The following is a 57,009-nucleotide window of genomic DNA, read 5'->3' as shown; positions in this document are numbered from 1 at the left end:
CCGTCATCTGTCCCACGTACAGCGGCGCGTGCTGACCACCGCGCAGTTGCGGGCGCACGGTGTGACGGCCGCGGAGACCAGCGAGCAGTGCCGGCCGGGCGGCCCCTGGCAGCAGTTCCTCCCGGGTGTCTTCCTTCTGCACCCCGGCCCGCCCACCTCCGAGGAACGTCTGCACGCGGTCCTGATGTTCGCCGCCCGCTCCCCCGCACAGCCGGTGGTGGCGATCCCCGTCCAGCCGGGCGCCGAGGACCCGCACGCCGCCCAGCCCTACACGGACGTCCTGATCACCGGCCTGGCGGCGCTGACCCTGCACGGCTTCACGTCGGCGCCCCCGCTGCTCTCCCTCGACAAGATCGACGTCATGGTCCCCCGGCTGCGCCGCCTGCGCTCCACCGGCTGCGTCCGCATCGTCCGTACGCCGTCCCTCCCCACCCCCTCGTACGTCACCGGCGTCCCGGTCGCTCCCGTCCCCCGCGCCCTCGCCGACGCCGTCGCGGAACTGTCGGACGCGAACGCCGTACGCCGCCTGCTGACCGAGGCGGTGCGCGCCGGGCACTGCGAACCGGCGGCGGTCGTACGGGAGTTGACCCAGGCCCGGCTGCTCTCGCGGCCCCACGTGGTGGACGCCGTGGACTCGCTCCTCGCCGAGGGCCGCGCCATCGCTGAGGACCGCCTGTACCGGATGGTGGGCGAGCACGGCCTCCCCGACCCCGTCTGGAACGTGGACCTCCGGCTCCCCGGCGGCCCCCACCTCGGCGGCCTCGACGCCTACTGGCCGGATCAGGCGGTGGCCGTCGAGCTCGACACCCGCGCCCCCCGCCAGGACGAGGACGCCCTCTGGTCGGAGTACGCCCGCAAGCGCGAGCACCTGGAGCGCCTGGGCATCACCGTCGTGTACATCACCCCCAAGAAGCTGCGCGACTCGATGGAACAGCAGGCCACCGTCGTACGCACCGCCCTGATGGCGTCGAACGACCGCGATCCGGCGGCCTATGTCGTGGTGCTGCCCCGGTAGTGACGGACCGGGGTCGTATCAGGAGGGGAGAGGAGGGGCCGCCGGTATTCCGGCGGCCCCTCCTCGTCGTGTGACGATCACGTGGTCCGTCCCTGCCCGGAATCGTCCGGCGGCTGCACGGAGGGTTTGGGCCAGGCCCGGCGCAGCTGGCCGTCGGTCATGGCGGAGGTGTGTGCCGCCGGGGCCTCCTCCAGGCCGAAGCCCGTCAGCAGGACCTCGGCGTAGCGGCGCCAGGCGTCGGGTGCGACGTCCTGGGTGCGGTCGGCGACGGCGCCGACCATGTAGAAGAAGGCGTACACGTCGGCGCTCGCGAAGTCCTCGCGGACCGCGCCGGCTGCCACCGCCCGTTCCGCCAGGCCGTCCACGAGGCGGCCCAGGTGGTCGCGCATCTCGGCGATGGGCCGCGTGTCGATGCTCGCGTTGGCGAGGACGAACTCCAGCGCCCGGTCCCGGGCCCGCCATTGCGCGGCCTCGATCATGTAGTGGCGCAGCGCCCGCCCCGGGTCCGGCTGCTCCTCGGCCGCTGTCGCAAGCTGCAGGAACTCGGTGAACCGCTCGGTGAACAGGGCGTCGATCAGCGTCTGCAGGTCCGGGAAGCGCCGGTACACCGTGGCGACTCCGACGCCTGCCTCACGCGCGATCTCGTTGAGGGTGACGGCGGGCCCCCGCTGCGCGAACATGCGGTCGGCCGTCTCCATGATCAGCCGACGGTTTCGTTCCGCGTCCGCTCGCAGCGGGCGATGCGTTTCCGGGGTCACGCCAAGGCATTCTCCACCATCGCGGGGCTGCTCCGGCGGCTGACCAGGAGCAGTGCGCCCGTGCCGACGCTCCACAGCAGCCAGGAGTAGACACCGCCGCGCTCGAACACCCCTGCCGTGCTCTCCGACATGCCCACGAGAGCCTCGCTCAGCAGGCCCAGGGTGCCGACGGTGACACTGAAGGCACGGTACGCCGGCGGCAGCCCGAGGCTCCGCAGTGATCCCGCCATGATCGCCAGCGTGTTCGCGCACAGAATGCCGACCGCCGCCCCCGCGACGTGGATGGCCAGACCGGCGCTCGCGCCGTCCCCGGAGCCGTGGAACAGCCCGACCAGCACCATGCCCACCCCGTGCGCGACCGCGAGGGCGACGACGACACGACGGGCGCGGCCCTTGACCAGGCCTGCCAGCAGCAGCACCCCGGTCGCGAACAGGATCCCTTCGAGCATGAACGACGTGTTCATCAACTGATGTGCCGGAGAACAGATTTCGCGGCCCTGGAACTGCGTACCGCAATCCGGTACGCCGAGGTCGCTGATGTAGTTCGTGGCGTAGCTGTAGGGCGGATCGGTCCAGGCTGCCGCGCTGATCGCTTCGGCTACGACCCATTGCACCGCGTTCACCACCAGGACCACCGCTCCCAGCGGAAGCCAAACCCTGCGCGACATCGGAACTCCTCTCACTGCGTCGTGGCAGACGTCGACGGACGTCTGCCACTCTACAGTAAGTGGATAGATCTATCCGATTACGCGCTCGGAGGCCGCTCGAGGTCTCCGGCGCTACTGCCTCCGGCGCTATTTACCGCAGAACTCCGCCTCCACCACTGCCTCGCTGTCCCCCGACCAGTCCCCGTTGAAGTTGAAGGACAGCGAGTGACGGCCGTCGGCGGTGGTCACGGCCTCCGATGTGGAGCCGTGGATTCCGCCGCCGTGGCCCCAGACATGGACCCCGCAGCTGAGTTCGCGCTCGATGAGACCGAGGCCGTACCCCGCGTTCGGGATCTCGTCGACCTTGATGGTGGTCTTCATCTCCTTGAGCTGCTCCGGCGGGAGGAGCCTGCCGCGGAGCAGGGCCGTGTAGAAGCGGTTCAGGTCGGAGGAGTCGGAGATCATCTCGCCCGCCGCCGAGGCGAGGGAAGGGTTGAGTTCCGTGACGTCGTACGTGGGTCCTGTGGCCGTCTCGGCGAGCTTGCCGTAGGCGCGGCTGCTCGGCTGGGGCACCTTGGGATAGGTGCCGGGCACGAGCGTGGCGTGCAGGCCCAGGGGCTTGATGATGCGGTGGGTGATCTCCGACGCGAACGAGTTGCCGGTGACCTGCTTGATCACCATGCCGGCGAGTACGTAGTTCGTGTTGGAGTAGTTCCACGACGTGCCCGGGGTGAAGTCCGGCTTGTGGGTCATGGCGATCGCGACCAGCTGGGCCGGGGTCGCGGTGTCGTAGCGATGCTTGAAGAAGCCGTCCTTCAGGAAGTACGTACGGCCGAAGTCCTCGTCCGCCGTGTAGTTGTAGATGCCGCTGGTGTGGTTGAGGAGCTGGCGGATCGTGATCGCGCGTCCGTCGTGGCCGTTGCCCCGGACCACGCCCGGGAGCCACTTCTCCACCTTGTCGTCCAGGGAGAGGCGTCCCTCCGCCTCCAGTTGGAGAAGGACGGTGGAGACGAAGGTCTTGGTGATGCTGCCCACGCGGTAGCGGTCGGCCGTGGAGCGCGGCTCGTTCGTCTTCAGGTTGCCCACGCCCGAGGTGGCGGACCAGGTGCCGTTCTTGTCCTTCGCCGTCGCGGTGACGCCGGGTACGCCGTCCTTCACGGCCGCGTCCATGGCCGTACGGGTCGCGCTGTGGTCGCCTCTCCCGGGTGCGGGTGCGGCGACGGCGGTCGCCGCGAGGGAGGCGGTGGTCAGGGTCACGGCGCTCACGAGTCCGAGGCGCAGGGTGCGGGATGCCATGTCGTTTCCTTCGGTCGATGACGAGTCGATGAGATCGATGACGAATCGACCGAAGGGACCTGGGGCCCGTCGCGGAGGTTGCCTCACCTTGCGCCGGTTGGGTGCGTTTCAGCCCTTCTTGAGGACCAGCTCGGTGTTGCGGTCGCGCGACGCCCCCGCCAGGGCCGTGCTGGCGCCCGGCGCGTTGAAGGAGAGTTCGCGGTAGAGGGCGGCCAGGCCGGTCTGGGTGAGGTCGGTGAAGTCCGTGGCGTGCGGGGCGGCGGACTCGACGAGGGTGGTGAAGAGGGAGACCGTGCCGTCCTTGTTGTCCACCAGCTCGATGATGCGGGCGAGTTGGGGGAAGTCGACGTGCGAGGCGGTGGAGATCTCCCAGAAGGAGCGGCCGCCGGGCGCGGAGTGCGGGGTGATGAGGTTGCGGTGGATGTGGCCGTTCACCCAGGCCAGGACGTTGGCGTGGCTGCCGAGGAGGGCGATGACGTCGTCGCCGTCGTGGCGCTTCTCGTCGGGGCGGGCCGGGTCGCGGCGGGTGTTGCCCATCGACTCGCTGGTGTGGTGGCTGAAGACGACGGCGTACGAGTCCTTGTTGTCGCGCAGCGTCTTGTCGAGCCATTTCAGCTGGGCCGTCCCGACGGAGCCCTGGTAGTGGCCGCCCGGGTCGGTGGTGTCGAGGCTGATGCCGATGACGTCGTCGGAGATGCGGAAGGAGTAGTACTGGGTGCCGGCGGCGACGTTCGCCGACGAGTAGCCGTGTCCGACGGGGCCCTTGCCGACGTACGCCGGGTCGAGGTGCGTCTTGAGGTATTCGGCCGGGGTGAAGGGGGCGCGCATCTCGTCCGGGGTGATCGAGCGCAGGTCGCGCGCGTGCGCCTGAATGAACTCGAGGTACCGCGCGCCCTTGGGGTCCTTGTCGTTCCTGATGGTGTCCTGGAGGGCCTTGGACTGCGCCGCCGACGCGTTCATCAGCTTCTTGCCGCCGACGGCGAAGTCCCTGAGGAAGGGGTCGCTGTGGGGGGCGAAGGTGCCGAGCGGCATGGCGTCGTGGTTGCCGACCGTGGAGTACCAGGGGAGCTTGAGGCCGGGGCTGCGCAGTTCGGCGGTCGCGGCCGCCAGGAAGCCTTCGATGTGCGGGAAGCCGGCCTGCTTGTCCGAGTCGCGGACGGTGGAGTCGGGCTGCCAGTACTGCTTGAGGCCGCTGTTCTGGACGCCCTCGTAAGCGCGCGGGTCGCCGGTGTTGGGGGTGATGCGGCCGCCGCTCATCACCTTCATGAACCATTCCAGCTCGGACTTGGCGTTGTTGTCCGTGTTGTCGCCGGTGGTCATGGCGAAGTGCAGCGGGGAACCGGTGACAGGGGCTCCCGGCAGCGAGTTGACCCGCTCGACGAGCGAGACCGCGCCCTGCACGGACAGGATCTCGTGCGGGCGCCAGGCGTGGATGTCGGCCGAGCGCAGGAACTCCAGGCGCAGCGGGTGCTGGGTGTCCATCAGGTGCAGGTCGGTGAGCTGCACGAACGCGGCGAGCGCGGTGCGGCGGGCCGCCCGGCCCGACTTGGCCGAGGCCAGGTCGCTGCGTACGACCCGCTTCCAGCCGGGGCCGCCGCCGAGCCGCCGGTACCCGGTGGAACCGGAGCGGGGGGTGGCGACGCTGCTCAAGGTGGTGCCGCGCGAGTACGGATTCAGCCGGTCGACGGGGGCCTGGCGGGACACCGCCACCGGCGCCTTGCCCGTTCCGGCGGCGGACGTGTTCGCGGCGGTGTCCGCGCCCGTCGCTGCCTGCGCGTCGGAGCCGGGCCGCAGGGCGATGCCGATCCCCGCGGAGATGGTCACCGCCCCGGTGGCGGCCAGCAGGGTACGGCGGTTGAGGTCGGATGCAGCGGCGGCGACAGAGCGTATGCGCGACATGGCGCGATCTCCCCGATTGCGAACGCGTCGACAGTGGTCACGAGGAGTGCGTGTCGCGAACTCCCCGCTCATACTGGATCGTTGGCACTGGGGGTGACCTGGGCGTTAACAAGGCCACAACGGGCAACGCCGATCACCGTACGTGGATCTTGGACCCCCCTGCACGGCATGGAGCCCTTCCCGAACGGCCGGGAGGCGGTCACTCCGTGTTCATCTGCGGGGGTACTGAATTCGTTTGCGGGGGTACCGCGTTCGCGGCTGAGCTATTTCGCGATGCGGCCCGCGGCCGGACGCTGCCGCCACAGCGCGAGGCCGATATCGACCAGTCCGACCCGATTGAGAACGGTTACGGCATCCAGCGGATGCCAGGCCGCGAAATCGGTGGAGCCGTTCACCTCGGGACGCAGTTCGCCGCCGACGATCCGCCCTTCGTAGACGAGCCGCAGGGCGTGGTGGTCGGCGGTGACCCCGAGGCGGCGCGGAACCGCACACCGGAACGAGTGCACGCCGAGCAGATCGGTGGCCTCGAAGACGTACCCCGTCTCCTCCTCGACCTCCCGGACCACGGTGTCGAACGGATCCTCGCCGTGGTCCATGCCGCCGCCGGGCAGCGTCCACTCGGGGATGCCGTCGTCGTCCCGGCCGCGGGCGAGCAGCAGCTCCCCGTCCCTGACGCATATGGCGTAGGCCGCCACCCTCAACTCCTCGCGCACTCCGTGACGTTAGCGTGCCGGGTCCGGGTTGGCGGGCGAGTTCTCGGGGACGGACCACGTCAACGGGCTGGCGGCGGGTGTCTCGAGGGTCTCGGCGACGGTGAAGCGGACGGTTCGCACCCCGTCCGGGCCGAACTCCGTGCGCGCCGTGCCGGTGAGCTGGAGCACCGCCCCCGACACCCAGTCCAGGAAGAGGAGCCCGGCGCGCGGGTCCACCGCCAGGTTGCCGAGGGTCAGGAACATGGAGTTGCCCGGGTAGTCGAGCCAGCTCAGCTCGTACGGTGAATCGGCGCGTACGAAGCCCGGGTTGCCGCCCCGATGGCTGGCGTCGGCGCCGTGCTCGTGGACGGTGGCAAGGAAGAAGGTGTCGGCCGACTCGATGAACTCCCGCTGTTCCGTGGTGAGTTCGCAACTCCGCCGAGCTGCCGCGGAGGGGCGGTCGGCCGTCTCGTACGACTCCCTTCTCTGCAGGTACTTCGGGCAGTTGGAGAAGATCTGGTCGGCCTCGACCGCGAGGCCGCGCGGGGTGGGACGCGCCCGGCCGTTGAGGCGCATACGGCGGCGGGAGCGCGGGTCGAGTGCGATGGTGCCGACGGGGGTGTCCTGCCCGGAGAGCGCGCCCGCGAGCGGGTCGCCCGCACGGACCCCGCCCACGACCGAGATCTGGCGAGGCCCGGTGGCCCGCAGGAAGCCGGGTTCGCCCGTGAGCAGCGAGGCCCACACCGCGCCGCTCGCCGGGTCGGCGGCACCCAGCACCAGCATCGGCTGCTGCTCCAGGAAGGCGGCGGCCACCGGCCGGATGCCCTGCCCGACCGCCTGCCCCACATGGTCGGCGACGTCGCGGACGCCGACCCGGTCCTGCACGGCGCGCGAACCGGAGTGATACGTCACGGCAAGCCCCTCTCCCCTAGAAGAACCCGCAGGCCGGAGCCGACCCGGACGGTGCCGGCGCCTCCTCGGCACCGGTCGGCGCGTAGATCTCCAGGCGTACGCCGTCGGGGTCATGGAAGAAGATGCCGCCGGACGGCGCGCCCTCGCCGTGGGCGACCACACCGTCGTACGCGAACTCCACGCCGTAGCCGCGCAGAGCCGTCTCGTACGCCCTGACCTGGTCGAGCGAGTCCACTTCGAGCGCGAGGTGGTGCAGGCCGGCGCGGCCGGTGTCGTACGGACCCTTCGCCTGCTGCCAGAGCGTGAGGACGGGGCGGCCGCCGTCCCCGAGGAACGCGTACCGCCGGTCGCCCTCCTTGCCCTCGCCGATCACCCCGAAGCCCAGCACGTCGCGGTAGAAGGCGAGCGAGCGGTCGAGGTCCGTGACGTTCAGGCCGGTGTGGCCGGTGCGCGGAGTCATGACAGTCCCCTTCTGTCTGTGGCGGCCCTCGAGAGACCTAACCTCTTAAACGGATATTAGAGGTTAGAATAGAGGAGCGCAACCGGTCACATACTCTTGAGCGGTTAGCAGCGAAGGGAGCCCCGATATGTCCGCCACCCCCGATCCGCGCCCGCTCACCGGGGAGCCGGTCTCGCTCGACCTGCTCAACACCCGCTGGATGCACGAGGGGGCCGTGCGGGATCTGCTGACGGACACCAAGGGGCTGGCGGTGTGGCTGAGGGGCAACCGACTCGACTTCCCGGCCGACGAGACCGTCCTGCGGCACACGCTCCAGGCCCGGGACGCCCTGCACGCCGTCGTCGACGGGTCACTGGCCGAGGGTGCCGCCGGTGTCGACACCGTCCTCGCGCACGGGCGCGTCCGCGTCACGCTGACCGCCCAGGGACCGGGCGAGATCCCCGAGTTCAGCGACCCGTCCTGGGGGCCCGGCTGGCTCGCCGCGCGCGACTGTCTGGAGCTGCTGAACACCGCACCCGACCGCATCCGCGGATGCGCGCACGAGTCGTGCATCCTGCACTTCTTCGACACCTCGCGGAACGGCACCCGCCGCTGGTGCTCGATGGCGGCGTGCGGCAACCGCGCGAAGGCGTCCCGGCATTACGCGCGCCAGACGAAGGACGACTGAAAAGGGGCAAGTTGCCGCCTTTCAGGATTCATCCCCTTCGGCACACCGGGGGTTTTCCCCACACGCCCATATCGATTCGGTCAACTCTCCCTAAACATCCTTCCCATGCGTAAAGCTGAGCGATCATCCGGGATCACCTCCCGGACATCTGCGGCCGGAACAGATCGGCCCGGCCGCTCTCCCGCTCGTTCCTTTACATACAGGGATGCTGATGACCCCCGACCCTCAGCGCGCTCCGATATCGGGCGCGAGACGCGTGGCCCGCATAGCCGTGGCCGCGGGCATGGTGGCCGCGCTCTCCGCGGCCGGGCCGATACCCATGGCCTTCTCCGCAGGAACCGACACCCCGGTGGCGGACCCCGTCGTCAAGTCCGCGAGTGAGAAGCTCGGTTCGGACGACGCCGATCTCCTCGCCGACGCCAAGGCAGCCGGCGACAAGAACGTCACGATGATGATCGCCACCGCTCCCGGCCAGACCGAGCAGGTCGCCGACCAGCTGGACGCGGTGAAGGGCGGCTCGGTAGGCGAGACCTACGACAAGCTCGGCTACGTGCGCGCCACCGTCCCGACCGGCAAGGCCGACTCGGCCATCGCGGCCGCCACCAAGCTGACCTCCGTGCACGGGATCGACCTGCGCCAGGAGATCGCGCTCGACGACCCGACGCCGACGGCCGACACGGCGAAGAGCGCCAACAACGTCTCGACGGCGGCCACTTACCCGGCTCCGTCCAAGAGCACGCCCGCCGAGAACCCGTACAACCCGTCCTTCGAGACGGGCGCCGTCGACTTCGTGCAGGACAACCCGAAGGCGGACGGCCGGGGTGTCACCATCGGCATCCTCGACTCCGGTGTCGACCTCGCGCACCCGGCGCTGCAGAAGACCACCACCGGCGAGCGCAAGATCGTCGACTGGGTCACCTCGACCGACCCGATCCTGGACAGCGACGCGACCTGGCGTCCGCAGATCACCCCTGTCTCCGGGCCCACCTTCACCTTCAGCGGCAAGACCTGGACGGCGCCCGCGGGCTCGTACCAGGTCAGCCTCTTCCGGGAGTCCGCGACCACCGGCGGCGACGCTGCGGGCGACGCGAACCGGGACGGCGACACCACGGACACGTGGGGCCTCCTGTACGACGCGGCGGCCGGGACGGTCCGGGTCGACCTGAACAACAACAGCGACTTCAGCGACGACACCCCGCTGAAGCCGTACAAGGACGGCTACCAGGTCGGCTACTTCGGTACGGACAACCCGTCCACCGACGTCGTCGAGCGCCAGCCGTTCGTCGTGGAGATCCGCAAGGATGTCCCGATGGACCCGTACGGCGGGACCTGGGTCGGCAAGAAGGCCGACTTCGTCAACATCGGCGTCATCGAGTCCGAGCACGGCACGCACGTGGCGGGCATCACCGCCGCGAACGGCCTGTTCGGCGGCAAGATGAACGGCGCGGCCCCCGGCGCGAAGATCGTCTCCTCGCGCGCCTGCACCTGGACCGGCGGCTGCACCAACGTCGCGCTCACCGAGGGCATGATCGACCTCGTCGTCAACCGCGGCGTCGACATCGTCAACATGTCGATCGGCGGTCTGCCCGCGCTGAACGACGGCAACAACGCGCGCGCCGAGCTCTACACGCGCCTCATCGACACCTACGGCGTCCAGCTGGTGATCTCCGCGGGCAACTCCGGCCCCGGCGCGAACACCATCGGCGACCCCGGCCTGGCCGACAAGGTGATCTCGGTCGGCGCGTCCATCTCCAAGCAGACCTGGGCCGCCAACTACGGCTCCCAGGTGGAGAAGAAGTACGCGATGCTGCCCTTCTCCTCGCGCGGCCCGCGTGAGGACGGCGGCTTCACCCCGACGCTGACCGCCCCCGGTGCCTCGATCAACACCACGCAGACCTGGCTGCCCGGCGGCCCGGTCGCCGAGGCGGGCTACTCGCTGCCGGCCGGTTACTCGATGCTGCAGGGTACGTCGATGGCGTCGCCGCAGGCGGCGGGCGCTTCGGCGCTGCTGCTGAGCGCCGCCAAGCGGAAGGGCATCGACCTCACCCCGGCGACCCTGCGCACCGCTCTCACCTCAACCGCCGATCACATCAAGGGTGTTCAGGCGTACGAGGAGGGCGCGGGCCTCATCAACATCGTGGACGCGTGGGACTCCATCAAGGACGGCGCGACCGCCCACGACTACTCGGTGAAGGCGCCGGTCGACACCGCGATCGACTACGCGCTCAAGACCCCGGGCTTCGGCACGGGTCTCTACGACCGTGAGGGCGGCCTCAAGGCGGGCCAGAAGAAGACGTACGAGGTCACCATCACGCGTACGTCCGGCGCCGACAAGGCGCTCACCCACGAGCTGTACTTCGAGAACAACGCCGCCGGCACCTTCAAGATCGTCGGCGACGACGTGGTGAAGCTGCCGCTGAACCAGCCGGTGACGGTCAAGGTCCAGGCCGCGCCGAAGTCGGCCGGTCTGAAGAGCGCGATCCTCGAGGTCGACGACCCGAAGACCGAGGGCATCGACAAGCAGATCCTGTCGACGGTCGTGGTCTCCGCCCCCGTCAAGTACACGTACTCCGCGTCGGGTTCGGTGCAGCGCAACAGCACCACGTCGTACTTCGTCACCGTCCCCGAGGGCGCCAAGTCCCTCGAGGTCGCGATCGGCGGGCTGAAGGCCACGAGCCAGACCCGGTTCATCGCCATCCACCCGTACGGCGTTCCGGTCGACAACACCGGCACCCCGTACTGCTACAACAACTATCTCAACGGCAACGGCTGCAAGCCCGACGTGCGTTCGTACGCGGACCCGCAGGCCGGCGTCTGGGAGATCGAGGTCGAGTCGCGCCGTACGTCGCCGCTGCTCGACAACCCGTACAAGCTCGATGTCTCCGTGCTCGGCGTGGCCTTCGACCCGGCCGTCGTCACCGTCCCCGAGGCCAAGGTCGGCACCCCGGCCGCCGCCTCCTGGACCGTGACGAACAACTACGCCGCGCTCGACGGCACCCTGAAGGGTGGCCCGCTCGGCTCCTCGCTGACCGCGCGGCCGACCATCGCCGACGCCGAGACACACACGACGACGGTCGAGGTGCCCGCGGGCGCCGAGTCCCTCGACGTCGCCATCGGCAACGTCTCGGACCAGGCGGCCGACCTCGACCTGTCGGTCTACTTCAACGACGAGGTGGACCCGGTCGCCACGTCCGCGGACGGCGACTCCGAGGAGGCGGTCTCCATCGCCTCGCCCGCCGCCGGAACGTACACCATCGTGGTCTACGGCTACTCGGTCCCGTCGGGCTCGACCGCGTACGACTACCAGGACGTGTTCTTCTCGTCCGCGCTCGGCACGGTCACGGTCGACGAGTCCACTCCGGTGAAGCTCGCCACCGGCGCCTCGGCCTCGGTGTCCGCTTCGGTCACCGCGGCTGCGGCCGCGCCCGAGGGACGCGAGTTCTTCGGACAGGTCCAGCTGGTGAACGCGCGCGGCACGGTCGCGGGCCTCGGCAGCGTGAAGATCGAGAAGGTCACGCCGTAGCTTCTGTGATTACGGTTCTGGGGCGGGCGTCCGGTGACGGGCGCCCGCCCTTTCTCATGCTCCCGGTCGTTCAGCAGGTGATGTCGCGGGAGTCGGGCAAGGCGTCGAGGATCCAGGTCCGTTCCTGGGCGATCTCCTTCTCGCCCGTGGTCCAGATGTCGGGCGACGCCGAGTTGAGCGGGATACCGACCAGGACGTGGTCGCCCTTGTGGAGCCGCGGGTCGACGTTCTCGTCCATCACGAAGGTGATCTGGTCCTTCCCCTTGTCCGGCTTGTAGTAGCGGCTCACGTCGAGGGTGATGCGGTCCAGGGCGGCGCCGGGGACCTGCTCGACCTGCGCGACCGTGCCCTCGGCGACGAGGCGGGAGCAGGCGAGGTAGCCCGGGGCGCTCAGCGAGGAATCCCCGCCCGCTGCCTTCTCCGCGCTGCCCGAGTCGTCGCTGATCGACGAAACTCCGGACCCGGCCTGCATGATGAGCCAGCCCATGCCGACGACCATCGCGGTCGCAACGGTCGCGGCGAGGGTGCCCAGAGCCAGGACCAGGGGACGCCGGGTGCGCTTCCTGGGCGCCCGTACCGGCACCGGCTCCGGCTCCGGCTTCTGCTCTGCCGTTTCCGTCCGGTCCGCGAGCGCATCCCCGATGACCGTCAGCCGCTCGCGCAGCAGCGCCATGTCCGCCACCGCGGACCGGTGCTCCGCCATGAACTCGGTGTCGTCCTGGGCTCCTTCGGGCAGCGGTTCGTCCGTGATCGCGGCCAGGAGCGCGTCGACACCTTCGTACTCGGCCACGTCACACCACCTCGTCCTCGTGCAGGCGGGTGCGCAGTGCCCGTACCGCCGCGTGCAACCTGCTCTTGACCGTGCCCTCCGGGATGCCGAGTTCCTCGGCTATGTCGCGGACGGGCAGGTCGGCGTAGAAGCGCAGGACAAGGACCTGGCGCTGGGAGTCGGGCAGTTCGTCCAGACCCTGGGCGACCGCGAGCGAGAGCACGCTGGAGTCCTCGTCCGAGGGGTGCTCCAACTGCCTCAGCGAGGCCAGGCGTTCACCGAGCCGCTCCTGACGGCGCTTGGCCCGGTGCCAGTCCATCGCCAGGTTGGACGCGACGACCGCCGCCCACGCGGACACGTCACGCGGCGCCTCGTCCCCCTTCGCCGCGCGCTCCAGCAACCGCAGGCGGACCTGCTGAACCCCGTCCGGCAGGTCCGCCTGCGGTACCCCGCCGAGCGCGAGCACCGCCCGCACCCGGCGCTCCTGCGCCGCGTCCAGGGGGTCGTCCACCTCCTGGACGCCCCCCTGGCCGCGGCGGGCCTTTCTGCGCAGCACAGCACCCCTCCCCTCCCGCGTTTCCCCTACGACGCCGGGTCGGGCCGAAACGTTCGCCTGATCCGGCGTTCTCTTTTTTTGGCGCAGCCCCGGAGTCGTACGTCACACCGGTCCGGATACCGGAACGAGGTTCAGGCAGCAAGGCTTGCGGTCCGTCGCTGCGCCGGGCGGATTTCTTCCCCGCCCCGCGTCCCATTCCTCGGGCGGCGCGGGGAAAGGATTGGACACGCGGGCACTGGTCAGACGCATCATGGAAGCGCCGGAACACGTAATACGCAAGCAAAGGGAGTCGCCGTGAGGGTCGGAATCGTCGGAGCCACCGGTCAGGTCGGCACGGTCATGCGCAGGATCCTGGTCGAGCGGGACTTCCCGGTCGACGAGCTGCGTCTGTTCGCCTCGGCCCGCTCGGCCGGGTCGGTCCTCGACGGTGTGACGGTCGAGGACGCCTCCACGGCCGACTACACGGGCCTGGACATCGTCATCTTCTCGGCGGGCGGCGCGACCTCGAAGGCGCTGGCCGAGAAGGTCGCCTCGCAGGGCGCCGTCGTGATCGACAACTCCTCCGCCTGGCGCAGGGACCCGGACGTACCCCTCGTGGTCTCCGAGGTGAACCCGCACGCGATCGCGGACCGGCCCAAGGGCATCATCGCGAACCCGAACTGTACGACGATGGCCGCGATGCCGGTGCTGAAGCCGTTGCACGAGGAGGCGGGCCTCGAGGCCCTCGTCGTCGCCACCTACCAGGCGGTCTCCGGCTCCGGTGTCGCCGGTGTGGCCGAGTTGCACGGCCAGGCCCTCAAGGTCGTCGCCGACGCCGACAAGCTGACCCACGACGGCTCCGCCGTCGACTTCCCCGAGCCGGGGGTCTACAAGCGGCCCATCGCCTTCAACGTGATCCCCCTCGCGGGTTCGATCGTCGAGGACGGGCTGCACGAGACCGACGAGGAGCAGAAGCTCCGCAACGAGTCGCGCAAGATCCTGGAGATCCCCGCGCTCAAGGTCTCCGGCACCTGCGTGCGCGTCCCGGTCTTCTCCGGGCACTCGCTCCAGGTGAACGCCCGCTTTGCGCGGCCGCTGAGCGTGGAGCGCGCCACGGAGCTCCTGGCCGGCGCCCCGGGTGTCGTCCTCTCCGACATCCCGACCCCCCTCGAGGCCGCCGGCAAGGACTCGTCGTACGTGGGCCGCATCCGCTCCGACGAAACCGTCGACAACGGCATCGCCCTCTTCGTCTCCAACGACAACCTCCGCAAGGGCGCGGCGCTCAACGCGGTGCAGATCGCGGAGCTGGTGGCAGCGGAGCTGAAGGGCTGACCGCCGGGGGTGGGTGAGGGTTTTTTTCGCCCCCTCCGCCCCTACCCATTCCCGTCCCTTGGGGGCTCCGCCCCCAAACCCCCGCTCCTCAAACGCCGGAGGGGCTGAATATCTCCCCGGCCGGCGCTAGAAATCTTTCAGCCCGTCCGGCGTTTGAGGACGAGCGCGTCAGCGCGATACGGGGGTCTGGGGGCGGAGCCCCCAGGAACGGGACGGGAAGGGGCGGAGGGGGCGAAAAAACCCACTACCCCCTGCGCACCTCGTACAGGAAGCAGCCGTACTCCACGGCCCGGACGTGGACCAGTGCCACCGCCGGGTCGTCGAAGGCGTTCCGGAAGGCCGCGTCGTCGGGAGCGGCGACCAGTTGTCCGCCCAGGATGCGCCCCTCGGCGGAGTAGCGGCGGACCGTCCGGTGAGCCCCGGTGAAGGGGAGGACGTCCGCGTCCGGCCCCGGGCACGGACCCGCGTGGATGAAGACCGGCCCCTGCTCGTCGTAGGCCCCCGGATCGACGCCCGTCGACGCGGCCCACCGCCGCAACGGCGCGTACGAGACCAGCGCGATCACCTCCCCCGGCGAGCTGCGCCGCAGACAGCAGCGCAGCGGCGCCCCACCCTCCTCATCGGTCACGGGAACCATCCCGCGCCCCGCGTCGTCGACAGAGCGCAGCTCCTTCAGGATCACGGGGGTGATGGCCCGTGCGTTGTACGTAGTCATGGCTCCAGAGTCACGCGCACCCGCCCGCTTCTCCGGCGGGAAACGGACATCGCGTTCCGCGCGGATCCCGTGGAAGGATGGCGCAACCCACCCATAACGAGGAGATGACCGCGTGCCTGGCACAAACCTGACCCGCGAAGAGGCGCAGCAGCGGGCGCAGCTGCTCACCGTTGACTCGTACGAGATCGATCTCGACCTCTCCGGCGCGCAGGAGGGCGGCACCTACAGGTCCGTGACCACGGTGCGCTTCGATGTCGACGAGAACGGCGCGGAGTCCTTCATCGACCTGGTGGCCCCGGCCGTCCACGAGGTCACCCTCAACGGCGACCCGCTGGACGTCGACGCGGTCTTCAAGGACTCGCGGATCGCGCTGCCGGGTCTGCTGGAGGGCCGCAACGTGCTCCGCGTGGTCGCGGACGCCGCGTACACCAACACCGGCGAGGGGCTCCACCGTTTCGTCGACCCCGTCGACCAACAGGCCTACCTCTACACCCAGTTCGAGGTCCCGGACGCGCGCCGCGTCTTCGCGTCGTTCGAGCAGCCCGACCTGAAGGCCACCTTCCAGTTCACCGTGAAGGCGCCCTCGGGCTGGACCGTCATCTCCAACTCGCCGACGCCCGAGCCCAAGGACGACATCTGGGTCTTCGAGCCGACGCCGCGGATCTCGACGTACATCACGGCCTTGATCGTCGGCCCGTACCACAGCGTGCACAGCGTGTACGAGAAGGACGGGCAGTCGGTCCCGCTCGGTATCTACTGCCGTCCCTCGCTGGCCGAGTTCCTCGACTCGGACGCGATCTTCGAGGTCACCCGGCAGGGCTTCGACTGGTTCCAGGAGAAGTTCGCCTACGCGTACCCGTTCAAGAAGTACGACCAGCTCTTCGTGCCGGAGTTCAACGCGGGCGCGATGGAGAACGCGGGCGCGGTGACGATCCGGGACCAGTACGTGTTCCGGTCCAAGGTGACGGACGCCGCGTACGAGGTGCGTGCGGAGACGATCCTGCACGAGCTGGCGCACATGTGGTTCGGCGACCTCGTGACCATGGAGTGGTGGAACGACCTGTGGCTGAACGAGTCGTTCGCCACCTACACCTCCATCGCCTGCCAGGCGTACTCCCCCGACTCGCGCTGGCCGCACTCCTGGACGACCTTCGCCAACTCCATGAAGACGTGGGCGTACCGGCAGGACCAGCTCCCGTCGACGCACCCGATCATGGCGGAGATCCGCGACCTGGACGATGTGCTCGTCAACTTCGACGGGATCACCTACGCCAAGGGCGCGAGCGTGCTCAAGCAGCTCGTCGCGTACGTCGGCATGGACGAGTTCTTCAGCGGTGTGCAGGCGTACTTCAAGGCGCACGCGTACGGCAACACGCGGCTCAGCGATCTGCTGGGCAAGCTGGAGGAGACCAGCGGGCGTGACCTGAAGACCTGGTCGCAGAAGTGGCTGCAGACCGCGGGCATCAACATCCTGCGCCCGGAGATCGAGACGGACGCGAACGGTGTCATCACCTCGTTCGCGATCCGCCAGGAGGCCCCGGCGCTGCCTGCCGGCGCCAAGGGCGAGCCGACGCTCCGCCCGCACCGTATCGCCGTCGGCCTCTACAGCCTGGACGAGACCAGCGGCAAGCTGCTGCGCGACGAGCGCGTGGAGCTGGACGTCGACGGCGATCTGACGGCCGTACCGGAGCTGGTCGGCAAGCGCCGCCCGGACGTCTTCCTGCTCAACGACGACGACCTGTCGTACGCGAAGGTCCGCCTCGACGAGGACTCTCTCGCCTTCGTCACCGAGCACCTGGGTGACTTCGAGTCCTCCCTCCCCCGTGCCCTGTGCTGGGCCTCGGCCTGGGACATGACGCGCGACGCGGAGCTCGCGACCCGCGACTACCTGTCCCTCGTCCTGTCGGGCATCGGCAAGGAGTCGGACATCGGTGTCGTGCAGTCGCTGCACCGCCAGGTGAAGCTGGCGATCGAGCTGTACGCCGACCCGAACGCCCGCGAGACCCTGCTGACCCGCTGGACCGACGCCACGCTGGCCCACCTGCGGGCGGCCGAGCCGGGCAGCGACCACCAGCTGGCCTGGGCGCGCGCCTTCGCGGCGACGGCCCGTACGCCGGAGCAGCTGGACCTCCTGGAGGGGCTGCTCGAAGGCCGGGAGACCATCGAGGGCCTGGCCGTCGACACCGAGCTGCGCTGGTCGTTCGTGGAGCAGCTGGCAGCGGTCGGCCGCTACGACGAGGCGGAGATCACCGCCGAGTACGAGCGGGACAAGACGGCGGCGGGTGAGCGTCACGCGGCCACGGCCCGTGCCGCGCGTCCCACCGAGGAGGCGAAGGCGGAGGCCTGGGCCCAGGTCGTCGAGTCCGACAAGCTCCCGAACGCCGTCCAGGAAGCGGTGATCGGCGGTTTCGTGCAGACCGGCCAGCGCGAGCTGCTCGCCTCCTACACGGACAAGTTCTTCGCCGTGGTGAAGGACATCTGGGACTCCCGCTCGCACGAGATCGCCCAGCAGATCGCGATCGGCCTCTACCCGTCGATCCAGGTCTCCGAGGAGACCCTCGCCAAGACGGACGCGTGGCTGGCCTCCGCCGAGCCCAACGCGGCCCTGCGGCGGCTGATTTCGGAATCCCGCTCGGGTGTCGAGCGGGCGCTGAAGGCACAGGCTGCGGACGCGGCCGCGTCGTAGTCGGTTCTACGGGTTCTACGTGAAGGGGGGCGTCCGGCATTGTGCCGGGCGCCCCCCCCTCACGCTCGGCGGGAGCGCGACCCGGTACTCATGACTTGCGCGCGGTGAGGACCGGCTGGAAGAAGCCGCTGGCTTCCGGTGCCGCCCACTCGGGTCCGGTGAAGCCCGCCTCGGTGACGAAGCCGGTCAACCGGTCTCGGGTCAGGGCCCAGTAGGTGGTGCGCCGCACCTTGACGCGCCAGTCGTCGCCGTCCGGAAGGAGCTGGAAGAGCTCCAGGTCGTAGCGTTCGCCGTCCTTGTGCCAGTCCCAGAGCTGGAAGGTGACGGCTCGGCCGTCCGGCGTCCGCGCGAGCTGCGGAGGGGTCGAGACGGGCCGGGACCGCAGGATCTCGTCGTACGGGCGGGTACTGAGGATCAGCAGTCCGCCCTCGCGGAGGACGCGGCGCATCTCGGCGAGCGCCGTGCGTACGTCCTCCTCGGCGAGCAGGTGGGGCAGGGCGTTGTCGGCACAGACGACGACGTCGAATACGGCGTCGGCGAAGGGCAGGTGCCGCATGTCGGCTGCCGCCGTGGGCAGTTGGAGCCCTCGGAGCGCCGCCTCACGCGCCGCACGGCCGACCGCGACCCGGCTGAGGTCGGAACCCGTGACCCGGTGACCGCGCAGGGCGAGCGCGATCGCCTGGGTGCCGATCCCGCAGGAGCAGTCCAGCACCGCCGCGGTCCCGGCACCGAGCCGCGCGCCAACCATCGCGTCCAGGGCTTCGCCCTGCCGGGCCATGCTCGCGTCCCAGTCGGCGAAGATGAGGTGGTAGTCGGCCGCGAACTGATCGTAGAACCGTGCCACCGAAGCGTCGTCCATACTGCCCACCCCAGCAGCATGCCCGACCGGGCGCTCGGAGTCAGCGGGCCAGGGCATGTCCGACGATTTCCATCGTCGCCCGGAGCGCGGCCTCGCGGCGTGATCGCCCCGGAGGTCGGCCTCGCGACGTCAGGTGGCGAGAGTGCGTGCATGACGTCCCGTGCATGGCTTCACGAGGCGGACGGGAATGGTCAGACGGGCGCCGGCCTCGCGGCGCCGAATGCGTGCTCTCGGCGCGCCCTGCGTGGAACCCCGTACCGGACGCACTTGGGCCTGCGCACGGTGCGGCGACGGCCCCCGCCCGAGCCTCGGGGTACGTGCATGCCGTCGCGAGGCAGCCGGGAACCGTCAGACAGGCGCCAGCCGCGCGGCCGCGTCCCGCAGGGCGTCGAGTACGTGGCCCACGGCGGGTGCGTCCTCGGCTCCCCGGCGCACCGCGGCGACCACGTGCCGGTGCGGACGGTCCGCGGCCAGTTCCCGCATGACGACGCCGTCCCGGCGTACGGAAGCCATCCGAGGCACCAGGGCGACGCCCATTCCCGCCTCGACCATGGCCAGGATGGCCGTCCACCCGGCCGCGGAGTGCCCCTGGTGGGGGCTGAACCCGGCGGCCTCGCACGCCGCCCGGGTGATCTCCGACCATGGCCCGCTGCCGCCGAAGATCCACGGTTCGGCGGCGAAGTCGGCGAGCCGCACGGCCGGCGCCGACGCCAGCGGATGAGCTCGCGGCAGGGCCAGATCGAGCGGATCGGCGAGCAACGGCACCCGGGTGAACCGCGGATCCGCCGCGGACGGCGCCTGCGCGGCCAGCGACAGCGCGAGGTCCACCGAGCCCGCGCCGAGCAGTTCGTACGCCTGAGCCGCCTCGGCCTCCCGCACCTGCACGGTGATCCCCGGATGCGCCTCGCCCAGCGCCCGTACGGCGGGTACGACCAGCGCGGGCACGGCGGTCGAGAAGGCGCCCACCCGCACCTCCCCCACCTCGCCCTGCACATACGCGGCCAACTCCGCGTCCGCCCGCTCCAGTTGCTCGAACACCGCCTCCGCGTGCCGCAGCACGAGCTCCGCCGCGCCGGTGAGCCGCACCCGCCGCCCCGAGGCCTCCAGCAACGGCACCCCGAGCTGCTTGGCGAGATTCGTCAGCTGCTGCGACACGGCCGAGGGCGTGAGCACCAGCGCCTCCGCGGTCGCGGTGACGGTCCCGTACTCCCGCAGAGCCCGCAGAATGCGCAGCTTCTTGATGTCCCACCTGTCGTACCTGTCGTACCTGTCACGTCTGTCGTAGCTGTCATCGCGGTCGGAGGTGTCATCGCGGTCGGAGCTGTCGTACTCGGCCATGGCGGCAACCTATCCACACCCGGTCAGCGGGTCCCGCGGGCGGCGCCGAGGACGACTCCGCCGAGGATCAAGGCCATGCAGAGCAGCTGCGTCATGGTCGTCCGCTCGCCCAGGACGGCGTACGACAGGGCCGCGACGCACACCGGCTGGAGGTAGTAGACCGCTCCGGCGCGGGCCGCGCCGATCAGGGAGATCGCCTTGTTCCAGGCGAAGAACGCGACGGCGGAGGAGGCGACCCCCACATAGAGGAGGGGGCCGACGGTCGCGCGGGTGGGGGCGAAGGTCCCCTCGGCGCTCACGCTCATCGCGTACGCCGGGAGCAGCATCGCCGTGCCCAGGGCGAAGGTCGCGAACAGGAAGGTGAGACCGGTGAGTTCGGCGGGCCTGCGGCGCAGGAGCGCGCTGTACGACGCGAAGCAGGTCGCCGCCGCGATCATCCAGAGGTCGCCCGTCGTGAAGTCCGCGATCGACAGCGAGCCCTTGCCGACCAGGAGCACGACGCCCACGCAGGCGATCAGCATGCCGACGACACGGCGCGCTCCCAGACGTACGCCGCCGACCCGTTCGTACACCGCCATCAGGACCGGCGACGCGGCCATGATCATGCCCATGTTGCCCGCGGAGGTGGAGACGCCAGCCTGGTTGACCAGGGTGTTGTAGACGGTGACGCCGAGGAGGGCGGCCAGGAGGACGAAGCGGAGGTGGCGTCGCAGGAGCGCCCGCTGCCGCCAGGCCTCACGCGCCGCGAACGGGGCGACCGCCACCAGCGCGATCACCCAGCGCCAGAACGCCTGTTGCACGGGCGGCACGCTGTCGTGCAGGGCACGGGCGGCGACGAAGCTGCCGGACCAGACGACCGTGGCGACGACGGCGAGCGCGAGACCGGCGGTCCCGTTTCTCGCCGTGCTGCCGCTCGGACTGTGCGTACGGGTCCGGTCCAGGACTGCCACGTATGTCCCTTGCCTTTCGGTGGTCGGGGGAGGTTCCCGACTACCGTCGCAAGGCAGGACCTGTCACGTCCATCGAATCTTTTCGAGCATTCCTTTCAGGAGAACTGAAAGGTCCGACGCCCGCACTCGGCGTGCGCGGCGTGCGCGGCCTCAGCTGACCGAAGACCGTCGCCCCGAACGCCACCGCCATGCCCGCCAACTGCACCGGCGTCAGCGCCTGCCCGAGCGCCGCCCAGCCGATCACGGCCGCCGTCAGCGGCGAGAGCGGGCCGAGGAAGGTCACCTGCGTGGCGCTGAGCCTGCCGATGCCGCGGAACCAGAGCCAGTACGCGACCGCCGTGTTCGCCAGCGCGAGGTACAGATAGCCGCCGACCGCCCGGCCGTCCAGCGCGGGCGGCGCGCCCTCGACGAAGAGGGCGACCGGCGCGATCAGCAGTCCGCCGGCCGTCAACTGCCAGGCGGTGAGCGCCAGTGGGCCGACCCCGTCCGGCCGCCCCCACCGCTTGGTGAGCACCGTGCCGGTGGACATCGACGCGGTCGAGGCGAGCGCCGCGAGCACGCCCACCAGGTCGAGCGCGCCCGCCGACTGCAGCACGACGAGGCTGACCCCGAGGGCGGCGGCGATACCGGTGAGGAGGGTACGCAGCGTTGGGCGGTCGCCGAGCAGCAGCGCCGAGAGGCCCGCGACGAACAGCGGCCCGATCGAGCCGACGACCGCCGCCATACCGCCCGGCAGCCGGTACGCGGAGAGGAACAGCAGCGGGAAGAACGCGCCGATGTTCAGCGCGCCCAGCACCGCCGCCTTCCCCCACCAGACGCCGCGCGGCAGCACCCGGGCCAGCGCGAGGAGCAGCAGTCCGGCGGGCAGCGCCCGCATCAGCCCGGTGAACAGCGGCCGGTCGGCCGGCAGGAACTCGGTGGTGACGGCGTAGGTACTGCCCCAGGAGATGGGGGCGAGCGCGGTGACGGCTACGAGGAGGGCGGGGAGGGCGGGACGGGTCGCGGTCATGAAAGTAGCTTAGCCCTAAGCTACTTTCCAGCAAGCCACTTTCAACAAATCTACTTTTGACTAAGCAACTTTCCGCCAAGCTACTTTCTTGCGACCGACCGGTCCGCGACGGATACTCGCCCCATGAACACGCCCAAAGACCCCGTCGACGCGATCATCGAGCAGTGGGCCTCGGTGCGGCCCGACCTGGACACCGCCGCTATGGAGGTCTTCGGGCGGATCTACCGGCTCTCCCGCACGATGGGCGACCGCATGGAGAAGGCGTACGCGCGCTTCGGCATCGCGCGTGGCGAGTTCGACGTACTGGCGACCCTGCGCCGCTCGGACGCCCCGTACACGCTCTCTCCCCGGCAGCTCTCGGCGACGCTCATGCTCACCACCGGCGGGATGACCGGGCGCCTGGACAAACTGGAGCGTGCGGGACTGCTGCGCCGCTCACCCGATCCGCACGACCGGCGCGGGCTCCAGGTGACGCTCACGGACGAGGGCCTCGCACTGATCGACCAGGCCGTCGGGGCGGGTCTCGCCGTCCAGACGGAAGCCCTGTCCGCCCTGAACGAGGAACAGGCCGGCCAACTGGCCGACCTGTTGAGGGAGTTGCTCGCCGGAACCGGCGCCAACGCGTGACGGAGAGAGCTGGGACCGGATCTGATCCAGCCCCGCTTCCCGCCTACGGCTAGCTCTGCTTCTGGCCCAGGTTCTTGTCGGACTTGTCGAGGACCATCACGAGGCCCGCGATGACCCCGAACAGCACGAGCGGCGTCAGCACGAAAAGACCCAGCGTGTCGATCACGCTCAGGCCCGTGCCGGGGTCGTCACCGTCGTCGCGGGTCAGCGCGAGCGCGGGAGACGTCATGAGCAGCATCATCAGCGTCGTACCGGCAGCCAGGGCGCCGGCGCGCAGGGCGTTCTTCTTGTCCACGGTGCCAACGTAGCGAACGCCCGAGTGGGCCGCGCGCCCGGGGGTGCCGTACGGAGGTCCCGGCGACTCCCGCCCGCGCCCCCGCCGCCTCACGCACGCACCCGCAGCACGTCGATCAACGCGTGCAGCCGGGGCGAGGCCGCCAACTCCTCCAGTGTCACCGGCCGGCCCTCCGCGTCGGCGATGGGCAGCCGCCAGTTCGGATACTGGTCCCACGTGCCGGGCAGGTTCTGCGGGCGGCGGTCGCCGACCGTGTCCGGGAGCCAGACGCCGATCATCCGGGCCGGAGTGCGCAGCAGGAACCGGTGCACGGCCTGGATCTCGGCCTCCTCCGAGACCGCGGACAGCCCGCCGGTCGCGCCCTGCAGCAGTCCGAGCCGGTTGAGCAGCGCCAGCCACTCCCCCGTCTCGGCGGCCGCGGCGGCCCGCTCCTCCGCCAAGGTGCCCGTCAACAGGCCCAGCCGGTCGCGGAGTTCAACGTGTTCGCCGGTGAGCCGGGCGGCGGTGGACGGGAGGTCGTGGGTGGTGGCGGTGGCCAGGCAGTCGGCGCGCCAGCGTTCGGGGGGAAGGGGCAGTCCGTCGCCGTCCCAGTCGCGTTCGAACCACAGCACCGAGGTGCCGAGCACCCCGCGCTCGTGCAGCGTCTCGCGCACACCGGGTTCGACGGTGCCGAGGTCCTCGCCGATCACCAGCGCCCCGGCGCGCGAGGCCTCCAGGGCCAGTACCGCGAGCATCGCCTCGGCGTCGTAACGGACGTACGTCCCTTCCGTGGGCGGCTGCCCCTGTGGAACCCACCAGAGCCGGAACAGGCCCATGACGTGGTCGATGCGCAGGGCGCCCGCGTACCGGAAGAGGGCGCGCAGGAGGCGGCGGTAGGGGGCGTAGCCGGACTCGGCCAGGCGGTCGGGTCTCCAGGGCGGCAGGCCCCAGTCCTGGCCGCGTGCATTGAAGGCGTCCGGGGGCGCGCCGACCGACATGCCCGCGGCGAAGTACTCCTGCTGCGCCCAGGCGTCGGCCCCGTCCGGATGCACCCCGACCGCGAGGTCGTGCACGAGTCCCACGGCCATGCCCGCGTCGCGCGCGGAGCGCTGGGCGGTGGCGAGTTGGGCGTCGGTGAGCCAGGCGAGGCGGCTGTGGAAGTCGACGCGGTCCATCAACTCGCCCCGGGCGCGGGCGGTTTCGGGCGAACGCGGATCGCGCAGGCCTTCCGGCCACTGCTGCCACCGGGAGCCGTACACCTCGGCGAGCGCGCACCAGGTGGCGTGGTCCTCCAGCGCCTCGCCCTCCTCGGCGAGGAAGTCGACGTACGCGGCCCGCCGCCCGGGCCCGAGCGGCACCTCGCGCACCAGCTCCAGCGCCTCGCGCTTGAGCTCCCACACGGCGTCGCGGTCGATCAACTCGCCCTTGCTCAGCACGGATTCACGCAGCCGCGCGGCGCCCTCCAGGAGCGTACGCACCCGGTCACGGTCCTCGACGTAGCCGAACTCGGGGATGTCCTCGACCCGCAGATGCACCGGGTCGGGGAACCGGCGGGAGGAGGGCCGGTACGGGGAGGGATCGGTGGGGGCGCCGGGCACGGCCGCGTGCAACGGGTTGACCTGCACGAATCCGGCGCCCAGCGCACGGCCCGCCCAGGCGGTGAGTTCGGCGAGGTCGCCCAGGTCGCCCATGCCCCAGGAGCGGCGGGAGAGGAGGGAGTAGAGCTGGACGAGGAGTCCGTACGTGCGTCCGGGCGGTGACGGCAGGCGTGCGGGGGCGACGACGAGGTGGGCGTCGGCGGTGCGGCCGTCGGGAGCGGCGACGTGCAACGCGTGGACGCCGGGCGGGAGTTGCTCGGCGGATGCGCGGGTCTCGCCCTGTTCGGTGTCGATGCGGACGCGGGTGCCGTCGGGCAGTCCGGCCAGTTCCCCGGGCAGCCGGCCGCCCCAGCACACCACCGTCGGTGGCAGCAGCCTGTCCCGCGTCTCGGCCTCCCGGGACGCGAGGGCGGCGCCGATGGCCTCCGGCGTGCTCGCGTCGACGCCGAGCGCCGCCAGCACCGCGACGACCGCGGCGTCCGAGGACGCGACCGTACGGTCCTGGGACGGGCTGTAGGAGGTGGCGACGCCGTGCAGTCCGGCGAGCCGGGACAGCGGCGTCGAGGGAGGGTCCGCGGGGCGGCCAGGTGCCATCTAGACCCCCGACGCGGCGCCGGTGGAGGTGGGCTCGCTCGTCAGGTGCGCCGCGTCGGCCAGCGGCGGCTCGCTGGTCAGCGGCTCGGCGTCGGGGAGTGGGGGCTCGCTGGTCAGCGGGGTCTCGGCGCAGGTGCTCTCCGCGCTGAAGACGCACAGCTGCGGGTCCTGAAGGTCGGCGGACGGTTCCGCCCCGCGTTTGGAGAGGGCCGAGAGCAGAAGGTGTGCCGATGCGGCCACGAGGGTCTCCTTGTCGTCGTACGGCTGGAAGCGGGTTACCGCAGCCCTACCCAGCGGGCGCGACGGCAGACGTACACGGACGAACAACGTGGTAGTGGTCACGTTCTGTTCCCGCGCAACCCCTCCAGGTTGGTGCAAGCAGGTCATTTCGGCCACTCTCGTCGCCGCCGCTCGCGAGACTTTCCCGGGCTCACTATTCACTCACTACATATATCGAGTACATAATGAACCGCATGAGCACCCGCCACATCCTGCTGGGGCTGCTCGCCGGAGGTCCCAGCCATGGGTACGACCTCAAGCGACGCCACGACGAACGCTTCCCGCAGGCCCGCCCGTTGGCCTACGGGCAGGTCTACACAACCTTGCAGCGGCTGGTCCGCGACGGTCTCGCGGAGGTCGAGGGGACCGGCTCGGACGGCGGCCCGGAGCGGACGCTGTACCGCTCGACCGACGACGGATCACGCGAACTGGCCCACTGGGCAGGGGAGATCACCCCGCCCGCGCCCTTCGTGACCAACGAGATCTTCGCCAAGGTCGTCGTCGCGATCCTCGCCTCGGCGGATCCGGCCGGCTACCTGGCGGCGCAACGCGCCGCGCACATGGCGCGGATGCGCGAGCTCACGTCGCTGAAGACCGCGCCCGGCGCCGGTCTCGCGACCGTCCTCTCGGCCGACTACGCCCTCAACCACCTTGACGCCGACCTCCGTTGGATGACCACGACGGCGGCCCGGCTCACCACTCTGACCGCGGAGGTCGACGCAGCATGAGCAACCCACTCCTGGCAGCCAGGGGCCTGTTCAAGGCGCACGGTGCCACCCGGGCCCTGCGCGGCGCCTCGGTGGACCTGCGCGCGGGCGAGATCCTGGCCGTCACCGGGGCCAGCGGCAGCGGCAAGTCCACGCTGCTGCACTGCCTCTGCGGCATCGTCCGCCCGGAGGAGGGCACGGTGCACTACGACGGTGAGCGCCTGGACCGCCTCCCCGAGAAACGGCTCAGCGAACTGCGGCGCACCGACTTCGGGGTGGTGTTCCAGTTCGGTCAGCTGATCCCCGAACTGACCGCGCTCGACAACGTGGCGCTGCCGCTGATGCTCGCGGGCACGGCGCGTACGACGGCCCAGGAGCGGGCGGGCGAGTGGCTGGAGCGGTTCGGCGTACGCGGGCAGGAGGCGCTGCGGCCCGGTGAGATGAGCGGCGGCCAGGCGCAGCGGGTGTCGCTCGCGCGGGCCCTCGTGACCGGCCCGAGGATCGTCTTCGCGGACGAGCCGACCGGCGCGCTGGACTCCCTCGCCGGGGAGCAGGTGATGACCGCGCTGGTGCACACGGCCCGCGAGTCGGGTACGGCGGTCCTGCTGATCACGCATGACGCGCAGGTGGCGGCGTACGCGGATCGGGAGGTCGCGCTGCGGGACGGGGTTGTGGCCGGCAACGGGACCGGCGGCCCCGCGGTCGGCTCGGCGGTCGACGCGTCCGTGGAGGTGTCCCCGTGAGGACCGATCTCAGGCTCGCGCTGCTGCTGACCCGCGGTTCCGACCGGCGGGAGTGGTGGCGGATCACGCTCACGGCCGTGGGGGCGGGGCTCGCCACCGGCTTCGGTCTTGCCGCGGTCGCGGTCGCCTCGCTGCGGGGGCTGCACCACCTGTCCATCGGCAACGGTCTGCTCGACCGTCCCGGCGAGCGCTCCGGCATCGTCCTCACGCTGCTTCTCCTGCTCGTCCCGGTGCTCGGCTTCCTCGGGCAGTGCGCCCGGATCGGTGCCGTACACCGCGACAGGCGGCTGGCCGGGCTGCGCCTGGCGGGGGCCTCTCCGGCCCAGGTGCGGCGGATCGCCGCGCTGGAGGCGGGGCTCACGTGCCTCGTGGGCTCGGCGGTCGCCACCGTCTTCTCCGTGCTGCTCCTGCTGGTCGAGTGGCAGCATCCGCCGGTCACCGTCTGGGCGGGGTTCGCGGTGATCGCCGTGGCCGTGCCCCTGCTGGGCGCGCTGGTGAGCACGCTCGCGCTGCGCCGCGTGGTCGCCTCGCCGCTGGGCTGGGTGCGGCGGACGCGACCGAGCACGGGCCGGGGGCCGGGCACAGCGTTCCTGATGGCGGCACCGGTGATCCTGTTCGTGGGGCTCGTCATGGCCCCGGACGACTTCGGCGGGTTCGGCACGGCGCCGCCGCTCGTCCTGGGCGTGGTGATCGTCACCGGTGCGGGCGCCGTACGGGTGACCGGCGCCACCGCCCGCCTCACCGGCCGCCGGCTCGCGGCCCGCACCGGAGACCCGGCGACACTCATCGCCGCCGAGCGCCTGCGCGACGACCCGTGGGCGGCTGCCCGCACCCACGCGGCGGTCCTGCTGGTGACCGTGGTGGGGACCGGTTTCATCGGCGTACGGCAGGTGCTGCTCGACACACTCCACACGCGCGGCCCCGAGATGATGGCCTTGGACATGTCCTTCTACACGACCGGTGTCAATCTGACGGGCGCCGCGATCCTGGTCGCCGTGGCGATCACCCTCTCCGGCCTCGCCGTCGGCACCGCCGAGTCACTGGCCACCCGGCGCCGCGGGCTGGCCGCGCAGGCCGCCGCCGGGGTGCCGCACGCCGTACTCGGCCGGGCGCTGCTCCTGGAGACGGCCCTGCCGCTGGCCCCCGCGGTCGCGCTGGCCGGCGCCGGGGGCATGGCGATCAGCGTCTGGTACGCGGTGCTCGCCGACGGCGACGGCGGATCGGTGCCGCTGCTGCCCCTGCTGGTCCCCGTCGCCGTGTATGCCGCATGCCTGCTTGCCGCCGCCACGTCACTGCCGCTGCTGCGCCGCTCCGTCCACCCGGCGGAGCTGCGCTATGCGTGACATTTCGCACAACTGCTGTACGCGGGCATGACGGCCGGCTCCCCGGGAGGCACAGGGGTCCTCCCGGGGAGCCGGAACGAGGCAAGACGAAGGCCCGGATCGTCAGGCGGAAATGCCGTCGATCCGGGCCATCGCGTCTTCCGCGCCGTACGGCTGCAGGTAAGGCAGCCAGCGCGGGTCCCTATGTCCGGTTCCGATGATGCGCCAGGCGAGCCCCGATGGCGGGGCGGGTTTATGGCGCAGGCGCCAGCCGATCTCGACCAGGTGACGGTCGGCCTTGGTGTGGTTGCAGCGGCGGCATGAAGCCACCACGTTCTCCCAGGCGTGCTGACCTCCGCGGGAGCGCGGGATGACGTGGTCGACGCTGGTTGCGACGCCACCGCAGTACATGCACCGGCCGCCGTCGCGGGCGAAGAGCGCGCGACGGGTGAGCGGAACGGGCCCCCGATAAGGGACCCGTACGAACCTCTTCAGCCGGACCACGCTGGGTGCGGGGACAGTAACGGTCGCGCTATGCATAAAGGCGCCGGATTCCTCGAGGCTGACAGCCTTGTTCTCCAGTACGAGGACGAGCGCGCGGCGGAGCGGTACGACGCCGAGCGGCTCGTACGACGCGTTGAGGACCAGGACGTGCGGCACGGATGCCTCCTTGTACGCCGGCGGCGCGTGGCTCGCGCCGGGACGATCTGTGGCCAGTGTCCCCGAATGCCTGGTGGAAGCGCCACCATGTCCCGGTAACGGGCTGGGAGTGTTTTCGACCACACACTCTTCATCCCCAGGTGAGTACGGCCTCTCCCCTGCACATGGCAACGATCGACACACAATGCCCCGTTAGTGTGGTGGTTCTGCCCGATCGGTGCCCCTCATGTGTCCCTGCCGCGGGCGGACAGCTACGCCTGGAGGTACCTGCTGTGTCCTTGTCCGTCCTAGTGGCCGCCGCCACGCCTTCGCCGTCCCCGTCTCCTTCCTCGACGGCGACCGACCCGGCGACCGCAACGCTTCAGGACGCCCAGGAAAGCGCGACCAATGCCGCGAGCTGGGTCGAGCAGAACTGGTCGACGTGGCTCAGCATCGGCCTGCGGGTCCTGCTGATCGTGGTGATCGCGGCCGTGCTGAGAGTGGCGGTACGGCGGGCGATCAGCAAGCTGATAGAGCACATGAACTCCACCGCTCAGGCAGTGGACGGCACCCCGCTCGGTGGCCTCCTCGTGAACAACGAACGCCGCCGCCAGCGCTCCCAGGCCATCGGCTCGGTGCTCCGCTCGGTCGCGTCCTTCGTGATCATGGGCACGGCCGCGCTGATGGTCCTCGGCACCTTCGAGATCAACCTGGCGCCGCTGCTCGCCTCGGCGGGTGTCGCGGGCGTCGCGATCGGTTTCGGCGCCCGCAATCTCGTCACGGACTTCCTCTCCGGCGTCTTCATGATCCTTGAGGACCAGTACGGCGTCGGCGACACGATCGACGCGGGCGTCGCCTCCGGCGAGGTCGTCGAGGTCGGCCTCCGCGTGACGAAGCTCCGCGGCGACAACGGCGAGATCTGGTACGTCCGCAACGGCGAGGTCAAGCGCATCGGCAACCTCTCCCAGGGCTGGGCCACGGCCGGTGTCGACGTCACGGTCCGTTCCTCGGAGGACCTGGACCACGTCCAGGCCGTCCTCAACCAGGTCGGCGAGACCATGAGCAAGGCCGAGCCCTGGAACGAGCGTCTCTGGGGCCCGATCGAGGTCCTCGGCCTCGACAACGTCTTCCTCGACTCGATGGTCGTCCGCGTCTCGGCGAAGACGATGCCCGGCAAGGCACTGATCGTCGAACGCGAGCTGCGCTGGCGTATCAAGCGGGCCTTCGACGCCGCCGACATCCGAATCGTCGGCGGCCTCCCGGCCCAGACGGAGGACGAGGCCGCGCCAGCCGACCCGACGGCCGGCATGGCGGCCCCGTCCGCCTACGCCTCCTCCACGTCCCCGCAGTCCCAGGCGGCCTCGCCTCTGACGCCGCCGAACGTGACGAAGTAGCAGCGACGCTCAGAGCAGGTCCTCGTCGGGTGCGCGGACGCCGCCCTTCTTCTCCCGCAGCGTCGCGCGCACCCTCTCGAGCACCTGCGGGAAGTCCAGCGGGTCGTTCGAGTCGACGGTGACGTCGGCGGCGCTGGACACCCGGAGGGTGACCGAGGTGCGGTCACCGCTGGAGACGACGATCTGCATCTGCCGAACGGTGTCGAACCGCGCGAAGGCCGCCCGCTGCGAAGCCCTCGGCTGGATGGTGATGCCGCCCCTGTGTAGCGGCACGGACGCGGTGCGCACGGCCACCACGTCCTGGTAGTGGTACTCGTGCGTCTGCTCCGACTTCAGCTGACCGCTGTACAGGTCGAGTTCGCAGCGGTAGATGGCCAGCAGGTAGTGGGTCGGGCAGATCACCATGAACTCGTACTTCGAGTACCGCATCCGGCCGTCGTCGCCGAAGGCGCTGTTGCAGGGGAACGCGGGGCCCCAGACCACCATTTGGTTGTCCCCGGGTCCGCCCACACCGCTCTGCGGCCCGGAGTTGGCGGCGATGTCGTCGAAGCTCGCCCCGCCGGATCCGGTGACGCCGCGGGGCGTCACCAGGTCGGCGGGCGTGAGTCCGAGCTGCGGCAGCGACCGGTTCACGATCGAGAAGGCGTCCGTGGCGATGAGCTGGTCGATCTCCGCGTCGGAGGGGCGCGGCATGGCCAGGGCGTACGCGGCGTCGTACGCGCGCTTGGCGTTCCAGCCCTTGACGCCGAGGATGAAGCCGACCACCAGCCCGACGGCGCCCAGGAAGGAAGCGTCTCCCCCGGCGGCGAGCAGCACCACTCCGAGTACGAGGCCACCGCCGCCGAACGCCATCTTCAGCTGGGCGGCCTTCAGGTCGGCCGGATTGGGCGGGTCCACGAAGTAGCGGGCGATCCACTGAGCCGGCGGACGCGTGGGTACCCCTGGAGGCGTGGGTGTGGTCACGTGAGTTCTCCTGAAGATCGAACAGGGATGAGCGAGCGGGATGCCAAGCAGGGTGCAGAGCGGGGAATCAAGCAGGGTGGGGTGCCGAGCTCGGTGTCAGCGGCGCAGCGAGCCTTCGAGCAGGACCCATGTCGGGCTGTCCGGCACGGGCACGTGCGCGAGGATCTCCCGGCCGCGTGCCGGGTCGACGAGGGTGACGAGCCGACGGGTGTCGGGCGTCGGCTGCCTCGGCCGACCGCTGCCGCGGGCGAGCATGGCGTCGTTGATGACGAGCGCGAGGACCTTGGCGTGGTGACAGCCGGGATCCTCGGTGGCCAGCCGCACCAGACGCTCCGTCAGAGCCTGGGTCTGCCGCGCGCCGTAGCGGTCCGGGTGGCAGCCGCGCAGAGCGGCGACCACCAGCCGGAAGCGGGCGAGGCTGTCGCCGGGATCCGTCTCGAGCACCTGTTTCAGATGGCGGATCGCGCTCTCGTACTCCCGCTCATTGAGCGCCGCCTCGGCCGCCGCCCGGTGATCCACCTGCGGCGGGCCGTAGTTGTTGATGGTGTCCGCTTGCTGGATGAGGTCGGCCTGCTGGCGGTCGATCCTGAAGTCAGCCATGCCGGGTCAGCCGAGCGGCAGTGCGGCGGCGATCGCCTCGAGCGAGCCGACGATCCCGGCCGCCGTCGCGACCCCGGCGAGCAGCTCCGCGGCCTTCGTCAGCGCGGCTCGGATCCGGCCCGGACGCGCCTCGGGGGACGAGGCCTCCTCCAGCGCACCGACGAGCTCGGTGGCCGCCAGGGCCGCACGGTCGTCGCCCTGCGTGGACTGCGCCCGCAACTCTTCGATGAGCCGGGTCAGCGTCTGCGTCAGCTCGCCCGGTACGCCACCGTGGTTGTGGATCACGTCGGCCTGCTGGATGTTGCCGCTCTGTTGGTTGATATTGAAGGTCGCCACTGAATCCCCCGATGCGTCAGATACGTACAGCGACCAGCGTAGGACTCCGAGTCCCCTTGGTTGTACGGGAATGACGAACTTCGTGGGGAGAAGCCGCGACACCGGACGGATCAGTACAGCCCCAGTGCCAACAGGAGTGCGGCCCCGGCGGAGACGAGGACCGAGAAGCCCAGCCGGGCCACCAACACCCGCTCAAGAACCCTCCGCAGCCGCGGACTTGGGAAGATGCGCGCGGCCCAGGTGACCGGAAGGCCGGCCAGCGCCACGAAGGCGAGGACGAACAGGGGGTGCCGGTAGGTGAGTTCGGGATCCCCCGCTTCCCCTGCCCGGTCCCGAAGGCCGATCAGCGCCGCGACCCCGCACCACGTGAAGGCGCACCCCGCGGTGAGGACGGTCTCGAACAGCGCGAACAGCAAGGGCCTTCGCCTCGCGAGCTGCCACACGGACGGCGTGTGACCGGCTCCGGCTTCCCGTACGGCACCCGACACTTGGCGCTCCCCCTCTACTTCACCCCGCGCCGCCGGGGCCGGTGGACAGTGCCCGCCGCCGGTCCTCGATGAGCGCCCGGTAATCCTCGTGCCAGGGGGCATCGAGCGCCAGAGTGCGGACCTCGTCCGCGCGGCGATAGGGCCCACGGGAACGGCGTACGACTTCAATGACCGCCCAGGCCGCCAGCAGGGGAAGACCCCAGCGGAGCCAGGACTCGGGCACGAGCGCCGTCACCGCGATGCCGATGCCGCCGGCCACCGCGAACGCGATACGCAGGCCCCGGACATGGGCCTTGGGCCCGAACGTCTTGGGCTCGAACGGGGCAACCTCTCCCTCGGGCAGCTCATGGAGCCACGCGACGCGCCCCAGCCGCGCCGCGACCACCAGGCCCCAGACCGGTGTGAACAGCACCGCCGCACAGGCCACCGCCCGCACCCACGCGTCCGGAACCACCCACACCCCGGCACCGGCCGCCACCGCGACCGCCCCGTGCACCCACGGCAGGTACAGGCGCCGCGCCAGGAGCTCGCCCTCGGCCCGGGCCAGTTCCCTCATCCCGTCGGAGACCATTCGCGATCCGCCCCTCTGCCGCCGGCCGGCACCATCGCCGGGCCGCCCCCGCGCTTCCGCGCCCCATCCCCCTCGACGCCGGCCGACGCCAAAACCCGCGCTATCTGGCACACCGCGACGAAGGAAGCGCCCTTCCGCAGTCCCGCCACCCCCGAGTTGCCCTCTCCGTTCCGGATGTCGAGCAGGACGGTCCCGGAGTCCGCGTCGAAGGCCAGCGATCCCCAGACGGACAGGTCCACGCGCCCGGGGCGCCAGCGGAACCTGATCTCCTCGCGGCCCCTCTCGGCGACGAGGAACACCCGGTCGGACGCGGTCAGTTCACCGCGGACCCGCTCCTTCCACCCGTCGGAGACGCCCACCGTACGAAGCGAGTGGATCTGCCTCTCGTCCAGGGCCCGCACGGAGAGTTCCACACCGGCGCCGCGTGCCAGTTTCGCCAGCCTCAGGCACCCGACGGCCGCCCATACGAGGCTCACGGCTCCCCACACCAGCACGCTGGAGACCAATTCCTGGCCCACGGCTCCCCACGTGAAGCCGTCCTGCCAGAGGCCGAGGACCAGCTTCACGCACATCACCGGGGTGCACCGTGCCGCGGCCGACCGCCAGCACGCCATCAACAGCCTCACGAGTCGCCTCCCCGGGACGAACGGTTCACCCTCATGCGGCGGGATCATTGGGCAGGAACCTGTGAAGACGGCCGCGCAGCGGATTCCGCATACCTGAAGACGCGACAAATACGCCCTCCCCAAAAGGGCAAATCCCCCGCCAAGCACCCCGGAACCCGCCCCACCTGGGCATCCGTTGATTGTAATGAACACGTGACACGTGTAGAACGCGCTCCGGTTCCGCCGACGACTCGTGGCCGACACGAGGTAGACGCCAGGTCGACGGCCCGGCGCGAAATTAATCTTCTTCACATACCCCCCGCATTCCCGTCACCTCCGCGGCCCTCTAATGTCACCCCAACAGCGGGCCCTTGTTCTGGAGCTCAACGCCCAGGGGCCCGCTTCGAATGTGGGGAATCCATGCGCAAGTTCGCCATAGGCACCGCTGTGTCCGGTGCTCTGGCTCTGTCCGCCCTGGCTGTGCCGACCGCGTCGGCCGCCACTCCGGACCTCTCCTTCTCCGGCGTGGTGGTCAACGGCGGCAAGGCGATCGTCGTCGGCACCACCGCCGTGGTGAAGATCCCGGTCACGTACACGCTGACCCGCCCGGCCGACCTCGTGATCGACTACAAGAACAACGCCGCGGGCATCATGCTCTACCGCGGTTCGCTCGCGACGCCCGAGAACGCGATCGAGAACGACGCGGCGCCCGTCTGCACCGCGACCGCCACGACCGCCACGACGGTGACCGAGTCCTGCAAGGAGACGATCGCCCTCGACCCGTACGACTACCTGTACGAGGCCGCGGACGCGACCACCTGGAAGGCCGCCGGCTTCTACGGCCACATCGCCGAGGACAACGACGACTCCGACGGCCATGTCAGCTTCGAGTACGGCTACGACGCGTGGGGCGGTCTCGGCACCGCGCAGATCAAGCGTGCCGCCAAGCTCACCACCAACGCCACCCCCGAGCCGGTGAAGAAGGGCGCGACCCTCACCGTCAAGGGCGCCCTGACCCGCGCCAACTGGGAGACGAGCAAGTACTCCGGCTACACCGGCCAGTCGGTGACCCTCCAGTTCCGGGCCAAGTCCAGCAGCACGTACAAGAACGTGAAGACGGTGAAGTCCGGCACGTCCGGCGCCCTCTCCACCACCGTCAAGGCCTCCGCCGACGGCTACTACCGCTACACGTTCGCGGGCACGACCACGACCGGCGCCAAGTCCGCCGCCGGTGACTACGTCGACGTGAAGTAACGACGTGAAGTAACGGCGAGCGTCCCGGCGCCCACCTCACCGCCCCCGCAGGTAACGAGTCTGTTGCCTCGGGGGCGGTTTCTATTGACGCCCCCTTGGCCGCCGTTCTACGTTCCTCCCACCGAATAGGAAACTTTCCTAACAGTGATCAAGCGGTGGACTTCCGCCCGCGATCACTGAAAAGCTGGGCGGTCGAGAGGCAGGTGTCGCACACATGGCAGGATCCGCCGGTACGCCGGGCACTCCACGCGTCCTGCGCGCCATGAACGACCGCGCCGCCCTGGACCTGCTGCTCGCACACGGCCCGCTGACCCGGACCAGGATCGGCAAGCTCACCGGCCTCTCGAAGCCGACCGCCTCGCAACTCCTGGCCCGCCTCGAGGCGGCCGGCCTGGTGATCGCCACCGGGACCAGTGAGGGGCGACCGGGCCCCAACGCCCAGTTGTACGTGGTCAATCCGGGCGCTGCCTACGCGGCGGGCCTGGACGTCACCCCCGAGCGCATCCTCGCCGCCGTCGCGGACGTGACCGGGCGGACAGTGGGCGAGTACGCGCTGCCCACACCCGGCCGGCGCCCCGCCGAGCCCGTCGTACGCCAGGTCACCGACGCCCTCGACGGCGCGGTCAAGGAGGCGGGGCTGGCCCGCGACGACATCCACCGGCTCGTCATCGGAACGCCCGGCGCCTTCGACCCCAACACCGGGCGGCTGCGTTACGCCTCGCACCTTCCCGGCTGGCACACCCCGAGCCTCCTCGACGAACTCGCCGCCGCGCTACCCATGCCGGTCGAGTACGAGAACGACGTCAACCTCGTCGCCATCGCCGAGCAGCGACTGGGCGCCGCCCAAGGACACGACGACTTCGTACTGCTGTGGAACGAGGGCGGTCTCGGTGCCGCGCTCGTCCTCGGCGGGCGACTGCACCGCGGCTGGACCGGCGGCGCCGGCGAGGTCGGCTTCCTGCCGGTGCCGGGCGCGCCGCTCGTGCGCCAGGTGACCAAGGCCAACAGCGGCGGCTACCAGGAGCTGGCCGGTTCGCAGGCCATCCCCAAGCTGGCGCGCGAGCTGGGTATCCGGCCCGTCCCCGGCGGTCCGTACGCCGAGGCCGCCGCCGCCCTCGTCAAGCAGGCCGCCTCCCACAACGAGGGCCCCCACCGGCAGCTCCTCAAGACGTACGCGACCGGGCTCGCCACCGGTCTGGCCTCGCTCGTCTCCGTGCTCGACCCCGAGCTCGTCGTGCTCAGCGGCGCCTCCCTCACCGCGGGCGGCGAACCGCTGCGCGCCCTGGTCCAGGCCGAACTGGAGGAGCTGGCCGCGTCCCGGCCACGCCTCGTGATCGGCGACGTACACGAACACCCCGTGCTGCGCGGCGCGTTGGAGAGCGCCCTGGCGGCCACCCGCGACGAGGTCTTCGACACCTCCCGCTGAACCGCAAGTCCCTTCCGCGAACACCTTCACCCTGCCCTAGGGAGACCCCGTCATGCCCGGAATGTCCCGCAAAGCGGCGGTCGCGCTCGCCGCCTCCGCCTCCATAGCCCTCCTCACCTCCGCCTGTACCGGCCAGACCGAATCCGGCGCGGACGACGACGCGTCCAAGGAGACGACGATCAACTTCTGGCACGCCTGGAGCGCGCCCGGCGAGGTCGCCGCCGTGAAGTCCCTGGTCGCGGGGTTCGAGAAGGCGCACCCCAACATCCACGTGAAAATCGTCGGCAACATGACCGACGACAAGATCAACCAGGCGCTGCGCGCGGGCGGTTCGAAGGCGCCCGACGTGATCTCGTCGTTCACCACCAACAACGTCGGCAAGTTCTGCTCGTCGGACGCGCTCGTCGACCTCAACCCGCTCTTCGAGAAGTCGGGCATCGACCCGGAGACGACCTTCCCGGCGGCGATGAACGAGTACACCCAGTTCGACGGCAACCGGTGCTCCGTGCCGCTGCTGGGCGACGCGTACGGCCTCTACTACAACAAGACGGCGTTCGAGAAGGCGGGCATCACCAGCCCGCCGAAGACCTGGTCCGAATTCCAGGCCGACGCCAAGAAGTTGACGATCACTCAGGGGAACACGTACAAGCAGCTCGGCTTCATGCCGAACTACCACGGCTGGGAGTCCACCACCGAGCACTACCTCGGACAGTTCTCGCCGACGTACTTCGACAAGGACGGCAAGTCGACCATCGCGACGGACCCGGCCGTCACCGCCGGTTTCACGGTCCAGAAGAAGCTGGTCGACGAACTCGGCGGCTACAAGAAGCTGGAGACCTTCCGCGCCACCCTCGGCGACGAGTGGGGCCCCAAGCACCCCTTCCAGACCGGCCAGGTCGCCATGCAGCTCGACGGTGAGTGGCGCCTGGGCATGGCCGTCGACGCCAAGACCGACTTCGAGATCGGCGTCGCCCCGCTGCCCGTCCCCGACGACCAGGCCGACCAGTACGGCAAGGGCTACATCACCGGCACCATCGCCGGCATCGCCGCCACCAGCCAGAAGCAGAACGCGGCCTGGGAGTTGGTGAAGTACATGACCACGGACACCGACGCGGTGGTCGGCTTCTCCAACGCCATCCACAACGTGCCGTCCACGCTGGCCGCCCTCAAGTCCCCGAAGCTGAAGTACGACCCGCGCTTCAAGACGTTCCTCGACATCGCCGCGAACCCGAACTCGACCACGTCCCCCGCGTCGATCAACGGCGGCGTGTACCTCGCCACGCTCCAGAACTTCGGCTACGAGTACGAGAGCGGCAAGGCCACCGACCTGCAGAAGGGCCTTGAGGACACAGCCAAGCAGATCGACACGGACATCGCGCAGGCGAAGTGACGATGAGCACCATCACGTTGGCGTCGAAGCGCCGCAGGTCGGCGCTTCGGACGTTCGCCTTCATGTCGCCCTGGCTGATCGGCTTCGCGGTCTTCTTCGCGTACCCGATGATCTCGACGATCTACTTCTCGTTCATGCACTACGACGGCTTCAAGCCGCCGACGTGGGTCGGAACGAAGAACTGGACGTACGTCTTCGAGAGTTACCCCTACTTCTGGCCCGCCCTGCGCAACACCCTGTGGCTGGTCGTCATCATGGTGAGTCTCCGGGTCCTGTTCGGCCTCGGCATCGGCATGCTCATCACGAAGATCAAGACGGGTACGGGCGTTTTCCGCACCCTCTTCTACCTGCCCTACCTCGCCCCGCCGGTCGCCGCGACGATGGCGTTCGCGTTCCTCCTCAACCCCGGTACGGGGCCGGTCAATTCGATGCTGGAGAAGATCGGCATCCCGGCGCCCGGCTGGTTCAACGACCCCACCTGGTCCAAGCCGGCGCTCACCCTGCTGGCCCTCTGGGGCATCGGCGACCTGATGGTCATCTTCATGGCCGCGCTGCTCGACGTACCGAAAGAGCAGTACGAGGCAGCGGAGTTGGACGGCGCGTCGGCGTGGCAGCGCTTCCGCTTCGTCACGCTGCCGAACATCTCGCCGATCGTGATGTTCGCGGTCGTCACCGGTGTGATCCAGGCGATGCAGTTCTACACACAGCCACTCATCGCCGGGAAGGTCGCCTCGGGCGTGATCCAGGGCGCGGGCACGCAGTTCGAGCCCGGTTATCCGGAGAAGTCCACGCTCACCCTCCCCCAACTCGTCTACAACCTCGGCTTCCAGCGCTTCGACTACGGCTCGGCATGCGTCGTCGCCCTGGTGCTCTTCGTGCTGTCGATGGCGTTCACCGCGTTCCTGATGCGGCGCCGGGGCGGTCTCATCCAGGCAGGTGACTGACCTCATGACCCAAGTACTGGACAGGCCGGTGGAGTTGAAGACCCCGGCCTCACCCGCCGAACGCACCGCCCGCCGCAAGGCACTCCTGGAGTGGATCGCGGTCCACTCCCTCGGGGTCGCGGCCGCCCTCTTCTTCACGCTCCCCTTCGTGTTCGTGTTCCTGACCTCGCTGATGAGTGACTCGCAGGCCCTCAGCCGCGACCTGATCCCGCACACCTGGGAGTGGGCCAACTACAAGAAGGTCTTCGACACGCCAGGCTTCCTCACCTGGTGGAAGAACACGCTGATCTACGCCGGTCTCGGCACGGTCCTCAGCGTCGTCTCGTCGATCCCGGTGGCGTACGCGCTCGCCAAGTTCCGCTTCCGGGGCCGGAATCTGTCCCTGATGCTGGTGATCTCGATGATGATGCTGCCGCCGCAGGTGGTCATCATCCCGATGTACCTGTTCTGGGCGAAGCAGTTGGATCTGTCGGGCACGCTGTGGCCGTTGATCATCCCGATGGCGTTCGGAGACGCGTTCTCGATCTTCCTGCTGCGGCAGTTCCTGATGACGATCCCGAACGAGTACCTGGACGCGGCGAAGGTGGACGGCTGCGGGGACCTGAGAACCCTGCTGAAGGTAGTCCTCCCCATGGCGAAGCCGGGGATCGCGGCCGTAGCCCTGTTCCAGTTCTTCTACGCGTGGAACGACTACTTCGGCCCGCAGATCTACGCGTCGGAGAACCCGGGCGCCTGGACCCTCAGCTACGGCCTGGAGTCGTTCAAGGGAATGCACCACACCGACTGGAACCTCACCATGGCCGCGACCGTGCTGGTCATGGCCCCCGTGATCCTCGTGTTCTTCTTCGCGCAGAAGGCGTTCGTCGAGGGTGTCACGCTCACCGGAGTGAAGGGTTGACACGTATGAAACTCACCGTGGTCGGCGGAGGGTCGACCTACACCCCCGAACTCATCGACGGCTTCGCCCGGTTGAGGGACACCCTGCCCATCGAGGAGCTGGTGCTCGTCGACCCGGCGGCGGAGCGCCTGGAGCTGGTGGGCGGCCTCGCCCGGCGGATCTTCGCGCGGCAGGGGCACCCCGGCCGGATCGTCACGACCGCCGATCTGGACGCGGGGGTCGAGGGCGCGGACGCCGTACTGCTCCAACTGCGCGTCGGCGGACAGGCGGCACGCAACGAGGACGAGACCTGGCCGCTGGAGTGCGGCTGCGTCGGGCAGGAGACGACCGGCGCGGGCGGCCTCGCCAAGGCGCTGCGCACGGTGCCCGTGGTCCTCGACATCGCGGAGCGCGTCCGCCGCACGAACCCGGACGCCTGGATCATCGACTTCACGAACCCGGTCGGGATCGTGACGCGCGCGCTGCTCCAGGCCGGCCACAAGACCGTCGGACTGTGCAATGTGGCGATCGGCTTCCAGCGGAAGTTCGCCGCGCTGCTCGGGGTCACCCCCGCCGATGTGCACCTCGACCATGTGGGCCTCAACCACCTCACCTGGGAAACCGGTGTGCGCCTGGGCGGTCCCGAGGGCGAGAACGTCCTGCCGAAGCTCATCGCCGAACACGGCGACACGATCGCCGACGACCTGCACCTGCCACGGAGCGTCGTCGACCGGCTGGGCGTCGTCCCGTCGTACTACCTGCGCTACTACTACGCGCACGACGAGGTGGTGCGGGAGCTGCGGACCAAGCCCTCCCGGGCATCCGAAGTGGCGGAGATGGAACGGCAGTTGCTGGAGATGTACGGCGATCCGACGCTGGACGAGAAGCCGGAGCTGCTCGCCAGGCGCGGCGGCGCGTACTACTCGGAGGCCGCCGTGGACCTCGCGGCGTCGCTGCTCGGCGGTGGCGGCAGCCCCTACCAGGTGGTGAACACGTACAACAACGGGACGCTGCCCTTCCTGCCGGACGACGCCGTGATCGAGGTACAGGCCGCGATCGGCGCCCAGGGCCCTGCACCGTTGCCCGTGCCCTCCGTGGACCCGCTGTACGCGGGCCTGATGGCGAATGTCACGGCCTACGAGGACCTGGCCCTGGAGGCTGCCCTGCACGGCGGCCGCGACCGCGTGTTCCGCGCGCTCCTCGCCCACCCCCTCATCGGCCAGCACGCGTACGCCGACGCCCTCACCGACCAGCTGATCGCGCACAACCGGGAGCACCTCGCGTGGGCATGACCTCATCGGGATCCGGCGCCGGGACGGCCGCCGGGTCCTCCCCCGCGGCCCTGGTCCTGGCCATCGACGCGGGGAACAGCAAGACCGACGTCGCCGTGCTGGCCGCGGACGGGCGGGTGGCCGGCACGGCGCGCGGCGGTGGATTCCGGCCGCCCGTCGTCGGGGTCGAAGTGGCGGTGGACTCGCTGGCCGAGACCGTCGGCCGGGCCTTCGCCGAAGCGGGCGTCGGCTCCGTCGCCCATGTCGCCGCGTGCCTCGCCAACGCCGATCTCCCCGTCGAGGAGGAGCGGTTGGCGGCCGCGCTGCACGCGCGTGCGTGGGGGGCGAGTGTGGAGGTGCGCAACGACACCTTCGCGATTCTGCGGGCCGGGATCGCCGAGCCGCGCGGGGTCGCCGTCGTCTGCGGCGCCGGTATCAACTGCGTCGGCATGCGGCCCGACGGGCGTACCGCGCGCTTTCCCGCGATCGGGCGTATCTCCGGGGACTGGGGCGGTGGTTGGGGCCTCGCCGAGGAGGCCCTGTGGCATGCCGCGCGCGCCGAGGACGGCCGGGGCGGCCCCACCGCTCTCGCCCGCACCCTCCCCGCCCACTTCGGTCTCACCTCCATGTACGCCCTCATCGAGGCCCTCCACCTGGAGCACCTCGACGATGCCCGGCGCCACGAGCTGACGCCGGTCCTTTTCTCCACCGCGCTGGACGGCGACCCGGTCGCCCGCGCCATAGTCGACCGCCTCGCGGACGAGGTCGTAGCCATGGCCACGGTCGCCCTCACCCGCCTCTCCCTCCTCGAGGAACCAACCCCGGTCCTACTCGGCGGCAGCATCCTCGCCGCCCGCCACCCCCAACTCGACACCCGCATAAGCGAACTACTGGCCACCCGCGCCCCCAAGGCGATCCCCCAGGTCGTCACAGCCCGCCCGGTACTGGGCGCCGCACTCCTGGGGCTGGACCACGTAGGAGCCCCGGCCGAGGCACACGCACACGTGCGGGCGTTCTACGAGGGGGACTGAGGGTCTTTCTCGCCCCCTCCGCCCCTTCCCATTCCCGTCCACTTGGGGGCTCCGCCCCCAAACCCCCGCTCCTCAAACGCCGGAGGGGCTGAAGACTTCCCCGGCCGGTGCTGAAATCTTTCGCCCCGGCCGGGGGAGAGCCTTCAGCCCGTCCGGCGTTCGACGACGAGACGCCGCCATCCCGATCCCCCACCCACCCGTGGGGGCTGCGCTTTTCAGCCCGGGCCAGTTATCTCCAGCCCGTCCGGCGTTTGAGGACGAGGCCGTTCAGGCCGACAGCGGGGGTCTGTGGGCGGCAGCCCCCAGGAGCAAGGGACGGGTAGGGGCGGAGGGGGCGAAAAACCCACCCCCGGCCCCCACCCCGAACGGGAACCGAACACATACCGCGCGCGTGTTCAGGGGAGGGGGCTTTGCGGGGAGCTTCGCGCTGCGCTGCGATCCGAACAAGATCGAGTCAAGAACTGTGCGGATGTCAGTCCCTGCGGCGATACTTGCGGCCGTGCACCTTCGTCCGTGCTCCCCACGCACGGAACAGAGGTGACAGACGGATGACCATGGGGGAGGTCAAGTGACACACCCGCCGAACGGCAGCGCGGCGCCACCGGGACAGCCGGGAACGCCGGCACGCCCAGCCACACCCACGATGCCGGCCGTACCACCGCAATCCGGCCCACCGGCCCCGCGGAAGCCCGGCCCCACGACGCCCAACACGCCCGCGCACACGCCCCCGCCCACTCCCCCACGCCGCACGGCCTGGGCGGAAGGCGTAGACACCCTGCGCACCGCGGCGACGACGGAACCGGGCCGCCTACGGATCATCGGCGCCGTACTCGCCCTGCTGGTCGTCGCGTTCGGCGCCGTGACCGCGTGGCAGATGACGGACCGTTCCGCCGCCGCGGACGACGTGCTGAACAGCAGCCAGCCGCTGAGCGCCAGCGCCGCCGACATCTACCGCTCACTCGCGGACGCCAACACCGCGGCCTCCAGCGGTTTCCTCGCGGGCGGCCAGGAGACGAAGGCGTCCCGCACGCGGTACGAGGCGGACATCAGGACGGCCGCCGAGAAGCTGGTCACGGCCGCGGCCAACTCGGAGCCCGGCTCCCCGTCCGCGGACACCATCGCCAAGCTGAACAAGCTGCTGCCGGAGTACAAGGGCCTGATCGAGCGGGCCCGCGCCAACAACCGCCAGGGCTTCCCGCTCGGCGGCGCCTATCTGCGGTACGCGAACGCGACGATGCAGGACAAGATGCTCCCGGCGGCCAAGGATCTCTACACCAAGGAGAACCAGCGCCTGGAGGCCGACTACGCCGACGCGACGCCTTATCCGTGGGCCGCGATCGGCCTCGGCGTGCTCGCGCTCGGCGGGCTCGCCTGGGCCCAGCGGCGCAACTACCGGCGTACGAACCGGGTGTTGAACCAGGGCATGGCCGCCGCCACCGCCGCCTCCGCGGTCGTACTGCTCTGGCTCGTCGTCGGGCACAGCGTGGCCCGGGCGGGGCTGAACGAGTCCTACGACCACGGCGTCCGCTCGCTGAACGTGCTGAACGACGCCCGCCTCGCGTCGCTGAACGCGCGGGGCAACGAGAACCTGACGCTGGTCAGCCGCGGCGCGGAGACCAAGGAGTTGAAGGACGGCACGGTCGTGGACGCCTTCGACTACGACTTCCAGCAGGAGATGGACGACCTCACCAAGAAGCTGGCCGCCGCCGCGGAGCTCGCCGACGACAAGGCGGGCGAGGAGCCGGTGGCGGCCGCGACCGGCAACATGAAGGAATGGAAGGTGCGCCACGCGGAGGCCCGCAAGGCCGACGACGGCGGCCAGTACCAGGCGGCGCTGGACAAGGTGATCGGTTCCAAGAGCGACAAGCCGACGGGCGAGTGCTTCGACGGCGTCGACAAGAACCTGGAGCTGGCGCTGGTGCAGGAGCAGAGCGAGTTCAAGCAGGCGGCGAGCAACGGCCTGGACGCGATGACCGGTCTGTCGGTGGGCGCGGCGGTCCTCGCGGTGCTGGCCGCGGCGGGCGCCCTGCTGGGTATCGGACGCAGGCTTTCGGAGTACCGGTGAGAGGAGGAGCGGTGAGAGGAGGAGCGGCAATGAGTGCACGACGTCTGAGGGCAAGCCTGAAGGGCTGGGGCGGCGTGGGTGCGATGGCCGTCGCCTGCGCACTCACCGCGGTGTTCGCCCTGTTGCTGCCGCTGAGCAGCGCGCGCGGCGACGGCAGCACCGGCATCGGCGGCCAGGGCGTGGGCCAGGGCACCCAGGCGAAGGCCGACGAGTGCACCGATCCGCAGGACCAGAGCCTGACGCCGTCCGCCGTGGACGGCGCGACGATCGACGCCATCAAGAAGCGCAAGGACCCGCGGCTGATCGTCGGCGTCGACCAGAACAGCTTCCGCTGGGGCTACCGCGACCCGAACAACACGAAGAGCGGCAGCGACCTCGAGGGCTTCGACATCGACCTCGTCCACGCGATCGCCGATGACATTCTGGGCGACCCGAACGCCGTACAGTTCCGCGCCATCCCCACCAACCAGCGCATCCCCGCCATCCAGAGCGGCAAGGTCGACATGGTGGTCCGCACTATGACGATCACCTGCTCCCGGCTCGAACAAGTCGCGTTCTCCGCGCCCTACTTCGAGACCGGCCAGCAGGTCCTGGCCCCGATCAACTCGACCATCACGGGGTACGACAAGTCGCTGGCGAAGCAGAGGATCTGCACGGCGACCGGCTCCACCGCGTACGACAAGCTGGACGCCGACAAGAAGGCGGGCGAGCTCGTCTCCACCGCCGACATCTCGACCACGGTTCCCAACCAACTCGACTGCCTGGTAAGGCTCCAGCTCGGTGAGGTCGACGCCGTGGTGACCGACGGCGCGCTGGCCGCCAGCCAGGCCGCACAGGACCCCACGGTCCAGCTCAAGGGCAAGACCTTCACCACCGAGTACTACGGCGTGGCCATGAAGAAGGGTTCCGACGATCTGGTGCGCCGGGTCAACCGGGTCCTGGAGAACTACCGCCAGAGCGGCTGGCAGACGGCGTACGACAAGTGGCTCTCCCCGACCCTGGGAGCCGACTCCCCGTCGTCGAATCCGCCCGCCGCGAAATACAAGTAGCGGTACAGGCAGCAGTAGCAGTACTGGTAGCGGTACAAGTAGCCGACACGGCCGAAAGCGAGAGGTGATCGATGGGCGTCACGGGACCCCCCGGGCCGGTGATGGACCGGGACGAGGTGGACCGTGCGCTGGCGCGCCTCGGCGCGGAGCACGAGGCCATCGAGACCTCGCTCCTCTCCTTGCAGGACCACGCGGGCCGCAGACTCCTCGAAGGCGCCGAGCTCACCGGCACGACCAAGGAACGCTGGTCGGCCGCGGAGGCCTCGATCACCCTGCTGTGGGCGTACTTCGACGCGTACGCCGACGCGTTGCGCTCCGCCCGCGAGATCCGCTCCCGCAGACGCTGGTCCAGCCGCGAGGACCTGTCGGAGCTGACCGAGCTGCTGCGCGGCGCGAGCATCACGGTCGCCGGGTCCGCCACGGCCACCGCGAACGCGCCGACGCTCGTCGGCACCGGCAAGCTCAGCGAGCAGTTCTCGCTGGTCGCGCTTGTGGAGCGGATGAACGAGCTGTACGCGTCCTCGCTCGACATGGTCATCGCCGCCGACGCGGTGTGGTCCGCGCTGCCCGCCCGGATAGATTTACTGGCCGCGGAGCTCCAGCGCACCCGGCGGCTCGCGCACTCCGTCGGCGTACGCCCCGGGGAGCACCCTGCGGGCGACGACCTGGAGCGGATCACCCGCACGCTCACCACGCTGCGCGAGCGCGTGGTGTCCGACCCGCTGGCCTTCTGGCTTCCCGCACAAGGGAGTTCGGCGCCCGGCGGCGGACGCCCCGACACGACGACGTACGACCACGAGGCGCGCGCCCTGGAGGACGTGCGCCGGGAGATCGACGCCGTGCTCACCGTCCGGCAGGACGCGGAGGCGCGCCTGGTGAAGCTGCGTGACGTGCTGAGCCGCGCGGACCGCACGCTCGCCGAGGCGAGGAGCGCCCGCGGAGAGGTGCTCGCGAAGATCGCCGCGTCCGAGGTGCCCGCGGTCAGCGGCCCGCCGACCGTGCTCCAGGAGCAGCTGGCGACGGCCGCCGAGTACCGCAGACACGCCCAGTGGCACCGCCTCTCGCCGCTTCTGGAAGCGCTGGAGGAGAAGGCGGAGGACGAACTCCTGCGCGCCCGCGAGTCGTTGACCGCGGTCACGCAACCGCTGGCGGTCCGCGCGGAGCTGCGCGGCCGCCTCGACGCGTACAAGGCGAAGGTCGCCCGGCACGGGCTCGCGGAGGACCCGTTCCTCATCGAGCGCTACGACGCGGCGCGCCGCATGCTGTGGAGCGCGCCCTGCGACCTGCGCGTCGCGGAGGACGCCGTACTGCGCTACCAGCACGCGGCGGCCGACCTGCTCAGCCCGCGGGTGCCCCCGCAGGGCAGTGGGCCACAGGACCGTAGGGGGGACTCATGAGTCAGAAGTGCCAGCGGCCCGGTTGCTCGGGGTCGTACGAGGACATGGGCGGCGGCGAGCTGTACTGCGACACGTGCGGTCTGGCGCCGGTCGTGTCCGCGGGCGGATCGTTGGGGTCGCCGCCGACCGGGATCACCGCGGGCGGCCGGAGCTCACGGGGCTCGGGCAGTTCCAGCAGCAGTAGTTCGCGGGCGAGTTCCCGTGCGTCGTCGCGGTCCTCGCAGTCGCGGCGCTCGGTCTCCGGGCGCCTCTCCCGCTCGCTGTCGGGCTCCTCGACGGGCCGCTCGGTGTCGGTCCGCAGCTCGGGTTCGACCGCCGGTTCCTCGGGGCGCGGCCGGCTCGGTGTCGGCCTGGTCGAGGTGCCGGGTGTGCCGCGGCCCGACCCGCGCGGGATGGTCCAGGACAACCCGGAGGTGCCCGAGCGCAAGCGGTTCTGCTCGCGCTCCGACTGCGGGGCTCCGGTGGGGCGTTCGCGCGGTGAGACGCCCGGGCGCACGGAGGGGTTCTGCACGAAGTGCGGCCACCCGTACTCGTTCGTGCCGAAGCTGGCCACGGGCGACATCGTGCACGGCCAGTACGAGGTCGTGGGCTGCCTCGCGCACGGCGGGCTCGGCTGGGTGTACCTGGCCGTCGACCGCGCGGTGTCCGACCGCTGGGTGGTCCTCAAGGGCCTGCTCGACACGGGCGACCAGGACGCGATGGCGGCCGCGATCTCCGAGCGCCGCTTCCTCGCGGAGATCGAGCACGCCAACATCGTGCGGATCTACAACTTCGTCGAGCATCTCGACCAGCGCACCGGTTCCCTCGACGGCTACATCGTCATGGAGTACGTCGGAGGCAAGTCCCTCAAGGAGATCGCCAACGACCGTCGTACGAAGGCCGGGAAGCGGGACCCGCTGCCGGTGGAGCAGGCGTGCGCGTACGGCATCGAGGCCCTGGAGGCGCTCGGCCACCTGCACAGCCGCAACCTCCTGTACTGCGACTTCAAGGTCGACAACGCGATCCAGACCGAGGACCAGCTCAAGGTCATCGACATGGGCGCGGTGCGCAGGATGGACGACGACGAGTCGGCCATCTACGGCACGGTCGGCTACCAGGCGCCGGAGGTGGCCGAAGTCGGCCCCTCGGTCGCCTCCGACCTGTACACGGTCGCGCGCACGCTGGCCGTGATGACCTTCGACTTCCAGGGCTACACGAACGTGTTCGTGGACTCCCTGCCCGACCCGGACAACATCGAGGTCTTCCGCCAGTACGAGTCGTTCTACCGGCTCCTGGTGCGCGCCACAGACCCCGACCCGGCCCGCCGGTTCGCCTCCGCGCAGGAGATGGCCGAGCAGCTGACCGGCGTGCTGCGCGAGGTCGTCTCCGTCCAGACCGGGCGTGCCCGCCCGGCGCTCTCCACCCTGTTCGGTCCCGAACTCAAGGTCACGGACACGGAGTTGTTCGGGACACTGGACGGGGATGTGTCGCGGCTCGGGGTGCGGGTGATGCCGGTCGGGCGCCGGCAACGGGCGCTGCCCGCCGCCAACGGTGGTGGACTCGCCATCACTTCGCGTGCTCCGGCCCCCGTCGACACCGGCAACCTGGTCAAGTCCGTCCAGGCCGCCGCCACCGCACTCGCGCTGCCCGTCCCCCGGGTCGACCCGGGCGACCCCAACGCAGGTTTCCTCGCCGGACTCATGGCCTCCGCACCCGCGGAGCTGATCACCGCGCTGCACGCCGCGCCCACCGGCTCCCTGGAGCTGCGCCTGCGCGAGCTGCGGGCCCGCCTGGAGATGGGCGAACTCGCCGACGCCGCCAGGGCACTCGAGGCCCTGGAGACGGACCACCCCGACGACTGGCGGGTGGTCTGGTACCGGGGCGCCGCGGCCCTGGCGACCGGCGAGCACGAGATCGCGGCGCTGTCCTTCGACGCGATCTACGACGCGTTCCCCGGCGAGCCCGCGCCCAAGCTGGCCCTCGGCGTGTGCGCGGAGGTGCTCGGGCAGCTGGACAACGCCGCCGAGTACTACCGCCTGGTGTGGACGACCGACCCCAGCTATGTGAGTTCGGCGTTCGGCCTGGCCCGGGTGCAGCTCGCCTCGGGCGACCGCCGTGGCGCCGTACAGACGCTGGAATCCGTACCGGAGTCGTCGATCCACTACACGGCGGCGCGGGTCGCGGCCGTGCGGGCGCGGCTGCGGCAGCGACTCGCCGAGGAGGCGGCCGCCGCGCCGTTCCTGGAGGACCTGACAGCTGCTGCGGGGCAGGTCGAGGCCCTTGACGGATACGGTCTCGACGCGGTGCGACGCGAGCAGTTGTCCACAGAAGTACTGGGCTGCGCCCTGGACTGGGTACTCTCCGGTAGCCAGGCGTTCCCACCGGCCTCCGGCGGCGGACGTGCACTGCTCGGCAGCGAGCTGGACGAGCGCGGCCTCCGCTTCGGTCTGGAGCGTTCGTACCGCACGCTGGCCCGCCTCGCTACGGGCGGCGAGGAGAGGATCGACCTGGTGGAACGTGCCAACCGTTACCGCCCCCGGACGTGGGTGTGATTGATGTCCCAGATGCCCCAGCCGACGGCCCTTTCGCGGTGCCCCAGTTGCGAGGAGCCGCTGGAGGCGGGTGACCGCTTCTGCGGTGCGTGCGGGTACGACCTGTCGGCGGTGCCCGAGCCGCCCCAGGACGAGCCCACGATCACCATGAACGGCACATCGCCGCGCCCTCCTTCGTCCGTCTCGTCCGTGGACTGGCCCGTCGCCCCGGAGGTGGACAGCTCCGACATTCCGGCGCCGGTGCACCGGGCGACGGACATCCGGGGCACCGACTCGGGCGGCACCGAACTCCCGCGCGCGGCACACGAGTCCGCGGGCGTACGGTTCGACAGGCCACGCGAGCCGGACGAGTACCCCTTGGCTCCCCCGGCCGAAGCACGGCCCGAAGCCCGGTCGGAAGCTCTGGCCGAAGCCCGGCACGAAGCCCCGGCCGAGCCCCCCGCCGACCCCCGCACCGCCGACCTCGCGACAACTCCTCCCGCGGGCACCCGACTGTGCGTCGCCTGCCGCGCGGGCAGCGTCGACAACGACGGCTACTGCGAGAACTGCGGGCACGCGCAGCCACGCGAACGCGACCACATGGAACAGGAGTTGAGCGCGGTCTCCGCGGTCAGCGACCGGGGCCTGCGCCACCACCGCAACGAGGACGCGTTCACGCTCTCGACGACCGCGCTGCCCGACGGCGCACCCGCCGTCGTCGCGATCGTCTGCGACGGCGTCTCCTCGGCGACCCGCCCCGACGAGGCCTCCCTCGCCGCCTCCCGCGCGGCGGGCGAGTCGCTGCTCGCGGCGCTGCCGCTGGGCACGCACCCGCAGCAGGCCATGCACGAGGCGATCATCGCCGCCGCGGAGGCCGTCAACTCCCTGGCGGACGCGCCCGCTTCGCACGACGAGCACGCCCCGCACGTGAACGCTCCCGCCTGCACCCTCGTCGGCGCCGTCGTCACCCCCACCCTGCTGATCATCGGCTGGGTCGGCGACAGCCGCGCCTACTGGATCCCCGTCGACCGCGCCTCCCCCCCGGCCCGGCTCACCGAGGACGACTCGTGGGCCGCGCAGATGGTCGCCGCGGGCCTGATGAACGAGGCGGAGGCGTACGCCGACGAGCGCGCCCACGCGATCACGGGCTGGCTCGGCGCGGACGCGTACGAACTGGAGCCGCACACCGCTTCCTTCAAACCGGACCGGCCAGGTGTAGTGGTGGTATGCACCGACGGGCTGTGGAACTACGCGGAGGCGGCCGAGGACATGGCCGAGGTCGTACCCCTCGACGCCGCCGAGCGTCCGCTGCACAGCGCGCAGGTCCTGGTGGGCCACGCCCTGGACGGCGGGGGCCACGACAACGTAACAGTGGCGGTCGTACCGTTCCCGGCCCCCGTACAGGGGGCAGGATCGGCCTGAGGCCGCGAACGGGGAACGGCCTCGGACCGGAGGGGACCGGTCCGAACACAGTCATCGGCCCCCGTGGTACGCACCACGGGGGCCTTGAGGGGGACAAAGAAGGCATGGCCAATTTCTCGAAGTCGAACGTGCCGCAGTTCTCGGTCGACGTCTACCAGAACGAGTACCTTCCCGACGGCGCCCGCGAGGTCAACGCGATCGTCACGGTGAGCGCGACGGGCGGCGGCACCATCGGAAGCGCGGTCGCCGCGCCCCACCTGTACACCGCCGGGCAGGCCCCGGACGCGGCCGTGGCGATCATGGTCGACTGTTCGGGCTCGATGGACTACCCGCCGACCAAGATGCGGGGCGCCCGCGACGCGACGGCCGCCGCGATCGACTCCGTACGCGACGGCGTGCACTTCGCGGTGATCGGCGGCACCCATGTCGCCAAGGAGGTCTACCCGGGCGGCGGCCGGCTCGCGGTCGCCGACACGGCGACCCGCGACCAGGCCAAGCAGGCACTGCGCAAGCTGAGCGCGGGCGGCGGTACGGCGATCGGCACCTGGCTGCGCCTCGCCGACCGTCTGCTGTCCTCGGCGGACGTCTCGATCCGGCACGGCATCCTGCTCACCGACGGCCGCAACGAACACGAGTCACCGGAGGACCTGAAGGCCGCCCTGGACTCCTGCGCCGGGCGCTTCACCTGTGACGCGCGCGGTGTCGGCACGGACTGGGAGGTCAAGGAGGTCACCGGGATCGCCTCGGCGCTGCTCGGCACCGCCGACATCGTCGCCGACCCGGCCGCCCTGGCCGCCGACTTCACGCACATGATGGAGACGGCCATGGGCAAGGAGGTCGCGGACGTCGCGCTGCGGCTGTGGACGCCCGTCGGCACGGAGATCAAGTTCGTCAAGCAGGTCGCCCCCACGGTCGAGGAGTTGACCGGCCGCCGCACCGAGGCCGGCCCGCGCGCCGGGGACTACCCGACCGGATCCTGGGGCGACGAGTCCCGCGACTACCACGTGTGCGTGGAGGTCCCCTCGGCCGGCATCGGCCAGGAGATGCTGGCCGCCCGGGTCTCGCTGGTGATCCCGCAGAGCGACGGAAGCGTGCAGAACCTCGGCGCGCAGGGCCTCGTACGGGCGGTGTGGACCGACGACATGGCGGCTTCCACGTCGATCAATCCGCAGGTCGCGCACTACACAGGTCAGGCGGAACTGGCACAAGTCATCCAACAGGGCCTGGATGCACGCAAAGTGGGAGATGTCGACGGAGCAACGGCCAAGCTGGGCCGGGCCGTTCAGCTCGCCAGCGCCTCGGGCAACGCCGATACTGCGAAACTGCTTGCGAAGGTGGTCGACGTTGTCGATGCCGCTGCAGGTACTGTGCGATTGAAGGCAAGGGTCGAGGAAGCAGACGAAATGACCCTTGAGACACGGTCCACAAAGACTGTTCGTGTAAAGAAGTAAGCGACCCCGGCTCCCCCAGGAGCTGGAGAAACCCGGCCATACCGGCCGGAAAAGGAGAGGGGGAAGCGCCGACATGCCGACCTGCCCGAACGGACACCAGTCGGGTTCCGACGACTGGTGCGAGGTCTGCGGTCACCGCATGGCCGGTGCCGTGCCCCCGCCCCCTCCGCCACCGCCGCCCGCCGCCGGGTACGGCTATCCCGGCTCGCCTCCGCCGCCCGGCGCCGGAGGCCCTGGCGGCCCCGGAGGGCGCCCGCATCTCTCCGCCGTGCCCGACCACCCCGCGCCGGAGCTCTGCCCGCAGTGCCGTACGCCCCGTGAGGGCGCGGCGCCGTTCTGCGAGCAGTGCCGGTGGAACTTCCTGACCAATACGGCGACCTCGTACACGCCCGCCGCGCCGCGTCCGCAGGCCCCCATGCCCGGGGCTCCTGGTGGTCCCGGCGGACCTGGTGGCCCCGGTGGCCCTGGTGGCCCGAATCCGGCGCAGCGGTTCCAGCAGGGGCCGCCCACCGGAGCCGGGCACGGTCAGGACCCGTTCGAGTACCAGAGCTCGCGGCCCTCGCAGATGAACCGCCCCGCCGAACCGATTCCGCCGGGTCCGCCCGGCCCGTACGGCGGCGGCCCCTCGCCCTTCGGCGGCGACCCCTCCCGCCCGGTCCCGCCGCCCCCCGGGCCCACGCCCGGCGCCCCGCAGGCCTTCACACAGCAGCCTGCCTCCCCCGGGTACCCCCAGGGCGCCCCGCCGGCGCAGGGCGGCCCGTCCTTCGGCGGCGGTGACGACGACTGGGTGATCTCCCCGCCGTCGGCAGGCAGCCCCGGCGGACCGGGTACGCAGGCCGGTCCCGGCCGCCCGAACGGTCCCGGCCCGGCCCAGGGCGGCGGCTACGGCTACCCGCAGCCCGGCACGACCCAGGCCCCGCCCGGCCCGTCCTACCAGCAGTCGCTCAACTGGACCGCGACGATCGGTCCCGACCGCGAGTACTTCATGGCGATGATGCAGCGCTCGGGCCCCGAGGCCGCGGGCCTGAACCTGCCCGCGTACTCACCGGAGCAGCAGCGCCCGCTCACCGGCAACCAGATGACGATCGGCCGCCGCCGGCACTCCACCGGCGAGTCCCCCGACATCGACCTGTCGGTGCCCCCGGAGGACCCGGGCGTCTCCCACCAGCACGCGGTCCTGGTCCAGCAGCCGGACGGCAGCTGGGCGGTCGTCGACCAGAACTCCACCAACGGGACCACGGTGAACGGCGGCGAGGAGCCCATCCAGCCCTTCGTGCCGGTACCGCTCCAGGACGGGGACCGGGTGCACGTGGGCGCCTGGACGACGATCACGATCAGGCGCGGCTAGTACCTGGCCGGACGGACCACCGAGGCGTCACGGCAGCGGCCAGGTGTACGGCCCCTCGGGGTCGTCCAGCCACGCCCACACCCGCTCGCCGTCGACCGTGATCCCGTACCGCTCGCGCACCGGCTGCTCCTCGCGCTCCCACAGCGCGTACGCCTCGTACGGATCCAGGCTGCCCGCGGTCAGGGTCAGCAGGAACCGGAACAGCTCGTGGCTCCTGGCCCGGGGCGGCAGCCCGCCCAGGTGCGGCTCCTCCGGCTCGGGCCGGGTGTCGCCGCGCAACGGCACGAAGTAGGCGGGCGTGTGCAGGAAGCGCCCTTCGGCGTACTCGCCGTCCCGTACCCGCAAGGTGATCAGGCCGGTGGCCAGCGGCGCGAGGATACGGGCGCCGGGGCTGCACTGGGGCAGCCAGGCGCGCGGCACCGAGGTCAGCGTGCAGGTGGCGATGATCCGGTCGAAGGGGGCGCGCTCCGGGACTCCGCGGGCGCCGTCCCCGGTGACGACGGTCGGCCGGTAGCCGGCGATGGCCAGATGGCGGCGCGCGGACTCGGTGATCTCCGGGTCGAGGTCGACGGTGGTCACGTACGCGTCGCCGAGCCGGTGGGCGAGCAGAGCCGCGTTGTACCCGGTCCCGGCCCCGATCTCCAGCACGGCGTCCCCGTCCTCCACCTCCAGCTCCGTCAGCATCTTCGCCATCAGCGAGGGCTGGCTGCTGGACGAGAGCAGCTCGCCGTCCCGCACCCGGGTGGCCAGCGGGGCGTCCGCGTACGCGCCGCGCAGCCAGCGCTCCCGGGCCCTGGGGTCGGGGTCCTCGCCCCACACCCGCTCGAAGCCGCCCACGGCCCCGACGTAGTAGTACGGCACGAAGAGATGGCGCGGCACCGCCTCGAACGCCTCCCGCCAGACCGGATCGGCGTCCCAGGCCCCGCTTCTGTCGATCTCACGCACCAGCGCCGCCCGCGCCGCCATGGCGAGGTCGTCGGGCTCCTGGTCGAGAGCGTGCGCGCTCATACCTCCACTGTGCTGCGGGAGGGGCCGGGAGGCGAGCGCCGAGCCCCTCCATACCGAGAGGTCCTAAGCCTTGAGTCCTCCGTCACCCCGTCTGAGACCATGGACGGGTGAAAGAGATCCGGCGCGGAACGCTTCAGGAGCAGACCTTCTACGAGCAGGTCGGCGGGGAGGAGACCTTCCGCCGCCTCGTGCACCGTTTCTACGAGGGAGTCGCCGGGGATCCGGTGCTGCGGGCCATGTATCCCGAGGAGGACCTGGGTCCGGCCGAGGAGCGCTTCACGCTGTTCCTCATCCAGTACTGGGGCGGCCCGACGACGTACAGCGAGAACCGCGGCCACCCCCGGCTGCGGATGCGCCACGCCCCCTTCGCCGTCGACCAGGCCGCGCACGACGCCTGGCTCAAGCACATGCGCGTCGCCGTGGACGAGCTCGGCCTCTCCGAGGAGCACGAGCACACGCTGTGGAACTACCTGACGTACGCGGCGGCCTCGATGGTGAACACGGCGGGCTGAGCCCGGCCGTTGGAGTTCAGCGGACGCTGAGGTCCAGGGCGCCGAGTCCCGCCCTGCGTACGGCGATCGACCCGTACGGCGTACGCAGCCGCAGCCACGCCCCGGACGAGTACAGCCCCAATGGGCTTTCGTCGGACGGGACTTGGCGTGCGGGTCGCAGGAATCCCAGGGACTGCGCCGCGTGCGCGGCCCGTACCGGCAGGTCGGTGTCGCCGACCGGCCGGGACCAGATCTCCCGCCCGATCCGGTCGAGTTCGGCGCGCGTACGCCGATCGACCGCCAACTCCTGTGTACGGGACCGGAATTCGGCCACCGCGGCGGCGACCATCGCCCGTACGGCGTCCGGTGCGGGCAGCCCCGGTTCCTGCCGCCAGCCGCGGCGGGGCGGCAGCACTCCGGCCCACGGCGGCCCGGTGACGGCCCCCGGGACGGCCACGGTGGACGCCGACTCGTCGACGGACTCCAGGAGTTCACCGGCCGAGACGGTCACGTCGAGCAGGACGTCGAGCCCGTCCTCGTACGGCTTGGCAAGGCGCGCCGTACGGATCGCGAGGACCTCGAAGGACGGCGGGCGCCCGAAGACCGCGAGCGTGGTGCCCGACGCCTGGAGGCGTACGGCGGCGGCGCGGTCGTAGTGGATCAGCCGGGCGAGGAAGGCGGCGAGGTCCGCCGCCTCCCCCTCGTCGGCGAGGTGCAACAGGGCCGTCATGCGGCGACGGCCTCGTCCTTGTCGTCTCGGTACTCCGCGAGGAACTCCCGCTCCTCGGCGGTGAGTCGGCGCGGCCGCTGGGCCTCGAAGTCGAACGGCACAATCACCGTCGCGGCCCGCACGTACACCTGGTCGGGGTCCTTGACCTCGTAGGTGATCGTGAACGACGCCGCCCGGATCTCCGTGATCCACAGCTCGATGTCCACCGGCGTGTGCCGGTGGACCAACTGCCGCTTGTAGTCGATCTCGTGGCGCGCCACCACAGACCCCTGCTTGAAATCCTTCTCCGGGCGGAACAGGAAGTCGATGCGTGCTTCCTCGAGATAGCGGAGGAAGACCACGTTGTTGATGTGGCCGTACGCGTCCATGTCCGCCCAGCGCAGTGGGCAGTGGTAGATGTGCCGCAAGATCAGCCCCGGGTCAGCTTCTTGTAGGTGGCACGGTGCGGGCGCACCGCGTCCGCACCGAGTCGCTCGACCTTGTTCTTCTCGTACGACTCGAAGTTGCCCTCGAACCAGTACCACTTCGACTCGCCCTCGTAAGCGAGGATGTGTGTCGCGACCCGGTCCAGGAACCAGCGGTCGTGGGAGATGACCACGGCCGCGCCGGGGAACTCGAGCAGCGCGTTCTCGAGCGAGGACAGGGTCTCCACGTCGAGGTCGTTGGTGGGCTCGTCGAGGAGCAGCAGGTTGCCGCCCTCCTTGAGGGTCAGCGCCAGGTTCAGGCGGTTGCGCTCACCACCGGAGAGGACACCGGCGGGCTTCTGCTGGTCCGGGCCCTTGAAGCCGAAGGCGGACACATAGGCGCGCGAGGGCATCTCGACCTGACCGACGTTGATGTAGTCGAGCTCGTCGGAGACGACGGCCCACAGCGTCTTCTTGGGGTCGATGTTGGCGCGGCTCTGGTCGACGTAACTGATCTTGACGGTCTCGCCGACCTTGATCGCACCGGAGTCCGGCGTCTCCAGACCCTGGATCATCTTGAACAGCGTGGTCTTGCCGGCGCCGTTGGGACCGATGACCCCGACGATGCCGTTACGCGGCAGCGTGAAGCTCAAGTCATCGATGAGGACCTTGTCGCCGAAGGCCTTCGACAGGTTGTTGACCTCGACGACGATGGAGCCCAGACGCGGGCCCGGCGGGATCTGGATCTCCTCGAAGTCCAGCTTCCGCATCTTGTCGGCCTCGGCTGCCATCTCCTCGTAACGGGCGAGGCGCGCCTTGGACTTGGTCTGACGGCCCTTGGCGTTGGACCGGACCCACTCCAGCTCTTCCTTGAGCCGCTTCTGACGCTTCTCGTCCTTGCGGCCCTCGACCTTGAGGCGCGTGGACTTCTTCTCGAGGTACGTGGAGTAGTTGCCCTCGTACGGAATCGCGCGGCCGCGGTCCAGCTCGAGGATCCACTCGGCGACGTTGTTCAGGAAGTACCGGTCGTGAGTGACGGCGACGACGGCGCCCGCGTACTTCGAGAGGTGCTGCTCCAGCCAGTTCACCGACTCGGCGTCGAGGTGGTTGGTGGGCTCGTCGAGGAGGAGCAGGTCGGG

At 70.6% G+C, this 57,009-nt stretch carries 53 protein-coding genes (2 of these 53 running past the window's edge); 25 read left to right on the top strand and 28 right to left on the bottom strand.

All coding sequences use genetic code 11. From position 1 onward, the window contains the following. Window positions 1–1,015: the 3' portion of a hypothetical protein gene (locus OG266_RS29110; protein ID WP_371549159.1), read on the top strand. 41 nt of this gene lie to the left of the window's left edge; 1,015 of the gene's 1,056 nt are visible here — the last part of the coding sequence; its start codon lies off the left edge, out of view; it ends in the stop codon at window positions 1,013–1,015. A gap of 77 nt (window positions 1,016–1,092) precedes the next feature. Here the strand turns inward: OG266_RS29110 and OG266_RS29105 are convergent, their stop codons facing one another. The 7 genes from OG266_RS29105 to OG266_RS29075 form a co-directional block, all read right to left on the bottom strand. Further along, window positions 1,093–1,773 carry a TetR/AcrR family transcriptional regulator gene (locus tag OG266_RS29105; RefSeq protein ID WP_371549157.1) on the bottom strand — a complete coding sequence of 227 codons (681 nt, stop codon included), beginning with the start codon at window positions 1,771–1,773 and terminating at the stop codon, window positions 1,093–1,095. Then, window positions 1,770–2,441 (bottom strand): DUF998 domain-containing protein, encoded by a 672-nt coding sequence (locus tag OG266_RS29100; protein ID WP_371549155.1) that lies wholly within the window; start codon window positions 2,439–2,441, stop codon window positions 1,770–1,772. Before OG266_RS29100 ends, OG266_RS29105 begins: the two co-directional genes overlap by 4 nt. 126 nt (window positions 2,442–2,567) lie before the next feature. Continuing rightward, complete coding sequence (locus OG266_RS29095; RefSeq protein ID WP_371549153.1) at window positions 2,568–3,716, bottom strand: serine hydrolase domain-containing protein; 1,149 nt, start codon at window positions 3,714–3,716, stop codon at window positions 2,568–2,570. Window positions 3,717–3,824: 108 nt separating this feature from the next. Then, complete coding sequence (locus tag OG266_RS29090) at window positions 3,825–5,615, bottom strand: TIGR03767 family metallophosphoesterase (protein ID WP_371549151.1); 1,791 nt, start codon at window positions 5,613–5,615, stop codon at window positions 3,825–3,827. Between the two features lie 263 nt (window positions 5,616–5,878). Continuing rightward, window positions 5,879–6,328 (bottom strand): NUDIX hydrolase, encoded by a 450-nt coding sequence (locus OG266_RS29085; protein ID WP_371549149.1) that lies wholly within the window; start codon window positions 6,326–6,328, stop codon window positions 5,879–5,881. 9 nt (window positions 6,329–6,337) lie between these two features. Then, on the bottom strand, window positions 6,338–7,219 hold the full coding sequence (locus tag OG266_RS29080; protein ID WP_371549147.1) for a pyridoxamine 5'-phosphate oxidase family protein: 882 nt from the start codon (window positions 7,217–7,219) through the stop codon (window positions 6,338–6,340). Window positions 7,220–7,235: 16 nt separating this feature from the next. Continuing rightward, the gene (locus OG266_RS29075; RefSeq protein ID WP_371549145.1) at window positions 7,236–7,679 is read right to left on the bottom strand and encodes a VOC family protein; all 444 of its coding nucleotides are present in this window, start codon (window positions 7,677–7,679) and stop codon (window positions 7,236–7,238) included. A 127-nt stretch (window positions 7,680–7,806) separates the two neighbouring features. Between OG266_RS29075 and OG266_RS29070 the strand changes: the two genes are divergently transcribed. Together OG266_RS29070 and OG266_RS29065 are read left to right on the top strand one after the other, a co-directional pair. Continuing rightward, window positions 7,807–8,346, top strand: a complete 540-nt coding sequence (locus OG266_RS29070; RefSeq protein WP_371549143.1) for a CGNR zinc finger domain-containing protein — start codon at window positions 7,807–7,809, stop codon at window positions 8,344–8,346. Window positions 8,347–8,557: 211 nt separating this feature from the next. Then, window positions 8,558–11,869: a S8 family serine peptidase gene (locus tag OG266_RS29065; RefSeq protein ID WP_371549141.1), complete on the top strand. Its 3,312-nt coding sequence runs from the start codon at window positions 8,558–8,560 to the stop codon at window positions 11,867–11,869. A gap of 70 nt (window positions 11,870–11,939) precedes the next feature. Here the strand turns inward: OG266_RS29065 and OG266_RS29060 are convergent, their stop codons facing one another. After that, window positions 11,940–12,659, bottom strand: a complete 720-nt coding sequence (locus tag OG266_RS29060; RefSeq protein ID WP_371549139.1) for a hypothetical protein — start codon at window positions 12,657–12,659, stop codon at window positions 11,940–11,942. Window position 12,660: 1 nt separating this feature from the next. Continuing rightward, window positions 12,661–13,194, bottom strand: a complete 534-nt coding sequence (locus OG266_RS29055) for a sigma-70 family RNA polymerase sigma factor (RefSeq protein WP_266462180.1) — start codon at window positions 13,192–13,194, stop codon at window positions 12,661–12,663. A 294-nt stretch (window positions 13,195–13,488) separates the two neighbouring features. Here OG266_RS29055 and OG266_RS29050 point away from each other — a divergent pair, with 294 nt between their 5' ends. Then, window positions 13,489–14,505, top strand: coding sequence for an aspartate-semialdehyde dehydrogenase (locus OG266_RS29050; protein WP_371549137.1), 1,017 nt, complete (start codon window positions 13,489–13,491; stop codon window positions 14,503–14,505). Between the two features lie 244 nt (window positions 14,506–14,749). Here the strand turns inward: OG266_RS29050 and OG266_RS29045 are convergent, their stop codons facing one another. Then, window positions 14,750–15,220, bottom strand: a complete 471-nt coding sequence (locus OG266_RS29045) for a DUF1203 domain-containing protein (protein ID WP_371549135.1) — start codon at window positions 15,218–15,220, stop codon at window positions 14,750–14,752. A 112-nt stretch (window positions 15,221–15,332) separates the two neighbouring features. Between OG266_RS29045 and pepN the strand changes: the two genes are divergently transcribed. Next, a complete protein-coding gene (gene pepN / locus OG266_RS29040; protein WP_371549134.1) occupies window positions 15,333–17,906 on the top strand; it encodes an aminopeptidase N in 2,574 nt (857 codons plus the stop codon). Window positions 17,907–17,994: 88 nt separating this feature from the next. Here pepN and OG266_RS29035 read toward each other — a convergent pair whose 3' ends face one another. The 4 genes from OG266_RS29035 to OG266_RS29020 all read right to left on the bottom strand — a co-directional run bounded on the left by OG266_RS29035 (window position 17,995) and on the right by OG266_RS29020 (window position 22,062). Further along, window positions 17,995–18,765 carry a class I SAM-dependent methyltransferase gene (locus tag OG266_RS29035; RefSeq protein WP_371549132.1) on the bottom strand — a complete coding sequence of 257 codons (771 nt, stop codon included), beginning with the start codon at window positions 18,763–18,765 and terminating at the stop codon, window positions 17,995–17,997. A gap of 348 nt (window positions 18,766–19,113) precedes the next feature. After that, window positions 19,114–20,103: a LysR substrate-binding domain-containing protein gene (locus OG266_RS29030; RefSeq protein ID WP_371549130.1), complete on the bottom strand. Its 990-nt coding sequence runs from the start codon at window positions 20,101–20,103 to the stop codon at window positions 19,114–19,116. Window positions 20,104–20,126: 23 nt separating this feature from the next. Next, window positions 20,127–21,044: a DMT family transporter gene (locus OG266_RS29025; protein WP_371553002.1), complete on the bottom strand. Its 918-nt coding sequence runs from the start codon at window positions 21,042–21,044 to the stop codon at window positions 20,127–20,129. A gap of 49 nt (window positions 21,045–21,093) precedes the next feature. After that, entirely contained in the window at window positions 21,094–22,062 is a 969-nt protein-coding gene (locus tag OG266_RS29020) for an EamA family transporter (RefSeq protein WP_371549127.1), read from the bottom strand. Window positions 22,063–22,185: 123 nt separating this feature from the next. On the opposite strand from OG266_RS29020, the gene OG266_RS29015 reads away from it, so the two are divergent. Beyond that, a complete protein-coding gene (locus OG266_RS29015) occupies window positions 22,186–22,689 on the top strand; it encodes a MarR family winged helix-turn-helix transcriptional regulator (protein WP_266462158.1) in 504 nt (167 codons plus the stop codon). Between the two features lie 49 nt (window positions 22,690–22,738). Here the strand turns inward: OG266_RS29015 and OG266_RS29010 are convergent, their stop codons facing one another. From OG266_RS29010 to OG266_RS29000, 3 genes are all read right to left on the bottom strand, one after another. After that, complete coding sequence (locus OG266_RS29010; protein ID WP_266462156.1) at window positions 22,739–22,984, bottom strand: hypothetical protein; 246 nt, start codon at window positions 22,982–22,984, stop codon at window positions 22,739–22,741. Window positions 22,985–23,073: 89 nt separating this feature from the next. Beyond that, window positions 23,074–25,155, bottom strand: a complete 2,082-nt coding sequence (gene malQ, locus OG266_RS29005) for a 4-alpha-glucanotransferase (RefSeq protein WP_371549125.1) — start codon at window positions 25,153–25,155, stop codon at window positions 23,074–23,076. Next, window positions 25,156–25,395 carry a hypothetical protein gene (locus OG266_RS29000; protein ID WP_326726203.1) on the bottom strand — a complete coding sequence of 80 codons (240 nt, stop codon included), beginning with the start codon at window positions 25,393–25,395 and terminating at the stop codon, window positions 25,156–25,158. Window positions 25,396–25,628: 233 nt separating this feature from the next. On the opposite strand from OG266_RS29000, the gene OG266_RS28995 reads away from it, so the two are divergent. From OG266_RS28995 to OG266_RS28985, 3 genes are read left to right on the top strand one after another with little or no spacing between them, the layout of a single operon-like run. Beyond that, window positions 25,629–26,162, top strand: a complete 534-nt coding sequence (locus OG266_RS28995) for a PadR family transcriptional regulator (RefSeq protein WP_266462146.1) — start codon at window positions 25,629–25,631, stop codon at window positions 26,160–26,162. Then, entirely contained in the window at window positions 26,159–26,884 is a 726-nt protein-coding gene (locus tag OG266_RS28990; protein WP_371549123.1) for an ABC transporter ATP-binding protein, read from the top strand. Before OG266_RS28995 ends, OG266_RS28990 begins: the two co-directional genes overlap by 4 nt. After that, window positions 26,881–28,227 carry an FtsX-like permease family protein gene (locus OG266_RS28985; RefSeq protein ID WP_371549121.1) on the top strand — a complete coding sequence of 449 codons (1,347 nt, stop codon included), beginning with the start codon at window positions 26,881–26,883 and terminating at the stop codon, window positions 28,225–28,227. The genes OG266_RS28990 and OG266_RS28985 overlap by 4 nt, the downstream gene beginning before the upstream one ends. 102 nt (window positions 28,228–28,329) lie before the next feature. Here OG266_RS28985 and OG266_RS28980 read toward each other — a convergent pair whose 3' ends face one another. Beyond that, window positions 28,330–28,866: an HNH endonuclease gene (locus OG266_RS28980; RefSeq protein WP_266462139.1), complete on the bottom strand. Its 537-nt coding sequence runs from the start codon at window positions 28,864–28,866 to the stop codon at window positions 28,330–28,332. 272 nt (window positions 28,867–29,138) lie between these two features. Here OG266_RS28980 and OG266_RS28975 point away from each other — a divergent pair, with 272 nt between their 5' ends. Then, window positions 29,139–30,239: a mechanosensitive ion channel family protein gene (locus tag OG266_RS28975; protein WP_371549118.1), complete on the top strand. Its 1,101-nt coding sequence runs from the start codon at window positions 29,139–29,141 to the stop codon at window positions 30,237–30,239. A gap of 9 nt (window positions 30,240–30,248) precedes the next feature. Here OG266_RS28975 and OG266_RS28970 read toward each other — a convergent pair whose 3' ends face one another. The 6 genes from OG266_RS28970 to OG266_RS28945 all read right to left on the bottom strand — a co-directional run bounded on the left by OG266_RS28970 (window position 30,249) and on the right by OG266_RS28945 (window position 33,823). Next, window positions 30,249–31,202, bottom strand: a complete 954-nt coding sequence (locus OG266_RS28970) for a hypothetical protein (protein WP_266462134.1) — start codon at window positions 31,200–31,202, stop codon at window positions 30,249–30,251. A 96-nt stretch (window positions 31,203–31,298) separates the two neighbouring features. Next, entirely contained in the window at window positions 31,299–31,802 is a 504-nt protein-coding gene (locus OG266_RS28965; RefSeq protein WP_266462131.1) for a tetratricopeptide repeat protein, read from the bottom strand. Between the two features lie 6 nt (window positions 31,803–31,808). Next, entirely contained in the window at window positions 31,809–32,138 is a 330-nt protein-coding gene (locus OG266_RS28960) for a hypothetical protein (RefSeq protein WP_266462128.1), read from the bottom strand. Window positions 32,139–32,248: 110 nt separating this feature from the next. Next, window positions 32,249–32,626 carry a hypothetical protein gene (locus tag OG266_RS28955; protein ID WP_371549115.1) on the bottom strand — a complete coding sequence of 126 codons (378 nt, stop codon included), beginning with the start codon at window positions 32,624–32,626 and terminating at the stop codon, window positions 32,249–32,251. Between the two features lie 19 nt (window positions 32,627–32,645). Beyond that, window positions 32,646–33,197 carry a hypothetical protein gene (locus OG266_RS28950; RefSeq protein ID WP_371549113.1) on the bottom strand — a complete coding sequence of 184 codons (552 nt, stop codon included), beginning with the start codon at window positions 33,195–33,197 and terminating at the stop codon, window positions 32,646–32,648. After that, the gene (locus tag OG266_RS28945; protein ID WP_371549111.1) at window positions 33,179–33,823 is read right to left on the bottom strand and encodes a hypothetical protein; all 645 of its coding nucleotides are present in this window, start codon (window positions 33,821–33,823) and stop codon (window positions 33,179–33,181) included. The genes OG266_RS28950 and OG266_RS28945 overlap by 19 nt, the downstream gene beginning before the upstream one ends. A 399-nt stretch (window positions 33,824–34,222) precedes the next feature. On the opposite strand from OG266_RS28945, the gene OG266_RS28940 reads away from it, so the two are divergent. From OG266_RS28940 to OG266_RS28875, 14 genes are all read left to right on the top strand, one after another. Beyond that, the gene (locus OG266_RS28940) at window positions 34,223–35,056 is read left to right on the top strand and encodes a hypothetical protein (protein ID WP_371549110.1); all 834 of its coding nucleotides are present in this window, start codon (window positions 34,223–34,225) and stop codon (window positions 35,054–35,056) included. Between the two features lie 214 nt (window positions 35,057–35,270). Further along, a complete protein-coding gene (locus OG266_RS28935; RefSeq protein ID WP_371549108.1) occupies window positions 35,271–36,482 on the top strand; it encodes an ROK family protein in 1,212 nt (403 codons plus the stop codon). A gap of 52 nt (window positions 36,483–36,534) precedes the next feature. Further along, the gene (locus OG266_RS28930) at window positions 36,535–37,872 is read left to right on the top strand and encodes an ABC transporter substrate-binding protein (RefSeq protein WP_266462104.1); all 1,338 of its coding nucleotides are present in this window, start codon (window positions 36,535–36,537) and stop codon (window positions 37,870–37,872) included. Window positions 37,873–37,874: 2 nt separating this feature from the next. Beyond that, window positions 37,875–38,816 carry a carbohydrate ABC transporter permease gene (locus OG266_RS28925; RefSeq protein ID WP_266462101.1) on the top strand — a complete coding sequence of 314 codons (942 nt, stop codon included), beginning with the start codon at window positions 37,875–37,877 and terminating at the stop codon, window positions 38,814–38,816. Between the two features lie 4 nt (window positions 38,817–38,820). After that, window positions 38,821–39,714 carry a carbohydrate ABC transporter permease gene (locus OG266_RS28920; protein ID WP_266462097.1) on the top strand — a complete coding sequence of 298 codons (894 nt, stop codon included), beginning with the start codon at window positions 38,821–38,823 and terminating at the stop codon, window positions 39,712–39,714. Window positions 39,715–39,719: 5 nt separating this feature from the next. Further along, a complete protein-coding gene (locus OG266_RS28915; protein WP_266462093.1) occupies window positions 39,720–40,985 on the top strand; it encodes a 6-phospho-beta-glucosidase in 1,266 nt (421 codons plus the stop codon). Then, window positions 40,982–41,995 carry an N-acetylglucosamine kinase gene (locus OG266_RS28910; RefSeq protein ID WP_371549104.1) on the top strand — a complete coding sequence of 338 codons (1,014 nt, stop codon included), beginning with the start codon at window positions 40,982–40,984 and terminating at the stop codon, window positions 41,993–41,995. Before OG266_RS28915 ends, OG266_RS28910 begins: the two co-directional genes overlap by 4 nt. 643 nt (window positions 41,996–42,638) lie before the next feature. Continuing rightward, complete coding sequence (locus OG266_RS28905) at window positions 42,639–44,060, top strand: hypothetical protein (protein WP_371549102.1); 1,422 nt, start codon at window positions 42,639–42,641, stop codon at window positions 44,058–44,060. A 29-nt stretch (window positions 44,061–44,089) separates the two neighbouring features. Then, entirely contained in the window at window positions 44,090–45,109 is a 1,020-nt protein-coding gene (locus OG266_RS28900) for a glutamate ABC transporter substrate-binding protein (protein WP_266462084.1), read from the top strand. 71 nt (window positions 45,110–45,180) lie between these two features. Beyond that, window positions 45,181–46,506, top strand: a complete 1,326-nt coding sequence (locus tag OG266_RS28895; protein ID WP_371549100.1) for a hypothetical protein — start codon at window positions 45,181–45,183, stop codon at window positions 46,504–46,506. Continuing rightward, a complete protein-coding gene (locus OG266_RS28890; protein WP_371549098.1) occupies window positions 46,503–49,037 on the top strand; it encodes a tetratricopeptide repeat protein in 2,535 nt (844 codons plus the stop codon). The genes OG266_RS28895 and OG266_RS28890 overlap by 4 nt, the downstream gene beginning before the upstream one ends. After that, on the top strand, window positions 49,038–50,438 hold the full coding sequence (locus tag OG266_RS28885) for a PP2C family serine/threonine-protein phosphatase (protein ID WP_266462074.1): 1,401 nt from the start codon (window positions 49,038–49,040) through the stop codon (window positions 50,436–50,438). Between the two features lie 104 nt (window positions 50,439–50,542). After that, window positions 50,543–51,889, top strand: coding sequence for a VWA domain-containing protein (locus OG266_RS28880; protein WP_266462071.1), 1,347 nt, complete (start codon window positions 50,543–50,545; stop codon window positions 51,887–51,889). Window positions 51,890–51,962: 73 nt separating this feature from the next. After that, the gene (locus tag OG266_RS28875; protein WP_371549095.1) at window positions 51,963–53,237 is read left to right on the top strand and encodes an FHA domain-containing protein; all 1,275 of its coding nucleotides are present in this window, start codon (window positions 51,963–51,965) and stop codon (window positions 53,235–53,237) included. A gap of 27 nt (window positions 53,238–53,264) precedes the next feature. On the opposite strand, the gene OG266_RS28870 is transcribed toward OG266_RS28875, so the two are convergent. Continuing rightward, on the bottom strand, window positions 53,265–54,245 hold the full coding sequence (locus tag OG266_RS28870; protein WP_371549093.1) for a methyltransferase domain-containing protein: 981 nt from the start codon (window positions 54,243–54,245) through the stop codon (window positions 53,265–53,267). A 107-nt stretch (window positions 54,246–54,352) separates the two neighbouring features. On the opposite strand from OG266_RS28870, the gene OG266_RS28865 reads away from it, so the two are divergent. After that, on the top strand, window positions 54,353–54,757 hold the full coding sequence (locus tag OG266_RS28865; RefSeq protein ID WP_326723044.1) for a globin: 405 nt from the start codon (window positions 54,353–54,355) through the stop codon (window positions 54,755–54,757). A 16-nt stretch (window positions 54,758–54,773) separates the two neighbouring features. Here OG266_RS28865 and OG266_RS28860 read toward each other — a convergent pair whose 3' ends face one another. The 3 genes in view from OG266_RS28860 to ettA are tightly spaced (at most 2 nt apart) and all read right to left on the bottom strand, a layout consistent with a single transcriptional unit that may run on beyond the window. Further along, the gene (locus OG266_RS28860) at window positions 54,774–55,466 is read right to left on the bottom strand and encodes a hypothetical protein (RefSeq protein ID WP_371549090.1); all 693 of its coding nucleotides are present in this window, start codon (window positions 55,464–55,466) and stop codon (window positions 54,774–54,776) included. Next, on the bottom strand, window positions 55,463–55,873 hold the full coding sequence (locus tag OG266_RS28855; RefSeq protein ID WP_266462056.1) for a thioesterase family protein: 411 nt from the start codon (window positions 55,871–55,873) through the stop codon (window positions 55,463–55,465). Before OG266_RS28855 ends, OG266_RS28860 begins: the two co-directional genes overlap by 4 nt. A gap of 2 nt (window positions 55,874–55,875) precedes the next feature. Further along, window positions 55,876–57,009, bottom strand: the 3' portion of a protein-coding gene (gene ettA / locus OG266_RS28850) for an energy-dependent translational throttle protein EttA (protein ID WP_266462053.1). The gene runs 531 nt beyond the window's last position; 1,134 of the gene's 1,665 nt are visible here — the last part of the coding sequence; its start codon lies off the right edge, out of view — the gene reads right to left on this strand; its stop codon occupies window positions 55,876–55,878.

The organism is Streptomyces sp. NBC_00554 (assembly GCF_041431135.1).
Lineage (GTDB): Bacteria > Actinomycetota > Actinomycetes > Streptomycetales > Streptomycetaceae > Streptomyces.
Note: the sequence above shows the minus strand (reverse complement) of the source record. Positions and strands in the feature narration are given on the sequence as shown.

Excerpts from the sequence above, each read along its gene's own strand:
- OG266_RS28870 (WP_371549093.1), bottom strand. The coding sequence starts at position 54,245 with ATGAGCGCGCACGCTCTCGACCAGGAGCCCGACGACCTCGCCATGGCG.
- OG266_RS28990 (WP_371549123.1), top strand. The coding sequence starts at position 26,159 with ATGAGCAACCCACTCCTGGCAGCCAGGGGCCTGTTCAAGGCGCACGGT.
- OG266_RS28900 (WP_266462084.1), top strand. The coding sequence starts at position 44,090 with ATGAGTGCACGACGTCTGAGGGCAAGCCTGAAGGGCTGGGGCGGCGTG.
- OG266_RS29030 (WP_371549130.1), bottom strand. The coding sequence starts at position 20,103 with ATGGCCGAGTACGACAGCTCCGACCGCGATGACACCTCCGACCGCGAT.
- OG266_RS28940 (WP_371549110.1), top strand. The coding sequence starts at position 34,223 with ATGCGCAAGTTCGCCATAGGCACCGCTGTGTCCGGTGCTCTGGCTCTG.
- OG266_RS29090 (WP_371549151.1), bottom strand. The coding sequence starts at position 5,615 with ATGTCGCGCATACGCTCTGTCGCCGCCGCTGCATCCGACCTCAACCGC.
- OG266_RS28860 (WP_371549090.1), bottom strand. The coding sequence starts at position 55,466 with ATGACGGCCCTGTTGCACCTCGCCGACGAGGGGGAGGCGGCGGACCTC.
- OG266_RS29070 (WP_371549143.1), top strand. The coding sequence starts at position 7,807 with ATGTCCGCCACCCCCGATCCGCGCCCGCTCACCGGGGAGCCGGTCTCG.
- OG266_RS28965 (WP_266462131.1), bottom strand. The coding sequence starts at position 31,802 with ATGGCTGACTTCAGGATCGACCGCCAGCAGGCCGACCTCATCCAGCAA.
- OG266_RS28915 (WP_266462093.1), top strand. The coding sequence starts at position 39,720 with ATGAAACTCACCGTGGTCGGCGGAGGGTCGACCTACACCCCCGAACTC.
- OG266_RS28890 (WP_371549098.1), top strand. The coding sequence starts at position 46,503 with ATGAGTCAGAAGTGCCAGCGGCCCGGTTGCTCGGGGTCGTACGAGGAC.
- OG266_RS29020 (WP_371549127.1), bottom strand. The coding sequence starts at position 22,062 with ATGACCGCGACCCGTCCCGCCCTCCCCGCCCTCCTCGTAGCCGTCACC.
- OG266_RS28910 (WP_371549104.1), top strand. The coding sequence starts at position 40,982 with ATGACCTCATCGGGATCCGGCGCCGGGACGGCCGCCGGGTCCTCCCCC.
- OG266_RS28935 (WP_371549108.1), top strand. The coding sequence starts at position 35,271 with ATGGCAGGATCCGCCGGTACGCCGGGCACTCCACGCGTCCTGCGCGCC.
- OG266_RS29065 (WP_371549141.1), top strand. The coding sequence starts at position 8,558 with ATGACCCCCGACCCTCAGCGCGCTCCGATATCGGGCGCGAGACGCGTG.
- malQ (WP_371549125.1), bottom strand. The coding sequence starts at position 25,155 with ATGGCACCTGGCCGCCCCGCGGACCCTCCCTCGACGCCGCTGTCCCGG.
- OG266_RS29075 (WP_371549145.1), bottom strand. The coding sequence starts at position 7,679 with ATGACTCCGCGCACCGGCCACACCGGCCTGAACGTCACGGACCTCGAC.
- OG266_RS28920 (WP_266462097.1), top strand. The coding sequence starts at position 38,821 with ATGACCCAAGTACTGGACAGGCCGGTGGAGTTGAAGACCCCGGCCTCA.
- OG266_RS29045 (WP_371549135.1), bottom strand. The coding sequence starts at position 15,220 with ATGACTACGTACAACGCACGGGCCATCACCCCCGTGATCCTGAAGGAG.
- OG266_RS28905 (WP_371549102.1), top strand. The coding sequence starts at position 42,639 with ATGCCGGCCGTACCACCGCAATCCGGCCCACCGGCCCCGCGGAAGCCC.
- OG266_RS28875 (WP_371549095.1), top strand. The coding sequence starts at position 51,963 with ATGCCGACCTGCCCGAACGGACACCAGTCGGGTTCCGACGACTGGTGC.
- OG266_RS28925 (WP_266462101.1), top strand. The coding sequence starts at position 37,875 with ATGAGCACCATCACGTTGGCGTCGAAGCGCCGCAGGTCGGCGCTTCGG.
- OG266_RS28995 (WP_266462146.1), top strand. The coding sequence starts at position 25,629 with ATGAGCACCCGCCACATCCTGCTGGGGCTGCTCGCCGGAGGTCCCAGC.
- OG266_RS29095 (WP_371549153.1), bottom strand. The coding sequence starts at position 3,716 with ATGGCATCCCGCACCCTGCGCCTCGGACTCGTGAGCGCCGTGACCCTG.
- OG266_RS29100 (WP_371549155.1), bottom strand. The coding sequence starts at position 2,441 with ATGTCGCGCAGGGTTTGGCTTCCGCTGGGAGCGGTGGTCCTGGTGGTG.
- OG266_RS29015 (WP_266462158.1), top strand. The coding sequence starts at position 22,186 with ATGAACACGCCCAAAGACCCCGTCGACGCGATCATCGAGCAGTGGGCC.
- OG266_RS29035 (WP_371549132.1), bottom strand. The coding sequence starts at position 18,765 with ATGGACGACGCTTCGGTGGCACGGTTCTACGATCAGTTCGCGGCCGAC.
- OG266_RS28930 (WP_266462104.1), top strand. The coding sequence starts at position 36,535 with ATGCCCGGAATGTCCCGCAAAGCGGCGGTCGCGCTCGCCGCCTCCGCC.
- OG266_RS28895 (WP_371549100.1), top strand. The coding sequence starts at position 45,181 with ATGGGCGTCACGGGACCCCCCGGGCCGGTGATGGACCGGGACGAGGTG.
- OG266_RS28880 (WP_266462071.1), top strand. The coding sequence starts at position 50,543 with ATGGCCAATTTCTCGAAGTCGAACGTGCCGCAGTTCTCGGTCGACGTC.
- OG266_RS28950 (WP_371549113.1), bottom strand. The coding sequence starts at position 33,197 with ATGGTCTCCGACGGGATGAGGGAACTGGCCCGGGCCGAGGGCGAGCTC.